53 protein-coding genes and 8 pseudogenes (1 of these 61 only partly in view) are annotated in these 56,223 nt (G+C 61.0%); 22 read left to right on the forward strand and 39 right to left on the reverse strand.

Annotated elements, in window-relative coordinates; all coding sequences use genetic code 11:
* Positions 1–756, reverse strand: a 756-nt coding sequence (locus tag NMG80_RS33170; protein ID WP_254022049.1) for an ISNCY family transposase, incomplete at its 3' end; no start/stop codon positions are given.
* Positions 757–1,147: 391 nt separating this feature from the next.
* Between NMG80_RS33170 and NMG80_RS33175 the strand changes: the two genes are divergently transcribed.
* The gene (locus tag NMG80_RS33175) at positions 1,148–1,705 is read left to right on the forward strand and encodes a hypothetical protein (protein WP_254022050.1); all 558 of its coding nucleotides are present in this window, start codon (positions 1,148–1,150) and stop codon (positions 1,703–1,705) included.
* A gap of 453 nt (positions 1,706–2,158) precedes the next feature.
* Entirely contained in the window at positions 2,159–2,617 is a 459-nt protein-coding gene (locus tag NMG80_RS33180) for a phasin (protein WP_254022145.1), read from the forward strand.
* Positions 2,618–2,784: 167 nt separating this feature from the next.
* On the opposite strand, the gene NMG80_RS33185 is transcribed toward NMG80_RS33180, so the two are convergent.
* The 3 genes and pseudogenes from NMG80_RS33185 to NMG80_RS33195 form a co-directional block, all read right to left on the reverse strand.
* The gene (locus NMG80_RS33185; protein ID WP_254022051.1) at positions 2,785–2,970 is read right to left on the reverse strand and encodes a hypothetical protein; all 186 of its coding nucleotides are present in this window, start codon (positions 2,968–2,970) and stop codon (positions 2,785–2,787) included.
* Between the two features lie 48 nt (positions 2,971–3,018).
* Positions 3,019–3,327: a GYD domain-containing protein gene (locus NMG80_RS33190; protein WP_254022052.1), complete on the reverse strand. Its 309-nt coding sequence runs from the start codon at positions 3,325–3,327 to the stop codon at positions 3,019–3,021.
* 371 nt (positions 3,328–3,698) lie between these two features.
* A pseudogene (locus NMG80_RS33195) lies at positions 3,699–4,109 on the reverse strand (transposase); the annotation flags it as partial.
* 829 nt (positions 4,110–4,938) lie between these two features.
* Here NMG80_RS33195 and nuoH point away from each other — a divergent pair.
* From nuoH to NMG80_RS33210, 3 genes are read left to right on the forward strand one after another with little or no spacing between them, the layout of a single operon-like run.
* Entirely contained in the window at positions 4,939–5,925 is a 987-nt protein-coding gene (gene nuoH, locus NMG80_RS33200) for an NADH-quinone oxidoreductase subunit NuoH (RefSeq protein ID WP_254022053.1), read from the forward strand.
* Between the two features lie 30 nt (positions 5,926–5,955).
* Positions 5,956–6,522, forward strand: coding sequence for an NADH-quinone oxidoreductase subunit I (locus NMG80_RS33205; RefSeq protein ID WP_254022054.1), 567 nt, complete (start codon positions 5,956–5,958; stop codon positions 6,520–6,522).
* Between the two features lie 43 nt (positions 6,523–6,565).
* A complete protein-coding gene (locus tag NMG80_RS33210; protein WP_254022055.1) occupies positions 6,566–7,006 on the forward strand; it encodes a CBS domain-containing protein in 441 nt (146 codons plus the stop codon).
* A 14-nt stretch (positions 7,007–7,020) separates the two neighbouring features.
* Here the strand turns inward: NMG80_RS33210 and nuoG are convergent, their stop codons facing one another.
* The 22 genes and pseudogenes from nuoG to NMG80_RS37590 all read right to left on the reverse strand — a co-directional run bounded on the left by nuoG (position 7,021) and on the right by NMG80_RS37590 (position 29,512).
* Positions 7,021–9,633, reverse strand: a complete 2,613-nt coding sequence (nuoG, locus tag NMG80_RS33215) for an NADH-quinone oxidoreductase subunit NuoG (protein WP_254022056.1) — start codon at positions 9,631–9,633, stop codon at positions 7,021–7,023.
* 31 nt (positions 9,634–9,664) lie between these two features.
* Positions 9,665–10,930 (reverse strand): NADH-quinone oxidoreductase subunit NuoF, encoded by a 1,266-nt coding sequence (nuoF, locus tag NMG80_RS33220; protein ID WP_254022057.1) that lies wholly within the window; start codon positions 10,928–10,930, stop codon positions 9,665–9,667.
* 5 nt (positions 10,931–10,935) lie between these two features.
* A complete protein-coding gene (locus NMG80_RS33225; RefSeq protein WP_254022058.1) occupies positions 10,936–11,448 on the reverse strand; it encodes an NADH-quinone oxidoreductase subunit NuoE in 513 nt (170 codons plus the stop codon).
* Between the two features lie 16 nt (positions 11,449–11,464).
* Complete coding sequence (gene nuoD, locus NMG80_RS33230) at positions 11,465–12,679, reverse strand: NADH dehydrogenase (quinone) subunit D (protein WP_254022059.1); 1,215 nt, start codon at positions 12,677–12,679, stop codon at positions 11,465–11,467.
* Positions 12,680–12,707: 28 nt separating this feature from the next.
* Complete coding sequence (locus tag NMG80_RS33235) at positions 12,708–13,244, reverse strand: NADH-quinone oxidoreductase subunit C (protein WP_254022060.1); 537 nt, start codon at positions 13,242–13,244, stop codon at positions 12,708–12,710.
* Positions 13,241–13,744 (reverse strand): NuoB/complex I 20 kDa subunit family protein, encoded by a 504-nt coding sequence (locus NMG80_RS33240; protein ID WP_254022061.1) that lies wholly within the window; start codon positions 13,742–13,744, stop codon positions 13,241–13,243. The genes NMG80_RS33235 and NMG80_RS33240 overlap by 4 nt, the downstream gene beginning before the upstream one ends.
* Complete coding sequence (locus NMG80_RS33245) at positions 13,732–14,097, reverse strand: NADH-quinone oxidoreductase subunit A (protein ID WP_254022062.1); 366 nt, start codon at positions 14,095–14,097, stop codon at positions 13,732–13,734. The genes NMG80_RS33240 and NMG80_RS33245 overlap by 13 nt, the downstream gene beginning before the upstream one ends.
* 153 nt (positions 14,098–14,250) lie before the next feature.
* Positions 14,251–15,690, reverse strand: a complete 1,440-nt coding sequence (locus NMG80_RS33250) for an NADH-quinone oxidoreductase subunit N (RefSeq protein WP_254022063.1) — start codon at positions 15,688–15,690, stop codon at positions 14,251–14,253.
* Positions 15,687–17,162 carry an NADH-quinone oxidoreductase subunit M gene (locus NMG80_RS33255; protein ID WP_254022064.1) on the reverse strand — a complete coding sequence of 492 codons (1,476 nt, stop codon included), beginning with the start codon at positions 17,160–17,162 and terminating at the stop codon, positions 15,687–15,689. Before NMG80_RS33255 ends, NMG80_RS33250 begins: the two co-directional genes overlap by 4 nt.
* Positions 17,163–17,169: 7 nt before the next feature.
* Entirely contained in the window at positions 17,170–18,930 is a 1,761-nt protein-coding gene (locus NMG80_RS33260; protein WP_254022065.1) for a Na(+)/H(+) antiporter subunit D, read from the reverse strand.
* Positions 18,923–19,177 (reverse strand): hypothetical protein, encoded by a 255-nt coding sequence (locus tag NMG80_RS33265; protein ID WP_254022066.1) that lies wholly within the window; start codon positions 19,175–19,177, stop codon positions 18,923–18,925. The genes NMG80_RS33260 and NMG80_RS33265 overlap by 8 nt, the downstream gene beginning before the upstream one ends.
* Positions 19,174–20,637 (reverse strand): monovalent cation/H+ antiporter subunit D family protein, encoded by a 1,464-nt coding sequence (locus tag NMG80_RS33270; RefSeq protein WP_254022067.1) that lies wholly within the window; start codon positions 20,635–20,637, stop codon positions 19,174–19,176. The genes NMG80_RS33265 and NMG80_RS33270 overlap by 4 nt, the downstream gene beginning before the upstream one ends.
* Positions 20,638–20,641: 4 nt before the next feature.
* On the reverse strand, positions 20,642–20,944 hold the full coding sequence (gene nuoK, locus NMG80_RS33275; RefSeq protein WP_254022068.1) for an NADH-quinone oxidoreductase subunit NuoK: 303 nt from the start codon (positions 20,942–20,944) through the stop codon (positions 20,642–20,644).
* Positions 20,944–21,444, reverse strand: coding sequence for an NADH-quinone oxidoreductase subunit J (locus NMG80_RS33280; protein WP_254022069.1), 501 nt, complete (start codon positions 21,442–21,444; stop codon positions 20,944–20,946). The genes nuoK and NMG80_RS33280 overlap by 1 nt, the downstream gene beginning before the upstream one ends.
* A 263-nt stretch (positions 21,445–21,707) precedes the next feature.
* A complete protein-coding gene (locus tag NMG80_RS33285; protein WP_254022070.1) occupies positions 21,708–22,139 on the reverse strand; it encodes a CBS domain-containing protein in 432 nt (143 codons plus the stop codon).
* A gap of 434 nt (positions 22,140–22,573) precedes the next feature.
* On the reverse strand, positions 22,574–23,629 hold the full coding sequence (locus NMG80_RS33290) for a lipocalin-like domain-containing protein (protein ID WP_254022071.1): 1,056 nt from the start codon (positions 23,627–23,629) through the stop codon (positions 22,574–22,576).
* Positions 23,619–25,964: pseudogene (locus NMG80_RS33295) on the reverse strand (FtsX-like permease family protein). The gene NMG80_RS33290 and the pseudogene NMG80_RS33295 overlap by 11 nt, the downstream one beginning before the upstream one ends.
* Before the next feature lie 108 nt (positions 25,965–26,072).
* Positions 26,073–26,366, reverse strand: a complete 294-nt coding sequence (locus NMG80_RS33300; protein WP_254022072.1) for a DUF1488 family protein — start codon at positions 26,364–26,366, stop codon at positions 26,073–26,075.
* A gap of 13 nt (positions 26,367–26,379) precedes the next feature.
* Positions 26,380–26,691: a hypothetical protein gene (locus tag NMG80_RS33305; RefSeq protein ID WP_254022073.1), complete on the reverse strand. Its 312-nt coding sequence runs from the start codon at positions 26,689–26,691 to the stop codon at positions 26,380–26,382.
* Between the two features lie 1,148 nt (positions 26,692–27,839).
* Positions 27,840–28,055: a hypothetical protein gene (locus NMG80_RS33315; RefSeq protein WP_254022074.1), complete on the reverse strand. Its 216-nt coding sequence runs from the start codon at positions 28,053–28,055 to the stop codon at positions 27,840–27,842.
* 718 nt (positions 28,056–28,773) lie between these two features.
* On the reverse strand, positions 28,774–29,139 hold the full coding sequence (locus tag NMG80_RS37585) for an NADH-quinone oxidoreductase subunit D-related protein (RefSeq protein WP_367186053.1): 366 nt from the start codon (positions 29,137–29,139) through the stop codon (positions 28,774–28,776).
* Positions 29,052–29,512 (reverse strand): annotated as a pseudogene (locus NMG80_RS37590) (NADH-quinone oxidoreductase subunit D-related protein). The gene NMG80_RS37585 and the pseudogene NMG80_RS37590 overlap by 88 nt, the downstream one beginning before the upstream one ends.
* A gap of 50 nt (positions 29,513–29,562) precedes the next feature.
* On the opposite strand from NMG80_RS37590, the pseudogene NMG80_RS37595 reads away from it, so the two are divergent.
* The 3 genes and pseudogenes from NMG80_RS37595 to NMG80_RS33330 form a co-directional block, all read left to right on the forward strand.
* Positions 29,563–29,694 (forward strand): annotated as a pseudogene (locus tag NMG80_RS37595) (protein-L-isoaspartate(D-aspartate) O-methyltransferase); the annotation flags it as partial.
* A gap of 660 nt (positions 29,695–30,354) precedes the next feature.
* A pseudogene (locus NMG80_RS33325) lies at positions 30,355–30,480 on the forward strand (IS6 family transposase); the annotation flags it as partial.
* Between the two features lie 301 nt (positions 30,481–30,781).
* Positions 30,782–31,219, forward strand: coding sequence for a hypothetical protein (locus NMG80_RS33330; protein WP_254022075.1), 438 nt, complete (start codon positions 30,782–30,784; stop codon positions 31,217–31,219).
* 118 nt (positions 31,220–31,337) lie between these two features.
* Here the strand turns inward: NMG80_RS33330 and NMG80_RS33335 are convergent.
* Positions 31,338–31,593 (reverse strand): annotated as a pseudogene (locus NMG80_RS33335) (hypothetical protein).
* 531 nt (positions 31,594–32,124) lie between these two features.
* Between NMG80_RS33335 and NMG80_RS33340 the strand changes: the two are divergent.
* The 3 genes from NMG80_RS33340 (at position 32,125) to NMG80_RS33350 (ending at position 34,666) form a co-directional block, all read left to right on the forward strand.
* Positions 32,125–32,439, forward strand: a complete 315-nt coding sequence (locus tag NMG80_RS33340) for a co-chaperone GroES (RefSeq protein WP_254022076.1) — start codon at positions 32,125–32,127, stop codon at positions 32,437–32,439.
* Between the two features lie 51 nt (positions 32,440–32,490).
* Positions 32,491–34,134, forward strand: coding sequence for a chaperonin GroEL (groL, locus tag NMG80_RS33345; protein WP_254022077.1), 1,644 nt, complete (start codon positions 32,491–32,493; stop codon positions 34,132–34,134).
* A gap of 166 nt (positions 34,135–34,300) precedes the next feature.
* Positions 34,301–34,666, forward strand: a complete 366-nt coding sequence (locus NMG80_RS33350; protein WP_254022078.1) for a 4a-hydroxytetrahydrobiopterin dehydratase — start codon at positions 34,301–34,303, stop codon at positions 34,664–34,666.
* Between the two features lie 411 nt (positions 34,667–35,077).
* Here the strand turns inward: NMG80_RS33350 and NMG80_RS33355 are convergent, their stop codons facing one another.
* The 3 genes and pseudogenes from NMG80_RS33355 to NMG80_RS33365 all read right to left on the reverse strand — a co-directional run bounded on the left by NMG80_RS33355 (position 35,078) and on the right by NMG80_RS33365 (position 36,298).
* Positions 35,078–35,251 carry a hypothetical protein gene (locus tag NMG80_RS33355; protein ID WP_167378788.1) on the reverse strand — a complete coding sequence of 58 codons (174 nt, stop codon included), beginning with the start codon at positions 35,249–35,251 and terminating at the stop codon, positions 35,078–35,080.
* 101 nt (positions 35,252–35,352) lie between these two features.
* A pseudogene (locus tag NMG80_RS33360) lies at positions 35,353–35,804 on the reverse strand (Ros/MucR family transcriptional regulator).
* A 149-nt stretch (positions 35,805–35,953) separates the two neighbouring features.
* Positions 35,954–36,298, reverse strand: coding sequence for a hypothetical protein (locus NMG80_RS33365; protein WP_254022079.1), 345 nt, complete (start codon positions 36,296–36,298; stop codon positions 35,954–35,956).
* 509 nt (positions 36,299–36,807) lie between these two features.
* Here NMG80_RS33365 and NMG80_RS33370 point away from each other — a divergent pair.
* Positions 36,808–37,008 carry a hypothetical protein gene (locus NMG80_RS33370; protein WP_077380193.1) on the forward strand — a complete coding sequence of 67 codons (201 nt, stop codon included), beginning with the start codon at positions 36,808–36,810 and terminating at the stop codon, positions 37,006–37,008.
* A 156-nt stretch (positions 37,009–37,164) separates the two neighbouring features.
* Here NMG80_RS33370 and NMG80_RS33375 read toward each other — a convergent pair.
* A pseudogene (locus tag NMG80_RS33375) lies at positions 37,165–37,500 on the reverse strand (terminase gpA endonuclease subunit); the annotation flags it as partial.
* 286 nt (positions 37,501–37,786) lie between these two features.
* On the opposite strand from NMG80_RS33375, the gene NMG80_RS33380 reads away from it, so the two are divergent.
* A complete protein-coding gene (locus NMG80_RS33380) occupies positions 37,787–39,805 on the forward strand; it encodes a B12-binding domain-containing radical SAM protein (RefSeq protein WP_254022080.1) in 2,019 nt (672 codons plus the stop codon).
* A 130-nt stretch (positions 39,806–39,935) separates the two neighbouring features.
* Positions 39,936–41,735, forward strand: coding sequence for a S9 family peptidase (locus tag NMG80_RS33385; protein ID WP_254022081.1), 1,800 nt, complete (start codon positions 39,936–39,938; stop codon positions 41,733–41,735).
* A 10-nt stretch (positions 41,736–41,745) separates the two neighbouring features.
* Here NMG80_RS33385 and NMG80_RS33390 read toward each other — a convergent pair whose 3' ends face one another.
* From NMG80_RS33390 to NMG80_RS33420, 7 genes are all read right to left on the reverse strand, one after another.
* Positions 41,746–42,300 (reverse strand): SagB/ThcOx family dehydrogenase, encoded by a 555-nt coding sequence (locus NMG80_RS33390; RefSeq protein WP_254022082.1) that lies wholly within the window; start codon positions 42,298–42,300, stop codon positions 41,746–41,748.
* A gap of 264 nt (positions 42,301–42,564) precedes the next feature.
* Positions 42,565–43,665, reverse strand: a complete 1,101-nt coding sequence (locus tag NMG80_RS33395) for a YcaO-like family protein (RefSeq protein ID WP_254022083.1) — start codon at positions 43,663–43,665, stop codon at positions 42,565–42,567.
* A gap of 240 nt (positions 43,666–43,905) precedes the next feature.
* Positions 43,906–44,934, reverse strand: coding sequence for a TOMM precursor leader peptide-binding protein (locus NMG80_RS33400; protein ID WP_254022084.1), 1,029 nt, complete (start codon positions 44,932–44,934; stop codon positions 43,906–43,908).
* 270 nt (positions 44,935–45,204) lie between these two features.
* Positions 45,205–45,414: a hypothetical protein gene (locus NMG80_RS33405; protein ID WP_254022085.1), complete on the reverse strand. Its 210-nt coding sequence runs from the start codon at positions 45,412–45,414 to the stop codon at positions 45,205–45,207.
* A 92-nt stretch (positions 45,415–45,506) separates the two neighbouring features.
* The gene (locus NMG80_RS33410; RefSeq protein ID WP_254022086.1) at positions 45,507–45,752 is read right to left on the reverse strand and encodes a hypothetical protein; all 246 of its coding nucleotides are present in this window, start codon (positions 45,750–45,752) and stop codon (positions 45,507–45,509) included.
* 14 nt (positions 45,753–45,766) lie between these two features.
* Positions 45,767–45,997: a hypothetical protein gene (locus tag NMG80_RS33415; RefSeq protein WP_254022087.1), complete on the reverse strand. Its 231-nt coding sequence runs from the start codon at positions 45,995–45,997 to the stop codon at positions 45,767–45,769.
* Between the two features lie 32 nt (positions 45,998–46,029).
* The gene (locus NMG80_RS33420) at positions 46,030–47,073 is read right to left on the reverse strand and encodes a radical SAM protein (RefSeq protein WP_254022088.1); all 1,044 of its coding nucleotides are present in this window, start codon (positions 47,071–47,073) and stop codon (positions 46,030–46,032) included.
* Positions 47,074–47,442: 369 nt separating this feature from the next.
* On the opposite strand from NMG80_RS33420, the gene NMG80_RS33425 reads away from it, so the two are divergent.
* Positions 47,443–47,847: a putative quinol monooxygenase gene (locus NMG80_RS33425; protein WP_254022089.1), complete on the forward strand. Its 405-nt coding sequence runs from the start codon at positions 47,443–47,445 to the stop codon at positions 47,845–47,847.
* Positions 47,848–47,985: 138 nt separating this feature from the next.
* Here NMG80_RS33425 and NMG80_RS33430 read toward each other — a convergent pair whose 3' ends face one another.
* The gene (locus tag NMG80_RS33430) at positions 47,986–48,813 is read right to left on the reverse strand and encodes a MurR/RpiR family transcriptional regulator (protein ID WP_254022090.1); all 828 of its coding nucleotides are present in this window, start codon (positions 48,811–48,813) and stop codon (positions 47,986–47,988) included.
* A gap of 150 nt (positions 48,814–48,963) precedes the next feature.
* Between NMG80_RS33430 and NMG80_RS33435 the strand changes: the two genes are divergently transcribed.
* The 7 genes from NMG80_RS33435 to NMG80_RS33465 form a co-directional block, all read left to right on the forward strand.
* Entirely contained in the window at positions 48,964–49,782 is an 819-nt protein-coding gene (locus NMG80_RS33435; RefSeq protein WP_254022091.1) for an N-formylglutamate amidohydrolase, read from the forward strand.
* A 20-nt stretch (positions 49,783–49,802) separates the two neighbouring features.
* Complete coding sequence (locus tag NMG80_RS33440) at positions 49,803–51,365, forward strand: amino acid permease (protein ID WP_254022092.1); 1,563 nt, start codon at positions 49,803–49,805, stop codon at positions 51,363–51,365.
* A gap of 99 nt (positions 51,366–51,464) precedes the next feature.
* Positions 51,465–52,835, forward strand: coding sequence for a glutamine synthetase family protein (locus NMG80_RS33445; protein WP_254022093.1), 1,371 nt, complete (start codon positions 51,465–51,467; stop codon positions 52,833–52,835).
* A 61-nt stretch (positions 52,836–52,896) separates the two neighbouring features.
* On the forward strand, positions 52,897–53,349 hold the full coding sequence (locus NMG80_RS33450) for a DUF7662 domain-containing protein (protein ID WP_006339005.1): 453 nt from the start codon (positions 52,897–52,899) through the stop codon (positions 53,347–53,349).
* Positions 53,346–53,762, forward strand: a complete 417-nt coding sequence (locus tag NMG80_RS33455) for a type II toxin-antitoxin system VapC family toxin (RefSeq protein ID WP_254022094.1) — start codon at positions 53,346–53,348, stop codon at positions 53,760–53,762. Before NMG80_RS33450 ends, NMG80_RS33455 begins: the two co-directional genes overlap by 4 nt.
* The gene (locus NMG80_RS33460; RefSeq protein ID WP_254022095.1) at positions 53,740–55,179 is read left to right on the forward strand and encodes an aldehyde dehydrogenase family protein; all 1,440 of its coding nucleotides are present in this window, start codon (positions 53,740–53,742) and stop codon (positions 55,177–55,179) included. The genes NMG80_RS33455 and NMG80_RS33460 overlap by 23 nt, the downstream gene beginning before the upstream one ends.
* A gap of 18 nt (positions 55,180–55,197) precedes the next feature.
* A protein-coding gene (locus NMG80_RS33465) for an iron-containing alcohol dehydrogenase (protein ID WP_254022096.1) crosses the window boundary here: on the forward strand, positions 55,198–56,223 show its 5' portion. The gene runs 147 nt beyond the window's last position; only the first 1,026 of its 1,173 coding nucleotides appear in the window; its start codon is at positions 55,198–55,200; the stop codon falls past the right edge of the window.

A 56,223-nucleotide genomic window follows, 5' to 3' on the forward strand; every position in this document is an offset into this window, starting at 1 on the left:
GGTGCATCGTGATGCCTGCTCCTTCGCCTGTGGGGAGTTGGCGCAGATGATGTCTATGTTGAGCTCATAGAGCGCCCGGCCGAATTGCGTCAGGCCGCTGCCGCGATCCAACTTGGAACCATGCGTCGTCCGGAAGATACCGTGCTTGTCGCTGTAGAAAGCCAACGGCTTGCCCCATGCCTGCAGATAGGACTTCGCCGCGTGAAAGTAGTCAAACGTGTTCTCCGACCCGGCAAAGCGCAGATGCAGCAGCCGGCCGGTCGCGTCGTCGATGAAGACGAGCAGGGCGCATTTGGGCCCGCGCTCCTCGAACCACCAGTGATGCGAGCCATCGATCTGCACCATCTCGCCTAGACAGTCGCGCCGGCCGCGCGGCTGGTGCAGCCGGCGCTTGCGCTCACGGCGCAATGTCCAGATGCCCGCCTCCGTCATCCATTTGCGCAACGTCTCCTTGCTTACCGCAAGCTGGTGCCGCTCAAGCAGCTTCTCGCGCGCCAGCGTTGGACCGAAATCGCCGTAATGCTCCCGAATCAGTTTCAGCGCAAAGTCGCGAACGCCATCAAGAATGCGGTTGTTGGAGGGACGGCCACGCGCCTTGTGGCAAAGAGCCGGCGCGCCTTCAGACTGAAACGTCTTCATTAGCCGCTGGACTTGCCTGGCCGAGACGCCGAGCAAACCCGCAGCCGTGGCGCTGGTCATTCTTCGCTCACTAACCCTCGACAGAACCTCAATCCGCTGCAGCTCGCGTTCGCTCATCAGAACCAGTCCCAACCTGCAATCTCCTGTGCGCTCGAAGGCGAGGAGATTGGCAAGGCAAATGCAGGGGCGACATTCCTACTTTGCCAGATCCGGACATTTTAACTTAGCTGCTACAATGTAAAGTTGCATAAAAGGCGGCGTGGAACTCGAACGTTCCGCTCAGGGCAGGCGCGCGGCCGCAAACTGTGGTAGGTGCTCGTTGCACATATCTTGGTCGCCCAGAGTGCCTCGTTGAGGCCATGCCGTCAAAGGCGGAAAAGATGTCGGCCTACACGCGTTGGCCCGTTGGCAAGGGCTGTAATTGCCCCTTGGCCTGCTCGGTGGTTAGGGCATGTGGAACGATGTCCCTATCGCAGTGTTAAATGGCGAAAAGAGGGAGGCAGTACAGATGGATGATCTCAAAGAGACGGCATTGATCGCGCGGCTTGCGGCGCGGCACGAGTTGTCAAGGGACGCGGTAAAAACCGTGCTGCGTGCCCTGCGCTCGGGCGGCGGTTCCATGGCGCAGTTCAGCCATGCCGAATTCGGCGGCATGTCGCAGTGGTCATCAGGCATGACAATGGTCGGCGACATGTTCAACGATGCGCTGAGGGCGAAGCTGAACGCGGTGGCCACCGATCTAGCAGCTTATCTACGGGAGAATCCTGAGGTCGCCCATAGTGAACCTGCCGAAGTGAGCTATAGATCGCAGCAGCAGGTACCTGAAAGTTGGCCGGGCGGACTCGGCACACCCTCATCGACCGGATCGCAGAACCATTTGCGTTACGCGATCTATCCTGACACGCGGCGACTGGTCATCGAGGATGCCGGGCAGCGTACGGTCTACGACACCGGCGATCACGTTATCTCGGGAATCGCCCAGGCGCAAAGTACGGATGCGACACTGACATTCCGCAGCCAGAACGGCTTTGTGCGGCTCTCGGAGCTGAAGAAGGTCGATGCTTAAGGTGTGGCCTGCGACACTCCTGGCGGTGCGTTTGGCCCGCACCCATGATGGCCTTGTGGTGAAACGGATATGAGATTGAGCCTATCATTACCTTCGTGGCGATGACGAGATGAGCCTACGGGCGTGCTTTGCGGACGTGCGATTGCCCGTCTCGGTTCACGCCGAGCTTTTCTGCGTTCTGGGGGACGGCCATGGAAGTTCGCCTCAGAAGCGGCGCCTAATCGGAAACCTTAGCACCTCGGCGTTTTGGGGTGGTTGTCTGAATTCTTCGACGGCAACTGCCTCAATCAGCAGGTCCAAGGCTTCGCGACCCCTCCCGCGGTAAGGCTGGGGCAAAAAGGCATGGTGCGGCGCACAAAAATATTGCAATGCACTACAGATGCCGTAACGTCAGTTTCCTAAATGAACGAGGCGGCTTTTGTGAAAGGCCGCCCACCGCAAAGGATGGAAACTATGACCAAGACCGCTGATAAAACCGCTGAAATCATCGAGAACGTAGAACTCCCGACCGTTGACGAGGTAACCGATCAGTTCCGCGCTGTCGCCGAAAAGGGCGTCGAGCAGTCGAAAGAAGCCTTATCGAAATTGGCGACCGGCGCCGAGGCAACCCAGACGGCTCTCGAGTCATCCTTCGAAACAGCCAAGACCGCTAGCAATGAGCTGTCGCTGAAGACGATCGCCGCGCTGCGCGCAAATGCTGAGGCCAGCTTTTCTCACCTCGAAGCCCTGGTTGCCGTGAAATCGCCCTCCGAGTTCATCGAACTACAGACCGCCTTCTTGCGCAAGCAGGTGGAAAAGACCGTCGAACAGGGCAAGGAGTTTCAGGCGGCGGCGACGAAAGCCGCCGAAGATGTATCCAAGCCGATCAAGGACGTCTACGAGAAGGCGATGAAGGATCTCAAGGTCGCCTGATTGGTCTAGGCTATCGGAAATCCCCGCAAATAGAAAAGTTCCGAATGACGCCCGCGCCGACCCGGCGCGGAGCGGCCTTGGCAAGTTTTCACCCCGCCCGTCATCCGATATGCAACGGGCCGCTCGCGTCCTTGCGGCAAAGATTCGTCTGGGAATAAAAGCTTCACTCAGGCATGTGTGCGCGACGACGTCATTTGCTCGGGCGACGGAGCCTGGCTTAGCGGCACGCAAAGATCGGCTTCGCTGATTTTTGCCTGTCCGCTAAGCTGCAGCACGCCGAAAAGCTTGGCTTTCAACGCGTCAATCGTGGGCAAACCGTCGCCGCCCCTTCTTGCTTTGAGATTCGGCAGCACGGCGCGTTCAATCGAAACCGTGCTGCCTTCAATGTACTGTCAGGCCAATCAGCCGGCGGGCGTGTAAACGCCGACAGCCTTGTTGGCAGCCGCGAGCACCGCCTTCATGTCGAGCTCTTCGAGAACAATGAGGTCGGTCACCGAGCCGCTTGCCCGCACCGCCAGGGCTAGGCCCATCCCAGCGGCCTGGTCCGGAACCTCAGCATTGATGACGATATCATACGCGCCGCGAGTAAACATCACGCCGGCCACCTTGCCGCCAACGCTTTCAAAAAGCGCCTTGATTGCAGCTTCCCGGTCTGAGCCCTGTATCAATCCTTTGTAAGCATGGGGCGCATAGTTTGCCAATATAGTCACTTTTATGGGTATTCCTCCACAATGGCTTCGAGCGGCCCGACAGCCTTTTCGGGGTAGACCTACAGACGTCGGGTTCTGACCGGCGGGCAGACGCGAGGGACGGTCGCCGGCGCGAATGATATGCGCGCAAGCTAATGTAATGGCATCGTGCGAACGAATGCTGTGTTCGTCGGGGGAGTGGTGCATCGCAGAAGGCTTGAGCGCCCAATTCGTACACCGCGCTCCAGGCTGGACGGTTGGTTTGACTAGAAAGTCCCGCCAAGTTGTGTGCGTCAAGTTCTGCAAAAATGGCGTGGCATTCAGCGGTGACGTTGGCGTTTCCGCCGCGCAGCCCCCGTGTTTAGCGGAGCGGCGGACATGGCGGCCGCGTCTCAGGCGGCCAATGCCCTCAGGCTCTCCTTCTTGTGCTCGCGCAAATGATCCATATTGAGGTAGCGGGTCGCCTCGAGCCAGTTCTCGTGGATCTCCACCGCCAGTGCCCGAACCAGTCGCAGACAGCTCTGCTGACTGGGGAAGATGCGGACGACCAGGCTACGCCGCTTGATCTCCTGGTTCAGCCGCTCCAGCATGTTCGTCGACTTCATGTGATTGTGATGGGCAAGCGGCAGCCGATAGAAACTCAGCGTCTCCTCGATGCTGTCCTCTACCCAGCTCACTAATTTCGGGTATTTGGCCTGCCATTTGGCGATCCACTGCGCCAGGTCGCGCTTGACCTCGGCTAGGTCGCGCCGGTCATAGAACCATCTGAGCTCCATCAGGCAGTCGTCATCGACCTTGCGCGGCCCACTCGGCACGAAAGGAGCCGGCGAAGTCCCGATTCTCAACGTTGCTGCAGCAATTGCCATGGCGACCCAGCCGTGTTGGGGCCGCAATCAACGACGCTCAATGAAGAGCGTAAGTGCGTTGTGGCCGAGCTGGACAAGGTGCCCGCGGCGACCGGTGTCATCGCGCTGCATCCTGCGGTGCTGGCACGCTACGAGGAACAACTAAACCAACTTCAAACGGGCTTGCCAAAGGCATTGTGGCTGGCGATTCCGAATCTTCAGAGGCGATGCAGGACTTGATCGAAACCGTTACTGTGTTTCGAGATCCATCGAGGATCGGCGGAATTGAAGTCGAAATCGCTGGGCGTCACACCGCACTTCTGGGCGAGAATGCCTTCCCCAACGGCGTCAAGGGAGTGTGGGGAAAGGTGGTAGAGGGGAGGGAACTGCAATCCAACATTCTCCGTGCGCCGGCAAAACCGGCGGGCGGTAGCACTTCCACTCGGTGCGCCAGCACACCGCATCGCCGACACCATCGCTCTTGGAGCGAATTTCTTCATCCCCCTGCCAGCCGTGGCGCGCGGATCATTTCGGCTTCGCCGGAGAGCGTGGCGACCCACGCCGTCAGCTAACCACTTCTCGCGACGCGATAGAGGGGCAAAGAAAGCTTTGCGACAGAGTCCGTTTGGGTCCCAAGCGACACACACCGTGTGGCCAGCAACGGTAAGACTGTGATACCATTGCACAAGTTGCGTCGCCGCCGGCAGACTGCCGTTCCCGCGAAGCCGGACAAGCGCAAGTGCTCAGTGTCGTAAGTCTCAACCCGTTGAACAAGTAGCTGCGGATTATGGAACTTGTCTTCGCCCTTGGCCTGATCGCCTTCAAGGTCGCGTTGCTGATTGCGATCCTGCTGCTGCTGCCCTTGCCGCTGACGTGGCTCGAACGCAAGATCGCCGGACACATGCAGCAGCGGATGGGGCCGATGCGCGTGGGGTGGCACGGCTTGCTGCAGCCAGTGGCGGACGGAATCAAGCTCCTAACCAAAGAAGACCACATCCCGGCCGAAGCCGACCGCTTCCTGTTCAAACTGGCGCCAATCCTGGCGCTCACCCCGCCCTTCGTGGTGTTCGTCGCGATCCCCTTCGGCGAAAGCGTCTCGGTCCTCGGCGCCGAGATCACGCTCTACGTCTCCAACATGAACGTGGCGCTCCTTTTCGTCTTCGCGGTGATCGGGATCGAGGTCTATGGCGTCATCTTCGGCGGCTGGGCCGCCAACAGCAAATACGCGGTCCTGGGCAGCCTCAGGACCTGCGCGCAGATGATCAGCTACGAGATCCCGATGGGGTTCGCGGTCATCGGCGTGGTAATGCTGGCGCAATCCATGAGCCTGCTCGAGATCGTGCGGGCGCAGGCCGATGTCTGGAACATCGTCTACCAACCGGTCGGCTTCTTCGTGTTCTTCGTCGCCGGGCTGGCCGAAGCGCAACGCATTCCCTTCGACCTGGCGGAAGCGGAAGGCGATCTGGGGGCCGGGTTCCATACTGAATACAGCGGTATCCGCTTTGCGTTCTTCATGGTCAGCGAATACGCCATTATGCTACTGGTGTCGGTCCTGTCGGTCATCCTGTTCTTCGGCGGCTGGAATGGCGTCCTGATCCCGTTGCCGCCGCTCCTCTGGTTCGTGCTCAAGGTCGCGTTCTTTCTCTATGTGTTTATGTGGTTCCGCTTCACATTTCCGCGCTATCGCTACGACCAACTGATGGCGATTGGATGGAAAGTCTTGCTTCCACTGTCATTGGCGAACATAATCATAACCGGCGTCGCTTTCCTTTAGGAACCGCAGCGGCTCCGTAGCGAGGCGGCGATGTCGCGCGCAGTGGACAGAAGTGGAACATGGATCGGCTGGGCGTTCTTCGCCGATCTGGGGGACGCCCTGGCGCTGACCTTCAGCTATATGTTCTCCAGATCCGTGACCATGCAGTATCCGGATCAGGAAAAATGGTTGCCCTATTCGCGTTACCGCGGGCATCACTTCCTGAAGCGCGACGAGGAGGGCGAAATCAAATGTGTGGCATGCGAACTCTGCGCGCGGATTTGTCCCTGCGACTGCATCGAAGTCATCCCCTACGAGGACGAGAAGGGCAACCGGCGCCCGGCAAAATTTGAGATCGACATGGCCCGGTGCCTATTCTGCGGGCTGTGCGAGGACGCTTGCCCGGCGGACGCGATCGCGCTTGGCCAACAGTACGAATTCTCGAGTTTTTCCTCGCGTGACCTGGTGGTCGGACGTGACGATCTGCTCGGCAAACCGGGCAAGGCGACGACCGGCGGCGGTGTGGTCGCGGCGCGCCTGAACACCGAACAGGACGTGCTGGTCGAGACGAGCGAGCCGCAGGGATACGACTGGTGGCAGAATATCCGCCGAACGTGAACGCGGCAGCCGTCAAGCCGGAGCGCGCAGACAGGAGGCTCAGATGCTTGTCCGCCAAATCTTGAAGACCAAATCTCCCGAGCTCATCTCGGTCGCACCAGATCAGACGGTCGTAGAAGTCCTGCGGCTGTTTCGGGACAACAACATCGGATTCGTGGTCGTCAGCCGTTCGCCCGGGGAATGCCTGGGCACGCTGTCGGAGCGGGACTGCTGCCATGCGGTGGCTGAATACGGAATCGAGGCGCCCACAATGCGGGTCGCCGACATCATGAACCGCAGTGTGGTGACCTGTTCGACACAGGATTTGCTGCCCTTTGTGATGTCGCTCATGACCGAACGACGCACGCGCCATGTGTTGGTCATGGATGGCGACGCTTCTGTCGGCGTGGTGAGCATCGGCGACGTAGTCAAGCACCGGCTCGACGAATTGCTCCGTACCGAGCAAGCGTTGAGCGATTACATTGCCGGGACCCCTTATCACTGAGGATGCAAACCCGACTAGGGTGAACTGCCCGGAAGCTCGGCAATGCCTCGGCCGTGATTTTCAGGGCGCCCCCCGACTCCGGTGGCGAAGGCAGCGTGCGCCTTTTGAACCTCCACCGGACAAGGGTATTCGCCCCGCCGCATAAGGCTGTTGAGACGCAAGTCTCTATAGTTTTCCGGCACGAACACGAGGCCCCGGGGAAAATGTCTGTTGACCTTGAGCTGCGCCCTCAGTTCGCCCTGGGTGGATCGTACGATCACCTGATCGCGATCCGAAAGGCCAAGCTCTGCGGCGTCCCACGCGCTCATCTCAACATATGGGTCATCCGCCACCGTATTCAGGATCTCCGAGCGTTCGGAAAGATATCCATTGTGGAACAGGCAGTTGCCGGTGACCAGCATGAGCCGGTCGGTCGCATTCGGGGCAGGCGGGGGGGCGAAGAACTCGCCAGCCGGCGGCGTCGGGTCCGCCGTGGTGAATGCTCCGTCGGCGCCAAGCCCTTCCTGCGTCAACCCCCGGTAGGCGGGAACCAGCCGAGCTATCTCGCCGAAGATTTCGCCTTGCATCGACGGCTGCCATGCCTGGCTGCGGAGCGCGGCGACGAAGTCGAAGATCGCCAAATTGCCCCGCGCCTCGAAGGCGGGTTCGCGGAACTTGCGGACCGCCTGGATCCGGCCCTCGTTGTTGGTGAACGTGCCGGATTCCTCTCCATAACCCGCCGCGGGCAGGACGACATCGGCCACGCCCACCGTATCGGTGAGGAAGGTGTCCTGCACGATCAGAAGATCGGCGGCGCCAAGCGCCCGCTTGACGAACTCACGGTCGGGATAGGTCATCAGAGGGTCGCTTCCGGCGATATAGAGCGCGCCTATGCGCCCCTCGTTACAAAGCGCCAGCATAGCGTCGATATCCGCGCCCGCCTCAGGCGGAATTTCGGCGCCCCAAGCCCGTATGAGAGCTGTGCGCGCCGCGTGATCACCGACCGGGCGCAGCCCCGGCAGGACCGCCGGCAGAACCCCCATGTCCCAAGCGCCTAGCTGGTTGGCTCGGTCGAAGAGGAACTGCATCGCTGGGCCCTTGCCGAGCACGCGGAGAACCCGCAACAGGTTGGTGAGCTGCTGCAGCGTTGCGCGCGCTTCGGAAAGCCTCAAGAGGTCGGCGCTGACAAGCACGGTGACGCTTCGACCTTTCAACAGTAGGGCGGCCAGACGGTCCGGCCCGTCGCTGCCGGTGGTCGCTGCTGGCCCTCCGGTTGTCGCATCGATGTCCGCAATAACTTCGCCCACCGAGTTCTGACCGGCTCCCGCGACCAGCGCCGCTGCCATCGCGGCGAGGCTCGCGGCCTCAGCGCCCGGCGCAACGCGAACGACCGCTGGGGCATCGGCATCCAGCCGGGATGGGCGCGCCGAGAGCATGATCAACGTGGTCTGCCGCCGCCGCGCCTCGTCTCGCAGCAGGTATTCGGTGACCGGGTTTTCGTCGGTCACGTTGCCACCGACGACAAGCACGCAGTCGTTGCCTATCACCTCCTCCAGCGGCGCGCGGGTGTAGAAGCCCGCCACCAACGGGCCGAGCGTATCGAAGGGCGTGGACCAGCGCGACGAGCAGTCGATGTTGTTGGTCCGGAATACCGTCCGCATCAACTTCTGGAACTGGTACAGCACCTCGTTGGGCAGGCGCGGCGAGGCCAGCCCGCCCGCAGCCTTGCTCTCGACCGCCGACAGGCGCCGGCACAGGTAGCCCCCGGCTTCGTCCCAGGAAACCGGAACCAGTGCGCCGTCACGACGGATCATCGGCCGCTTGATCCGGTCCCGGCTCCCGACGAAGTCGAGGCCGAAGCGCCCCCGCACGCAGAGCGTTTCGCGATTGACGCCATGCTCCCACTTCGAGCGGACCCGCATGAACTCGCCCTTGCGCGCGCCGACGGTGAGCTGGCAGCCGGTGCCGCAATGCGGGCAGACCGTGTCGGTCTCGACCAGATCCCAGGGCCGTGCCTTGTAGCGATAGGGGAAGCTCATCAGCGCGCCGACCGGGCAGACCTCGACGCAATTGCCGCACTGGTCGCAACTCGCGAGACTGCCCTCGAAGCCGGTGACGGCGGTATCCATGCCTTTTTCGATGGTGCCCAAGGCGACCGCTCCGACCACGTCCTCGCACATCCGGACGCAGCGCTGGCACTGGATGCAGCGGTTGACGTTCATGATGATGACGGGGCTGAGACGGATGTCCTCGGAGTGGAACACACGTTTGGCATCGCGGAATCGGCTTTCCCGGGGCCCGTATGCCATCACCATGTCCTGAAGCTCGCACTCGCCGCCCTTGTCACAGATCGGGCAGTCGAGGGGGTGGTTGGCAAGCAGCATGTCGAGCATGGAAGAGCGCGTTTCGTCGATCAGCGGCGTGTTAGTCCGCACCACCATGCCGTCGGTGACCGCCGTGGCGCAGGAAGGCTGCAGCCGCCGCTGCCCTTCGATCTCCACCAGGCACATGCGGCAGGAGGCCAGCGCCGGCAGCCGCTTCAGATAGCAGAAGGTCGGGATTTCGATGCCCAAACGCTCGGCAGCCTGCAGCACCGTAGAGCCTGCCTCCACTTCCAGCGTTTGTTCATCGATCGTGACGCTAACCATGACTTCTTGCGGCCTTCTCCCTGCGCGCTCCTTAGTGAAACGAGCACCTGCCCTTCTCGATATGGGCGACGAATTCATGCTCGAAATGCGCCAGTGCCGCCCGCAGCCCCATAGCCGCGCCGTCGCCCAGAGCGCAGAACGTGTTGCCGAAAATGCCCTTGCAGAGCGCTTCCAGCTGTTCCAGATCGTCCGGCGCGCCCTGCCCTGCCTCGACCCGGCGCAGCACTTTCACCACCCAGTTCAGCCCTTCGCGGCAAGGCGTGCATTTCCCGCAGGACTCGTGGTGGAAGAACTCGATGATCCGGGTGGCGACCTTGACCATGCAGGTCGAGTCGTCGATCACGATCACTCCGGCCGAGCCAAGCATCGAGCCGACCGCAGCCAGCGAGTCGAAGTCCATCCCGACATCCAGCCCGCGCTCCGGGATCAGCGGCGCCGAGACCCCGCCGGGGATCACCGCCTTGATCCTGCGCCCCGGCGGCGGCCCGCCCGCGCGGTCCTCGACCAGTTCACGCAGCGATATGCCCATCGGCAGTTCGTAAAGGCCCGGGTTCCGCACGTGCCCGCTGAGGCAATAAAGCTTGGGACCGGGGCTCTTGTCAGGGCCGATGCTGCGAAACCAGTCCGGCCCCCGCGCCACGATATGCGGCACGCAGACCAGCGTCTCGACATTGTTGATCACGGTCGGGCTGGCGTAGAGCCCCGCGACCGCCGGAAATGGCGGTTTCAGACGGGGCTGCGCCCGCTTGCCTTCCAGCGAGTCGAGCATCGCCGTCTCCTCGCCGCAGATATATGCGCCGGCGCCGCAATGGATGTGCACGACGAAATTAAAATCCGAGCCCAGAATCCGTGTTCCCAGATAACCCTTCGCATGGGCCTCGGCGATCGCCTGCTTCAGCCGGTGGATCGCCAGCACGTATTCCCCGCGGATGTAGACATAGGCGGTTTTCGCCCCGATCGCGTAGGCGCTGATCACCATGCCCTCGATCAGCTGGTGCGGATCACGCTCCATGATGATCCGGTCCTTGAACGTGCCGGGCTCGCCCTCATCGGCGTTGCAGCACAGGTATTTCGGCTTGTCGGCCCGTTTCGGCACGAAGCTCCATTTCAACCCGGTCGGGAATCCGGCGCCGCCGCGACCGCGCAGGTTCGATTGCTTGACGAGGTCGATGATCTCGTCGGGCGTGTGCTCGCGCAGCGCCTTCGCCAGCGCCTGGTAGCCGCCGCGGGCCTCATAGCTCGAAAGCAGATGGCCATCCGGCACGTCCATGTTTCTGAGAAGGACCGGTTCGAACATGGCGGCTACTCACCCGGCGGCCCTGCGGCGGCGAGTTCGGCGCCAGTCGTTTGCCCCGCCGCCGCGCGCAGCCTGTCCAAGAGCGCGTCGATCCGCGCAATGTCGAGGTCGCCGTGATAGTCGTCGCCGACCTGCATCACCGGGGCCATCTCGCAAGCGCCGAGGCATTCGACGGTCGAAAGCGTGAACAGCCCGTCCGGGGTCGTGCCGCCCTTTTCGATCCCCAGCACAGTCTCCAGATGCCTCAGCAGGTCCTCGGATCGGCGCAGCAGGCAGGAGAGGTTGTCGCAGAGTTGCAGGTGGAACAGACCCACCGGCTCGGTGTGGAAGAGGGTGTAGAAGGTCGCCAATTCGTAGACCCAGACCCGCTCGACACCGAGGATGTCGGAGACCTCTTCCAACACCGGGCCGGGCAGGTGGCCATGTTCCTTCTGCGCGATCAGAAGCGCGGGCATGATCGCCGAGCGCCGGTCGGGATACCGCGCCGCCGCCGCCTCGATCTTTTCGCGCATGTTCATCGCGTCAAATCCCCTGCTACTTGTCTACCTCGGCCATCACAGGGTCGAGGCTGCCCAGCACGGCGATCATGTCCGCCAGGTAGCGGGCATTGCTGACCCCGAACAGTCCCTGAAGGTTGACGAATGACGGCGCCCGCACTTTCATCCGGAACGGTTTTTGCGACCCGTCGCTGATGATGTAGAACCCGAGCTCGCCCTTTGGCGCCTCGATCGCCGAATAGACCTCGCCCTTCGGTACCTTGAAGCCATAGGCCGAGAGGTCGAAATGCTGGATCAGCGCCTCCATCGAGCAGTGCACCCTGTCCTTGTCCACCGGGAAAGCGATCGTCGGCATGTCGATCTGGAACGGCCCCTCGGGCATCTGGTCGAGGCACTGTTCGATGATCCGGACGCTCTCGCGCATCTCCTCGACGCGGCATCGCCAGCGCGCGTAGCAATCGCCCTCATCGCGGGTAATGACGTTGAAAGCCAGCCGGTCGTAAATCTCGTAAGGCTCGTCGCGGCGGATGTCCCAGTCGACGCCCGAGGCCCGCAGGTTCGGGCCACTCAGGCCAAGGTCGATACCGTCCTCGGCTGAGATCACGCCGATCCCCTGCGTGCGCTTCAGGAACACCCGGTTGTTCTCGACCAGCCGTTCATAGTCGCGGATCCGGTTCGGGAAGATGTCGCAGAACTCCCTGATCTTGGGGAAGAACCCGTCGGGCAGGTCCTCGCGCACACCCCCGACCCGGCAGAAGGAGGTGTGCATCCGCGCCCCGCTGATCATCTCCAACAGGTCCATGATCATTTCACGCTCGCGCATGGCGTAAACCAACGCGGTCATGGCGCCCAGATCCATCGGCAACGCGCCGGTGATCAGGAGGTGACCGGAGATCCGCGCGAGTTCGGCCATCAGCACGCGGATATACTGCGCGCGGATCGGCGCTTCGATGCCCAGGAGCTTCTCCACCGCTAGCGCGAAAGCGAGGTTGTTCGAGGGCGGGCAGAGGTAGTCGAGCCGGTCGGTTAGCGGAAAAATCTGGGTGTAAGTGAAGCTCTCGGCCAGCTTTTCGGTGCCGCGGTGGAGGTAGCCGATGTGTGGGTCCACGCGCGCGACATACTCGCCGTCCAGCTCAAGGACGAGCCGCAGCACCCCATGCGTGCTGGGATGCTGCGGGCCGAGGTTGAGAAGCACCTCCTTTGTGTCGAGCGCTTCACCTGTCGGCCTGCTCAGTTCCGTGACTTCGGTCATCTCACTTCCCGGCGTCGAACGGCCTCCCTTATGGAATGTCCTTGGTGGCGAGATCGGGCTGCGTCGGCGGCGGGCCTTCCGCGCCAAACGGGTTCAGCGTGTCCTTGTAGCCCCGGAGCGGAAAGTCCTTGCGCTGCGGAAAGCCCTCGAAGCCTTCCCACATGTAGATCCGGCGCAGGTCTGGATGGCCCTCGAACCGGATGCCATACATGTCCCAGGCCTCGCGCTCGTGCCAGTTGGCGGTCCGCCAGACCCCCGTCACCGACGGGACCCGCGGCGGATCGCCGAGCCCGCACTTGATGCGAATGCGCCATTTGTTGGCCAGCGAATAGAGGTGGTACACCGCCTCGTAGCGTGGTGTGTCGGGGTAGTGATCGACGCCGCAGATGTCGGACAGGAAATCGAACCTCAGCGTAGTGTTTTCCTTCAGGAACCGGCAGAGATCGACGATCATTCCGGAGGGCGCGGCGAAGGCATGAACACCGTGCGCGAAGCCGAGGTCGTCGATCCCCCCGCTGAAACGCTCCGCGATCGTAGCGGGGATGAGAGGGGCTTCGCCGCTCATGACGCTGCGATCCGTTCCAGAGGCGTCCCGGCCAGCGCCCGGGATTTTTTGATCTTCTCCTGAAGCAGAAGGATGCCATGCATCAGCGCCTCGGGCCGCGGCGGGCAGCCGGGCACATGCACGTCCACCGGCACGAAAGTCTCCGCCCCCTGCACCACGGCGTAGGTGTTGTAGACCCCGCCCGAGATCGCGCAGGTGCCCATGGCGATGACCCAGCGCGGCTCCGGCATCTGGTCATAGAGCCGGCGCACGACGGGCGCGAACTTCCGCGTCACCGTGCCGGCGATGATCATCACGTCGGACTGGCGCGGCGAAGGCCGGAACACCACGCCGAAGCGGTCGAGATCGTAGCGGGCGCAGCCGGCCGAGATCATCTCGATGGCGCAGCAGGCAATCCCGAAGGTCTCGGGCCAGAGCGCCGACCGCCGGCTCCAGCTGATGACACTGTCGGCGGTGGTGAACAGCACGCTGTCGCGGATCGTTTCGCCTACTCCTCCCATTCCAGCGCTCCCTTCAGCCAGGCGTAGGCGAAGCCCACGATAAGCAGCAGCATGAAGACAAACATCTCGACATAGCCGACGAGCCCGATCTCCTTCAGCACGACCGCCCAGGGAAACAGGAACATCGCCTCGACGTCGAACACCACCAGCAGGATTGCGAGGATGAAGAACTGCACCCTGAAGCGGCCCCCGGCGGCCTCGCCGGCTGGGTCCATGCCGCACTCATAGGGCATGTTCTTCGCGGGATAGGGGTTGGACGGGCGCAGGAGCGAGGAGACGAACAGCGTCACCACGGCCACCAAGACAATTCCGGCGACCATGAAGAGAACCGGCAGGAATTCCATTCCAGTCATGTCGCGCTGCCCTGGTCACCCACCGAGGGCTTGCTCAAGCTGCGACCGACCAATCTTCAGGCCGGCGGTGCTGGCCCTCGTGCAGCGACTAGGGCATCCTTTCGTACGCTCCAGAGTATTCCCTTGGCCGGTTCATTGCAAATCCAATCGTGGTCAACCGCCGAACACGGAACTCTGGGCAAGCCTCAGAAACCACGCCGGAAACAGTCCGATGCCGATGGTGCCGGCGGCAGTCAAGGCGAGCGTGGCGCGGACGGACGGCGTCAGGGCAGGCTCGAACGCGCGCTCCGGCTCGCGCATGTAGATCACCATGACGATGCGGATATAGAAGTAGGCGGCGACGGCGCTCAGCAGCACTGCAATCACCGCCAGTATGACGAAACCCCGCTCGATGAGCGCAACCAGCACGTAGAACTTGGCGAAGAACCCGGCCGTCGGCGGAATGCCGGCCAGCGAGAACAGATAGAGCAGCATCAGGAGCGCCAGCCCGGGATGCGACTTGGCGAAACCCGCGTACTCCTCGATGACCTCGCCCGAGAAGTCACCGTTCCGCATCATGATGACGGTGCCGAAGATGCCGAGGTTCATGAACGTATAGATCAGCAGGTAGAGCATCACGCTGGCAATCCCGTCCGCACCGCCGGCCACCACGCCGAACATGGCGAACCCGGCATGGGCGATGCTGGAATAGGCCAGGAGGCGCTTGAAATTGTCTTGGACCAGCGCCACGAAACTGCCGAGCGCCATGGTCACCACAGCAATGACCGCCACGATGATCCAGGCATCCGAGGCTGCGACAAGCGGGTTGAGGAACACCCGCAGGATCACCGCGAACCCCGCCGCCTTGGGGGCGACCGACATGAAGGCCGTGATTGTCGTCGGGGCGCCTTCATAGACGTCCGGCACCCACATATGGAACGGCACCGCGCCGACCTTGAAGACCAGCCCCGCGACGATGAAGACCACCGCCAGCAGCAATCCGGGATCGAGCGGATCGCCGGTCACCGCCGCAGCCATCCCGTCCAGCTGCGTCGTGCCGGTGAGCCCGTAGACCAGCGAAACGCCGTAAAGGAAAATCCCGGTCGAGACCCCGCCAAGGATCACGTATTTCAGCGACGCTTCGTTCGACCGCCGCTGCTGCCGCAGGAAGCCGGTCAGCACATAGGTGGAGAGCGACATCAGCTCGAGGCCGACATAGACCGACAGAAGATCGGTTGCCGAGGCCATGATCATCATGCCGGAAAGCGCAAAGAGCAGCAGGACATAGTATTCGCTCAACGCGATCCCCTCGATCTCGGCATATTTTCGCGACAGGAGGAACGTCAGGATGGTCGAAAGGTAGAACACCATCTTGAAGAAAACTGCGAAGCGGTCGACGATAAACATGCCCGAATGGGCCGGCCGCACCTCGCCCGCCAGTAACAGTGTCGCTAGGGCCGCAACCAGCACGGTTGCAGCGGAAGCCCAGACAAGGAAATGCCCCGGCCCCTTTGGCACAATCTGACCCAGGATCAGGAGGATGCAGGCGCCGGTGACCACGACGATCTCGGGCAGGCTCGCAAGGATCGACTGGTAGAGCGCGGCGTCGGTCATGGGCCGTCCCCCCTGCCGTGCACCTGCGCCAGCAGATGCTTCGCCGATGCGTCGATGATGTCGAGAAAGGGTTTCGGATAGAGCCCGACCCAGAGCACAAAGGCGGCCAGTGGCAGGATCGCCACCATCTCGCGGGCGTTCACGTCGCGTATCTTGAACCGCGCGCCGACGCTGGCCGGACCGAGCGCGACTTTCCTATACATGCCAAGCAGGTAGGCCGCGCCCAGCAGAGCACCCAGAACGGCGGCGGCGCCGACAGCCAGATTGGCCGCAAACGCGCCCGACAGCACCAGCAACTCGCCCACGAACGAATTCGTTCCCGGCAGCGCCATCGATGACAGGGTGAACAGCGCAAGAAACGCGGTATAGACCGGCGCCGCCTTCATCAGCCCGCCATAATCCGCGATGCTGCGGGTATGGGTCCGCTCGTAGATCAGACCGACGAACAGGAACAACGCGCCCGTCGTTACGCCATGATTGAACATTTGCAGGATGCCGCCCTCGAGCCCACGGAGGTTCAACGTGAAAATTCCCAGCGTCACGAAACCCATGTGGCTGATGCTGGAATAGGCCACCAGCTTCTTGAGGTCGTCCTGCCCCAGCGCGAGTAACCCGCCATAGACAATTGCGAGCGCCGAAAGCGAAAGCATTAGCGTCGAATAATACAGCGACGCCTCCGGCAGCATCGGCAGCGAGAACCGCAGGAAGCCGTAGGCGCCCATCTTCAGGAGAACGCCGGCGAGGATGATGCTACCCGCCGTCGGCGCCTGCACATGGGCGTCCGGCAGCCAGGTATGGACCGGGACCATCGGCACCTTGACCGCAAACGCGATCAGGAAGGCGAAGAACAGCCAGGACTGAACCCGGAACGGCAAATCCTGCGCCGTCAGGGCGAGGATGTCGAAAGTCTCGCCGCCGTGGAAATAGAGCACGATGACACCGATCAGGAACAGAAGGCTGCCTGCCAGCGTGTAGAGGAAGAATTTGAACGCCGCATAGACCCGGCCGTCGCCGCCCCAGACGCCGATGATCACGTACATCGGGATCAGCATCGCCTCCCAGAAGACGTAGAACAGGAACAGGTCGAGCGCGCAGAACACCCCCAGCATCAGCGCCTGCATGGCCAGCAGGCTGACCATGAACTCCTTCACCTTGCGGTCGATCGCGACCCACGAGGCGAGCACGCAGATCCAGCCCAATAACGCAGTCAGGAATACAAAGAGCGCGCTGATTCCGTCGATGCCGAGCGCGTAAGTGATTCCGAGCGCGGGCACCCACGGGCGCGTCTCGGTGAACTGCATCTCGTGGGTAGTGGTGTCAAAGCCGGCCAGCATAGCGATGCAGAGAGCGAGGTCGAGGACGGTGACACCTAGCGCCGTCCACCGCACCGCATCGTCGCTGCGGAGAAACATCAGAACCGCTGCCCCGGCGGCGGGCATGAACACGATGAGGCTAAGCAGCGGGAACGCCATCGCACCCCTACCGCCACACCACGGCGAAGACGGCGATGGCTGCGATCACACCGACGATCATGGCCAGCGCGTAATGGGTCACGACGCCGGTCTGCAACTGTCGCAGCGCGCCGCCACCGCGCAGGATCGAACGGGCGACGCCGTTGACGACGGCGTCCACACCGTTGAGATCGATCCGCAGTCCGGCCCGTGCGGTTCCGTGCAGGAAGGGCAGCACCGCGGTCTCGGACACGTCGCTCACCGCCTTTTCGTAGCGCGCCAGCGGTTTTTCGGCGAGCCACATGAAATGCCGCGCGCCTTTGCGGTAGAACCAGTCGGTGTCGATGCTGATCGTGTTCTCGGGGTCGAGCGCCCTGAGGAACAGCACGAAGCCCAATGCGGTGAACATCAGTATGCCGAGGCTCTCGGTGATATGGACGCCGGTGTAGGGTTCGAAGTCGACTGGATGGGGCAGCAGCGCGTAAAGTGGTTGGGGGAACACCCCGATCGCGATGCACAGCACCGCCGCCATTCCCATCGCAACCAGCATATTGCGGGGCGGCTCCCGCGCCTCCAGCTTCCGGTCCGTGCCGAAGAACATGTAGTACGGGAGCTTGAGCCCAGTGTGCAGGAAGGTCCCAGATGATGCCATCGTCAGCGCCATCACGACCAGCGCGCGGTGATCCTGTCCGGCGGCGGCCACCACCATCGATTTGGTCACGAAGCCCGAGAAGAACGGAAATGCCGAGATCGCGAAGGCGCCGACCATGTAGAGCGCCACGGTCAGCGGCATGGTCCTGTAGAGCCCACCGAGCTCGGTGAGCTTGCGCCGCCCGGTGACGTGGATCACCGCCCCCGCACCCATGAACAGGAGCGCCTTGTAGAGGATATGCGCGAAGGCATGGCTGGAGGCCCCGTTCACCGCCATCTCGGTACCGATGCCGACGCCCGCCACCATGTAGCCCACCTGGCTGACGATGTGATAGGCCAGGAGCCGACGGCAGTCGTTCTCCAGCACCGCGTAGATGACGCCGTAAAGCGCCATTGCCGTGCCGAGCCAAACGAGAAGCTCGGTGCCCGGAAACGCCCGGGCCAGCACATAGACGGCGGTCTTGGTGGTGAAGGCGCTCATGAACACCGCTCCGGTGACGGTCGCCTCCGGGTAGGCGTCTGTCAGCCAGGCGTTGAGAGGCGGCACCGCGGCGTTGAGCATGAACCCGGCAAGGATCAGGTAGGCGGCGACGCCCATCCCCCCCTCGATCGGGCCGAAGAGCAGCGAACCTGTGGCGAGCCCGTGGAGAATGACGCCACCCAGCAGGGCGACGCCGCCGGTGATATGGACCATGAGATACCGGAACCCCGCACGGATCGCCTGTTTGCCGCGCTGGGCAAAGACCAGATAGGCAGAGGCAAACGCCATACCTTCCCAGAACAGGAACAGGGTCAGGTAGTCGCCTGCAAACACCACGCCGAGCGCGCTGCCAACATAGACGAACGCCGCCACATGCTCTCCGGCGCCCGTCAGGTGCAGCGCGTAGACCATGCCGATCAGCGCCATGATGGTGAAAACGGTGGCGAAGACGATGCTCAGTCTGTCGACCTTGGCGATCAGGATTTCCTGCCCGATGAACTCCGCCGCGCCGTAGCTGCCTGGCTGCACGGTGAGCACGGCGAGGATCGCCACCGCGGGGATCAGCATCAGATAGGCCTTGCGGATTGATCCTTTCAGGAAAGGGATCGGCAGGGCGCCAAGAATGAACAGCAGGGCGGGATGGACGAAGTCAATCATAATAGTCCTCGCGCCGCATCAACCCGCCCTGATGGCCGAGGAACTTGGAGACGAAGATCAGCAGGACGCAGGACAAGAAGCCATAGACGGCCGACCAGCCCGGCAAGCGGTCCCACAGGTATTCAGCATGTTCGCGGGGGACCAGAAAATCGGCGATGACGATCAGAACGAGCGCAAGATAAAACAGCCGGCGGCGTTGCTCCGCGTATCTCGCCTCACCAAAGAAATCGACGACACGCCTGATCATCTGACCACTCCTTCCGCCAGGGTGAGAAAATAGCCGGGGAAAATACCCATCGACACCGACAGGATCGCGGTCGCGACCAGCGGGATCGTCACCATCGGAATTTCACGGACCGTCGTCGGACTTTCCTGTGTCTCCGTCCCGAAAAAAGCGACATAGCTGACCGGCAGGAAGTAGGCGGCGTTCAGGACCGAGCTCACCAAGAGCACGACCAGGAACGCAATCTCCCCCGCCTCCACCGAGCCCAGCGCCAGATACCACTTGCTGACGAAGCCCGCGGTCGGCGGCACCCCGATCATGCTGAGCGAGGCCACGAAGAACGCCCCCATCGTCCAGGGCAGCCTGCGGCCGATGCCGGCCATGTCGCTGATGTTCCGCTTGCCAGACGCGCAATAGATCGATCCGGCGCAGAAAAAGAGCGTGATCTTGGAGAAGGCATGCGCCGCAATGTGGATGATCCCGCCGACCATCGCGACCGGCGAAAGTAGGACCGCGCCCAGCACGATGTAGGAGAGCTGGCTGACCGTCGAATAGGCGAGCCGCGCCTTCAGGTCGTCCCGCGTCAGAGCGTAGATGGACGCCATCAGAATCGTGAACGAGACCAGATAGGCCGTTGCAATGCCGAGCCCCAGCCCGTCCACCAGCCCCGCGCCGAAGACATGGAACACCACCCGCAGCACGCAGAACACGCCCATCTTGACCACGGCCACCGCATGCAAAAGCGCGCTGACCGGTGTCGGCGCCACCATTGCGGCAGGTAGCCAAGCGTGCATCGGCATCACCGCAGCCTTGGCGAAACCGAAGAGATAGCAGAAATAGACGACCGTCAGTAGCGGCGCCGCGGCGTCGACCCCCGCCAGCAGCCCCCCCGCCACAAAGTCGAGCGACCCGGCAATGTGGTAGGTCAGTGCCAGCGCGGCAAGAAGCAAGCTTTTCGACGCGCCCATCAAATAGACGAGGTACTTGCGGCTACCCGTCCATCCCTCTTCGTCCTCGTGGTGATAGACGAGCGGATAGGTGACGAGGCTGAGCACCTCGTAGAAGATCACCAGCGTAAATAGATTGGCGGCGAAGGCGCCCCCGACGGCCGCCGCGAGGCTGGTCGCAAAGCAGGCGAAGAACCGGGTCTGCGCGTGCTCGTTCAAGTGCCGCATGTAGCCGATGGAATAGATCGCCGCCACAATCCACAGCAGCGACGAGACGGTGGCAAACACCATGCCGAGCGCATCGACCCGGAAAGCGAAGTCGATCCCAGGCAGAATCTCGAACAGGCGTAAATCTACCGTGCCGCCCGCCAGCACCGTGGGCGCCATCGAGGCGACAATTGCGAACATGGCGATCGCGGCCAACGGCGAGACGACATCGCGGAGTTTCTCGCGGTTGTTCAGAAGGAGAACGGCAAGGGCCGCCAGGCCTGCAACGGCGACGGCAAGCAGCGGCCGGATCGATATCACCGGTTCCAAGCCGCTATCCTTTCATCATGGTCACGTCGTCGACCTTGAGAGTGGACTTGTTCCTTACGAGGGCAACCAAGATGCCGAGGGCGACGGCAACCTCCGCCGCGGTGATTGCGATGACGAAGATCGCGAATATCTGCCCGCGGAAATCGTCGTAGTAATGCCCGAAAGCGATGAAATTAATGTTGACCGAGTTGAGCAGGAGCTCCAGCGACATCAGCACGACCAGGATATTGCGTCTAAGCAGTACGCCTGCTGCTCCGATCACGAACAGGACCACTCCGAGCAAAATGTACCACCAGAGCGGAACCATCACCCCTGCTCCTTCCGCGCCAGCACGATGGCGCCGACCAGGGCGGCCAGCAGGATGACAGAGGCGGCTTCAAACGGCAGGAGATAGTCGGCGAAAAGTGTCGTGCTGAGTTGCCTGATCTGATCGCCGCCGCGCACAATGACGGGCTCCGTGACCGAAAAGCGGTCGCTCCAGAGCACCAGCACAAGCATCTCCACCCCAAGCAGGACAAGCAGCACCAGAGCCGGCAGGTTGCCGCCCGGCAAGAACCGCTGCAACACCGCTTCGCGCACATCGATCATCATGATCACGAACAGGAACAGGACCATGATTGCGCCGACATAGACGAAGATCTGGATGACAGCGAGCAACGGCGCCTCGAGCAAGACGAAGATTGCCGAGATCTGCAGGAAACACGCCATCAGCGCCAATGCGCTGTGAACCGGATTCCGCGCCAGGACCACGGTCAGTGCCGTGATCACGGACGCCGCAGCGAACAGAAGAAAGAACGCCTGATCCATCGACGCCGGCCCTCCGCCGCGATCTGTCACTCGGCGCAAGACGGCCGGATTTGAGATAGCTGCGCACTTCAGATGCGTCTACAAATTGTGCCCTAGTATCGGATTTTTCTCAAGATTGCATGGTTTGGCGCTACGTTATGCCCAAGTCGCAACATCTGATACGGTGTGCGATACCGCAGCCTGCTTATCCGTTGTTCAGGCTGCCGAAGGAGGTCCGGCACGGGTTCAGAAACCCAGAAAAAAGGACGTCGCCTTTGGCGAGCTTACCCCGCCCAGATGTAGTGAATAATCTCTTCGGCCTCGCGCTCGACCTCCTCGATGCGCTTCTTCACCACGTCGCCGATCGAGACAATGCCGTCGAGTTGGCCGTTCTTCACCACGGGCAGGTGGCGGAAGCGGCCTGTGGTCATGATCTCCATGACTTGGTTGATCGTGTGGTTCTCGGTGCAGAGGTTGACCTTGGCGGTCATTGCGTGACGGACACTCTGCTCCAGGGCCGCAGCCCCATGCTTGTTCATGGCGCAGACGATGTCGCGCTCGGACACGATGCCGACCACCTTGCGATCGCCATTGGTAACGACCAGTGCGCCGATCCTGTGCTCAGCGAGCCTGTTGATCGCCACGGTGAGCGTCTCGTCCGGGCCGATCGTCTCGACGGCTCGACCCTTGTCCTCGAGAATCGCTTTGACGTTCATGGCTTCCTCCAAGCGCTGCTACGCTCTAGCCCTACGCCCCGTCTCCCTCTCGGTGCATTTTCTGCCCCATCGTGCGCCGCGCGCCTTGATATTTCAAGTCCGACTTGCGCGCCCAGGCCACAGTGCTTCCTGGCGGTAGGCCTTCATGATTGGCTCACACATACCGCCGCCTGCTACCGGGGTCGCCTTGCCGGTGGCGCCAGTCGATCTCTGTTGCCAGCCGCCGGGTAACGGCTGTCGCGTGGCGGCACCAAGGCGGTCAGAACCCGGACTGACGCCGGAGCCATTTTTCCGACTCTTTGCCGACAAAAATCCAACAATATCATGCCGTTAAACGTCTAAAATGGTAGAGGGAAGGGCGCTGGAAACTAACCTTCTCCATTTTCGGCAATTCGCCAACCGTCGCGATCTCGCGATCGAGCAGCGTCCTCCAGTCACTCATAGCCTGTCATCTCGAGATAGCCGCGCCCGGCATGGGTGCCCTCAAATCGGATCGGGCCTTCCCAATAGGGAAAGCGTGTGTCCATCCAGGCTTCTGGGTTTAGCGTCCGGATGGTCACATCCACCCCTTTTTCCGACAATTGCACCCTCCAGCGGATCGGCACGCTACGTCCCGCGACTGCCGCCGTTTCGAGCGGCGTCACCCTTAGCGCGCCGGGGGCCTGCGGCTGCGGCCTGCCGTCGGCCTTGATCCATGTGGCCGATGTAAAGCCCGCGCCTCTGTCGCGCAGGCGAAAGCCCATCATCTTTTCGCCGCTGTCGAAATGCAAGGAGAACCAGTCCCACCCGGTCTGATCCTCAGCCAGCGGCTGCGAGGACCATTCGTGGTCCAACCACGCCTGACCGGACACCGCAATCACGCCCGCCGGAAGGGTCAGTGTACCGGTCACGTGGTAGAATGGTTGCGAGTAGTAATAGCTCGCCTGCCCCTTCTCGGATTTCACCGAGTAGCCCTGCACTCCCTGCGGCACCAGAGGGCCTTTGGCGTCCAGCGCCAGTTCATAGGAAAACGCCTGTCCCGCCGCGTGCAGATCGAGCGCCGACAGCGCATCCGCCTCTGGCAGGGCCCGGCCTGCCATCTGCCAGTTGTCAATCCACGCCGCAAAGGGCGCAGCCGTAACCCCCGCCTGGCCGATGCCGCCCCGTGCCAGCCGTTCGGCCACGAATTGGTGCGTTCGCGTCGTCAGCCCGGCATGGCCCATCCAAAGCTGCGGACTGGACCAGCCGGACCGCTCCACCGGGGCGAGGGCGGATCGGAAAAGAGTCCATTGCACGCCATAGTCCGCTCCATCCGCAGCTTGCAGGTTGGCGGTCAAATACCACCATTCGATCCGGTAACCGGGGTGCGGGCCGTGGTCTGCCGGAAAGTTGAATGCAGTCCCCGGCTGCGGCACTGAAAACCCGTCAGCCTCTGTGCCAAGCCCAGCAAAACCCTGGCCAAAGGCAGGTGCGGCCAAGCACATGTAGATCAGCAATGCTCTAACGCTCATGTGCAAATACCTTCAGCAATTTCGATGGTGAAAGGCGCGCCAGCCGCCAGGCAGGCACGGCGGCTGCAAGTCCGGCCGCCAGCAGCGCGAGCGCCGTCAGCCGCGCCCAGTCACCGGGAAAAAGATGCATCGGCAGGCGCCAGCCAAAAGCCTCCACATTCACCACCACCAGTAGAACAAAGGCGAGCGCAATACCCACAGGCACAGCGGCCAGCATGGTCAAGGCTGCCAACAGCAAGCCGCGCGAAAGCTCCAACCATGCGAGGTGGCGGCGGGTCAGACCCATGGCCCAGACCGGCGCCAGTTGCGGCAGGCGCATCCCCGACAGGGTTATGAGGCTCGCAAACATCGCCAGCCCTGCGACTCCCAGCGTCAGAAAATTCAGCGCGGCTGTCACGTTGAATGTGCGCTCAAACACTTTGAGCGAAAAGGCCTTGATCCCGGCCTGGTTAATCACGTTCTGCGCGGGCAGCCCGAATTCCGCCCGCAAATCCCTTCCCAGTGCTTCGGCCTTGCCGGGGGCAATTGGAATGGCATAGCGCAGGCGGGGGACGTCCGGGTAGTGCTGGACCAGTGTGTCGATCCCGATGATTATCTGGCCAATCGGGTTGCCATAGTCGGCATAGACGCCGGCGATGCTGGCCCGCCAGCCACCGGGCAGCGTGATCTGGTCCCCCAAGCCCAACCCTCGGCGCCGCGCCAGTTGTTCGTTGATCAGGGCGCCGTCGCCTGCGGCGATCCGGTCCCACACCTCCGGCACTGCAGATAGGATCGGCCAGTTGTCGCGATAGGTGGCATGATCGGCCACGCCGTATATTGCCGCGGGCTGGCCTGCGACCCGGCCCTCAATGCTCCAAATCGGCAGGACCGCGTCGCTGCGCTGGGCCAGCCAGTCGTGTATCAGCGTGGCCTCTGTTTCAGTGCGCGCGGTTACGTAAAGCCTCGGAGGCTAGACGCTGATCGAGCCAGCCGCTGAAGGTCAGCCGAAAGCTCCCCACCATCGTGCTGACGCCCACATTGGCGGCCAGCGCAAGCAGCAGTGCCATTAGCGCCAATGACAGGCCGGGAAGCTGTTGACGCGTGTCGGCCCAAAACCATTCAGCCAATGGTCCACGCGCCAAGCGGCTGCCAAGGTGCAATATCCCCGTCAGCACGAGCGGCAGCATCAGTGCCGCCCCAACAGCAGTGCCGCCAGAAGCGCAAAGCCCGCCTCGAAGCCGGATCCGAAGTGTGCAATTCCCGCCGCCGTCAACAGGAGCACCATCGCAGCCACGCCTTGCGCGCGCAGTCCCCGTTCCGAAGCCCGCGCCCAGGCCCGAGGCTGGGCCGGTGCAAGCAGCGGCAGGTGCCATAAGCGCCAGAGGCTCTGCGCGGCCGCCACCAGCGTGCCGATTACCGCGATGGCCAGCCCCGCTGCCCACACTGCGGGGCGGATCGACAGCGTTCCCGGCACATCGGCCCCGTAAAGCCCGCGCAGGGTGGCGGCGACGTCGGGCAAAAGGGCCGAGGCGACTACATAGCCAAGTGCCACGCCCACCAGCCCCGCGAGGAGGGCGAAGGTCAGCAGCTCGGCGATCAGCAAAAGGACCAGCACGCGGGCCGGCAAGCCCAGTGCGCGCAGCGTGCGAAACACCGGGCGGCGCTGTTCAAAAGCCAGACCGATGGCGGAATGCACGATGAAGAGCCCCACCGCAAAGGCAAGAAAACCGAAAGCCGTCAGGTTCAGGTGAAAACTGTCGGTCAGCCTGGCAAGATCTCCCGTTTCGCTCGGCTCGCGCAGGGTCAGGCCGGGGGCTGTCACCTTTAGAGGGGCACGGCCAATCGGTTGGTCCGGCCAGAGCAAAAGACGAGAGATCTTGTCCTTTGCCCCAAGCAGGACCTGCGCCTGCCCGATGTCGGTGAGGACAGTGCCAGGCGGCAAACCCTCGGCCACGCGCACGGGAGGTGTCGCTTGCTCGGTTAGTCGTGCCGCGGTTTCCGGGGCTGCATAGAGCACACCGGGCGCCGTGATGAACGGCAATAACTGGTCACCCGCCGCAATATCCACCTGCTGCGCCTGCGGCGGCAAAGTCAGTGGGTCAATGCCAAGGACGCGCAACCGCACGTCCCCAAACCGCATTTCACCTTCAATCACCGGCGAAGCCAGCCAGCCTGCTCGCCGCAGTCTCACAAACTCCTGTTGATCCATCCGGGCCCCGTCCTCACGCACCAGTTGCGCGAGCCGGTCCTGCCCAAGGATCGCCGCTGCACGGTCATAGCTCGCCCGCGCCTCACCGTTGATCGCCTGAACCGCTGACCACAGCGCCGTTGCCAGCGATAGCCCCAAAAGCAGCATCGCCAATTGGACAGGCCGCCTGCGCCAGTGAGACAAGAGCGCTGAACGTAGTCCCCAACCATGTCGAAACCGCACAACGCTCCGCGGTCGCAGGGATAAGCCGATCCCTTACGGGAACGCTTTGCTCGTCCGCTGTTCGAAGCGTTGAGGTCTTCTGGGCTGGTACACGTTCTTGCGGCCGTGGGAGTAAACTTTCCGCGCGACATCACGAATGGAGTCCGGTGGTGCATCGAAGGACGCCAAATAACCCGCTTCGGCTGTGGCTGCTTCCGGTTTTGCGTTCGCGAGCGCTTCGATCTCAATCAAGAACAGCATTTCAAACATGCCATTGTAGCCGAGAAAATGGAGGTATTGTCCGGCCTCGTCGTAGCTGCGGCTTCGGTTCGGAAAAGTCAGCGCCAAGGTTGAACATACCTCAAGCCGTTAAGAACCGCGTAGCGAACGTCTGTTGCAGGCTCGCGGCCTTGCGTCTCTTCGCATTGTGCGCGTTCAAAATTATCATTCTGGTAGTGGCATCTGTTTTGCTGAGCCCAGCCATGGATCGGCTTCCCATATCTGCCGGCGCCCCGGTGAAGACATGATAGATCGTCCATGACCCGTCCGGCTCTATGCGCCGGCCGTAGTCATGATTCATATCGTATCGATCCAAGGCTCCGCCTTCGTTCTCCCAAATGCTGATATCAACAGCATCGCGATTTTCGCGGGCTTTGTCGTTGGTGTCGTTCATGGCGGTGCACCTCTTGGGTGGGCTAGTCAAAATCTATATGGCGGAGCTGGACTGGCGGCCTCCAGCGAAGCCCGCGCCCTGGAAGCGCCACTCCAGGACGTTTGGCCGCCCGTCATGACCGACGTCTGGACTTACCAGGTGATGCCGAAAAGCGCCGAATAGACAATGATGCCTATAGCAATCGTGACCGACGCTCTTACGAATAAGCTCTTGTAGTCGTAAAGGTAAACCTGAGCAGGGATATAGGTTTTCACAGCGGCCTCCTTTGTTTTGTTATTTTTCGGCCAGAAAATCACCCTATCACATAAGGAGCATCCAAAATAGTTTTTTTGGAGCTTTCCTGGCGGAAGTGGCTTAGCGGCCAAAACAGGGCATTCGGCAGCTAGCGGTTCTCCAGACAAGCGGCAGTTAAACCGCAATTGGCGCATACCGTTCGTGTACCGTTCTTTTGGCCATGCTTGCTATCGCGGCGTCACAGGCTCTCGACCCGCCAACTCCCCAAATCATCGATTTTGAAAGGGCTGCGTCGCTTCGCGAGCGCAATAATCTGCTCTTTCCAGGGATATGCAAATGAACACCCGCACAAAGCACACGACCGTGAAATTCACGGCACCATTCTCGCTGGGAGGCGTCGATGAGTTTCAGCCGCCGGGCGATTATGCAATCGATGAGGACGACGACTGATCGACGGGATTTCCTGGCTCGCCTACCGGCGTGTCGCCACCTTCATCCATATTCCCGCCGACTCCTCGACCCTCTATCTCGCGAGCCAGCTTGTGGGTATCGACCATCACGAACTCGAAGCTGCGTTAGAGCAGGATCAGGAACAGGCGCTAGGCACAATCAGGAGGATCCAGCAATGAACGTTCATCGTTTCGCCGTCGGGCAGTCGGTCAGATGCTATGGTCAAAAAGATAGCCAAGGCCGCACATACTAGTGAGCGGCGAGACGAGAAACCATCGGGACAGAAGTAATGTCTGGATCTTTCGAGAAGGGGTATTTGGACGGTTGGAAGACGGTTTCGCCCGGCATCCCAAGCCACTCCATCCCCGCAGGCAAGACCGAATACCAAGCCGGGTTTGACCGAGGCGTTGAAGATGCGAAGGCACGGAAGCGGCCTACCAAACCCTAGTAGGCCCGCCATTCCCCTACGGCTGGGTAGCGTGGCAACCCCGCATCATCCGGCTAATCAGGTGTTTGTCGGCGTTCTCTTGGCCGGTGAGTTCGCGCACCAGATTCTTGGCGTGCTGAATCCTGTGCGCTTTGGTTACCCGTCCTTCCTCGACCGAAGCCTTGAAGGCATCGCACAGAATGTCAAAGTCGTGAGCGGAGATAAATCCGTCTGAGCGGCTGTCGTTTTCCATCACATAACTCCCATAGGGGCGGGAGTACGATCTACGCTCTCAAGCGCCAGCGCCCGTTCAGTGGCCAGCGACATTGGGAATGTACGCTTTCGACAATCCATTAGCGAGTCATTATGTACCGGCCTGTCACCGGCATTGGTGAATCCGTTCGCCGGGAAGGCACAAAAAACCCGCTTCCAGAGGATGCTTGAAAGCGGCTTCGTAGCCACCGGACGCGGCGGGGGGCCGCCCGGGCTCTATCAACATATGCGCGAAGTGTTGGTTCCAGGGCGGGTAGCGTTTGGCTCGTGTCTAGCCTTCCACACTCTGCGCGCCGATGGCGCTTGCAAGGACGACGGGAGAACACCATCTAAAGTTGATAGCGAACAAGCTGGAAACGTCGGTTCGAGTCCGGCGGCTCCGACCAATCGGGGTTTCGTCTAGGGGTTAGGACGCCACACTTGATAAACGCCGCTCCCTTCCGGTCGAGCGGCGTTTTCGTATCTTCTGTAAAAAGCGAACGAACGGCCCGCCTTGTGAAAGGGCGAGCCGTTCTTTTCGGGTTTGTCATTCCCTTGCGGCTGGATAGGGTCAACTTGGCCTGCTGCCTGTCCAATGAACCGGCAGCAGGCCAGAGAGACCCACTCCGGCGGGCTTTTTTTGTGCGCGACTTCGATAAACCACGGATGATCCTGCGATTGTAGGCCTATCTTCCAGCAGCCGAGATGTGCAACTCGGCTTAACGATCGATCTCTCCGAACACGATGTCGAGCGAACCAATGATCGCGGAGACATCGGCGATAATGTGGCCCCGACACAAGAAATCCATTGCCTGCAGATGGGCGAAGGAGCGTGCTCGGATCTTGCACCGGTACGGAACATTGCTGCCATCGGAAATCAGATAAACGCCGAACTCACCCTTCGGTGCTTCGACCGCAGCGTATACCTCTCCGGCGGGCACGTGATGCCCTTCCGTGTAAAGTTTGAAATGATGGATCGTCGCTTCCATCGAGCGTTTCATCTCGGCACGCGACGGTGGCGTGATCTTTTGATTTGGAAGTGCGACCGGCCCCGGCCTTCCGGTGAACGCAGCTTTCCCAGACATTGCTTCATGATCCGAACCGATTGGCGCATTTCCTCCATGCGGACGAGATAGCGGTCATAGCAGTCCCCGTTCTTGCCGACAGGAATATCAAAATCCATCTCAGGATAGCATTCGTAGGGCTGCGCCTTGCGCAATCCCAAGCGGCGCCCGATCCGCGCACCATGACGCCCGAGAAGCCCCAAGCCCAGGCATCGTCGAGGCTGATCAAGCCTATATCGACGTTGCGCTGCTTGAAGATACGGTTGTCGGTGAGCAATCCTTCGAGATTGTCGCAAACCTTGAGGAACGGATCGCAGAAATCCCAGATGTCGTCCAGAAGCTTCGGAGGCAGATCTTGATGGACGCCGCCGACCCGAAAATAGTTCGCATGCATGCGGGCGCCGGAGGCCCGCTCGTAGAAAACCAAAAGCAGCTCAAGCCAGGGGACGCCTGATTCTGCCTGTGGGATCTGAAGAAGTACAGTTGCTGACTGTCATCGACAAGGATGCGGCAGGGCAACTCGAGGTTCTGGAACTCATCCCGGTTCAGTTCAGCCGGCTCGAAACGGTCACATGAGGGGTGCGGCTGCGCGAAGCCGTGGCGGAAGATCAGGATAACGCGCGCCGCATCGATCACACGGGCGCTGGATGGCATCGCCGATCTTTTGACATCCATGCCGCTACGCTAACTCTCGAGCAGGCCTGCAGCTGCCCGTCGCAGCCGCTGGCGATCATGCCGGCGCGGTCGTATTGCGCGCTTCTCAAAGAGCTTTATCCAGCCTACTGTGTGCCTACCAGAGGGCAAATGGGTCGCTCATCTGGGAATTGACGGCCAAACGCTCAAGGAATTCGCCCAGTGGCCAACACGTAGCGGGCAGGAGGTAACGATGGATCTCAAAGACAGGCGCCTCTGGTACGGCGTGGTAGCCGTGATCGTGGTATTGGTCGTGATTGCGTATGCGGCTGGTTGGTTTGGCGGCACACCGATACCAGCGCCGCAGCAGTGAGAGCGATCGTCATTCTCGCTTGGCGGCAGCTGACTGCTCAGTCTCTAAAGGTCGAAGGAAGGGATCCCTGATTGGCTGTTTCGCTGGTTCGGCTACCATCCTGACGACGCACAGCCTGGACCGTTTTTGAGATAGCTTCCGCTCAACCTGTTGGACGGACCGGTTCCTGGATCGCGTGCAATTCGCAACACTCCGCCATCGGGCCGGGTAACTTCGATAATGATTTCGACACGGACAAACTGCGATCCTACGGAGTAGCCAGGCGCCAGGTCATGCCGGAAGTCGTACACTGGAGCCACAAGGGCCCCAACGACCGGGCGGAGAACTCGAATGAGCCTGGCCTTCGGCGGTTTCGAAGCTAAGCTGCCACTCCCTTGATCCCGCTGCCCGGCCACCAATGGAGCCGGGCCACTCCAGCACAGACTCTGCCCGTCGATCACCTCGATCGGCAGGGACTCCAGACCGACATCGTCGAACAGCCGCGCATTTTACCGCGTTCGCAAATTAACGGCCGGATCTTTGCGAAGCCTCCACATCTTCGTGAACGAAGCCCTCCAGGCATCATCGTGATTGGACTTCACTATCCGTTGGAGTCACGCTCGCCTCAGGTAGTAGTAGGAAATGGTGGACCAACTATCGTCCGAATAGGAGGCCAACATGAAGCACCAAACTCTGGAGCAATTGCAGGTCGTGGCCGAGGTGGATCAGGGCTACTCGCGCCAGGCCATGTCGCGCAGCGAACGTCTTGAACGCTGGGCGCAGCTCCTTGAACGGAACCCTGACCGGCGCCTCTCGACGCTGCACCAGACCGAGTATCAGCCGGTTAGAGCACGCGCGGCCATGCGCGGCGACGGCTCGCCGATCTCAGTCGCTTTCGAGGATCCTGTCCTTCGCGCCGCCGGGTTGGAAAACGACAACTACGGCGAAGCGAAGCGGTTCTTCGAACTGACCGACGGGCAATTGCATGAGATCATCTGCTATTGCCATTTCGGCGCGACGGTGAACGCCGTAACGGCCGCCCGTCACATCCGTGCGGCGATTGCCGGGAGACAGCCAGGCATGTTCGCTCGGATGCGTGAGGCGTTCGTCGGATAAAGCCGGAGCCGTTTCGCAGCATCATTTTTGAACCGGCTCGCATGGAAAGCCGCCGCAGCGCAGGCAAGCGCTCCCCACGCGGGGAGGCCGCGTTGCATGAGGGATGGTGCGGTCATGATTATCCAAGGTCCTTTTCGAGAGCGGCGTCGAGGTCTGCTGGGCTGAGCTGCACCATCTGTTGCGTCGAACTTTGGCCGAACTCTGCAGGGCGATTGCCGGCAGGTGAATGAGCGCGCCGACGCGTCGCCAGGCAAGCCTGGAGGATCCCCTCAATCGATCGACGCGTAGTCTCCGGCAGGTTGCGACGCCTCAAAACCCGGCAGCCGGAACGCGGATGAAAAGTGAACGACGGTCTGCGTGGTGCGACTGGTCATGAGTGCGGCTTTCCGCAGGAGCACGCCGACGCCCTCCTGCATCTTTTCCATCCGAACCGGAAAGGTCCCAATGCTGCCAGTACATCCGTGGTCAGCGCCGTGGATTCACAGCCTCGAACAGAGCGACATGCGCGCCGGATAGGCGCTATACATTCGCTGTCGAAAATTCGGTGCTTCATGGCGGGTCGAAGGTCGCGGACCTATGTCGATCGGGACCGCGAAAGCCAAATCGGATAAATCCACGCGACCTATATATATGTCTCGATGCACTTTCAATAAAGGCTAAATAGGTTGGTTTGTAATTTTCGGATTAATAAAGCCTCTTGTCGGCAAAAATGAAAAAGTATGAATTACAATAATTGCTTATTGCTCCGCCTTTCGGATGGCCAAAGGGCCGGTAGCAATGACTGATTAACATTTCAATATTTTCGGCTTGAGGAATTAAAAAATTGGCACTCCTATCATTCGAGTGCCAAAGGGGCTATGCTATAGCTGCAGTCGCTCTATGTGCGGCGGCAGAAAGAACCCCCAATGAAATTCCAGCCACTTCACGACCGCGTCGTCATTCGGCGCGCTGAAGGCGATACCAAATCCAAGGGCGGAATCATCATTCCCGACACCGCCAAGGAAAAGCCGCAGGAAGGCGAAGTGATCGCCGTCGGCCCGGGCTCGCGTGACGAAAGCGGAAAGCTGATCCCGCTCGACGTCAAAGCCGGCGATCTCATCCTGTTCGGCAAATGGTCCGGCACCGAGGTCAAGATCGACGGCGAGGATCTCCTGATCATGAAGGAGAGCGACATTTTGGGCATCGTCGAGAAGACCAAAGCGGCCGAGAAAGCCGCCTGACTGGGGGATTTCCGCTCTCCTAATTTCTAGACTGAACTGGGACGAAAAATCATGTCTGCCAGGGAAATCAAATTCTCTACCGATGCCCGCGACCGCATGCTGCGCGGCCTCGAAATTCTGAACAACGCCGTCAAGGTGACGCTCGGCCCCAAAGGCCGCAACGTCGTCATCGACAAGGCCTATGGCGCGCCGCGTATTACCAAGGACGGCGTCGCCGTCGCAAAGGAGATCGAGCTTTCCGACAAGTTCGAGAACATGGGCGCGCAGATGGTGCGCGAAGTGGCCTCGAAGACCAACGACCTTGCCGGTGACGGCACCACCACCGCGACCGTGCTTGCCGCGTCCATCCTGCGTGAAGGAACGAAGTTCGTGGCCGCCGGTATGAATCCGATGGATTTGAAACGCGGCATCGACCTCGCTGTTGCCGCAGTGGTGAAGAACATTCAAGCCCGCGCCAAGAAGGTCAAGTCATCGGACGAGATCGCCCAAGTTGGTACGATCGCCGCCAATGGCGACGCGTCGGTCGGCGAGATGATCGCCAACGCGATGAAGAAGGTCGGCAATGAAGGCGTCATTACGGTGGAGGAAGCCAAGACCGCCGACACGGAACTCGATGTCGTCGAGGGTATGCAGTTCGACCGCGGCTATCTTTCTCCCTACTTCGTCACCAATGCCGAAAAGATGCGGGTGGAACTGGAGGATCCCTACATCCTCATTCACGAGAAGAAGCTCGGCAATCTGCAGGCGCTGCTGCCGATCCTCGAAGCCGTGGTTCAAAGCGGCAAGCCGCTGCTGATCATCTCCGAGGATGTCGAGGGCGAGGCGCTGGCCACCTTGGTCGTCAACAAGCTGCGGGGCGGCCTGAAGGTCGCGGCGGTCAAGGCTCCGGGCTTCGGCGACCGCCGCAAGTCGATGTTGGAAGACATCGCGATCCTGACTGCCGGACAGCTGATCTCCGAAGACCTCGGCATCAAGCTCGAGAATGTCACGATCGAGATGCTCGGACGCGCCAAGCGCGTGCTGATCGAGAAAGACACGACGACAATCATCGACGGCGCCGCCAAGAAGCCGGAAATTGCGGCCCGTGTGTCGCAGATCAAGGCGCAGATCGAGGAAACCACTTCGGACTACGACAAGGAAAAGCTGCAGGAACGGCTGGCGAAGCTCTCCGGCGGCGTCGCCGTCATTCGCGTCGGCGGCGCGACTGAGACGGAAGTCAAGGAAAAGAAAGACCGCATCGATGATGCGCTGAACGCGACCCGCGCCGCGGTCGAGGAAGGCATCGTTGCCGGCGGCGGCGTGGCGCTTTTGCGCGCCAAGGCAGTTTTGACTGAGCTTACTGGGGCGAATGCAGACATGACGGCAGGTATTTCGATTGTGCTGAGAGCGCTTGAGGCCCCCATCCGGCAGATTGCCGAGAATTCCGGCGTCGAAGGTTCGATCGTCGTGGGAAAACTGATGGACACAAAGGACCCCAATCAGGGCTTCGATGCGCAGACCGAGCGTTACGTCGACATGATCAAGGCCGGCATTGTCGATCCCGCCAAGGTTGTTCGAACGGCCCTTGAGGACGCCGGTTCCATCGCCGGGCTTCTGATAACCGCCGAGGCAATGGTCGCGGACATTCCGCTGAAGGATGCGCCAGCTATGGGTGGCGCAGGAGGTATGGGCGGAATGGGCGGAATGGACTACTGAGCGGCGCCTGAAACTATAGCCAGGACGACGGAAGGCCAGCGACGCGGGCACATGCGAGCCGATATCTCGGCGATCATCGGTTCGCTCGACATCGTGTTCGAGGAGATCGATCGATAGGCTCGTCGCTGTCGTATTTGCTGCTAAAAATCGTCTTGGAGACAAGGACATGACCGACACTCTTGCCGAGAAAACATGTACGCCTTGTCGCGGCGGCGTCCCGCCGCTCACGCGTGATGAAGCCCAACGCTTCCAGGCTCAGGCTCCTGATTGGGAGCTGGGTGACGATGCCCACCGCATCCAGCGGAGCTTTCGATGCCGCAATTTCGGGGACGCGCTCGCCCTTGTTCAGGAGATCGGTGAGCTCGCCGAAACCGAGGGCCATCACCCCGACATCAGCTTCGGCTGGGGTTATGTGACGGTTTGCCTGAGCACCAAGAAGATCAAAGGTCTGCACGAGAACGATTTCATCATGGCGAGCAAGATCGACCGGGTGTTCGATCGCTCGGGCCGGCCCCTCGACCGCCAGCGGTGACACGGCAAAATCCATTGCCAATCAAGCGAGGTCGTTATGCCACACATCCGAACCGACAATCAGCCCGTAACTCAGATCACGGTTATCGAGCCCGAGCCGGGAAGCAGGCCCAAACTCCTATATGCTTAGCGCAATGCATAGGTGGTTTCATGGCGCAGTTCTGCCGATTTGTTAACGTGGATACACAGACCATCGTTTGGGGGACCCCCGAACAAATTCGGTTTATGCGACCGGACGCGACACATACGACTACGCACATAATCTTCGATGAGGGACATACCCTCAAGGTCGACGGAGCTATCGAAAGCACCATGAAGGCCCTCAAAGATGCCGACCGGACCTAAAGGCCAGAAGCGCCCAGTCATTGCGCGGTCGCGGAAATAAACCTGTCGGCAAAAGCGGGCGGCTTAGTCATTCAACGTCCGGAGCGTGTCGGCTGCTGCCGTTGTTTCGATCTTTGGCGCGGTTTACCTTTTCACGGAAAGCAGCCAGTAGATCAGCCGGGGCATCTAGGTCATTGATCGAAGCGAAGAAGGCAGCAACCATCGCGGCTAATTGATCGTCCGCCTTGCCGTTGTCGTTCATCCCTGGGCAGTGGCTGCCGCTCCATTTGTTCCATCTCCAGCGTGGAAACTTAGCACATGACCGCGATTGAGTCGCGCTCAACGCGGCCACATTGGAGGACCTTACGCTTTTGCTTTCCGTTTTGCAGGCACCTTCTCGACAGGCGCGGCAGCCTTGCGGCCTAGCCCAATAGACTTCGCCAGTTCCGAGCGCTGGGCGGCGTAGTTGGGCGCCGTCATAAGGTAGTCCCCCGGCAAGTCCCACTTGCTTCGATATTCGGCGGGGGTCATGCCATGGTGGGTGGCTAGATGCCGCTTGAGCGATTTGAATTTCTTGCCGTCTTCAAGGCAGGCAATGAAGTCTGGGGTAACCGATTTCTTCGGATTGACGGCGGGGACGAGCGGCCGCTGTTCAACTATCGTCGGCTGGCTAAGATCGAAAGCGACGAGTGAACTGATGCTATCAGATCCGGCAGTCCAGCGACGGGCACCGAGTTGTTGCTCACGAACGCAGCTACAACATCGGCAGTAAGTTCAGCTATCTCGGCAGCGCGACGGTCGGCTTCTTCGGTCAATTCATCAAATCCTTTTGCTGTTCCTAACCGAGACTAGGCGAGGCGTTGGTGGACGTCGTGCTCGGCTCGGCGCCGTGCCATGACTGCCTGCTGTTTAACACGCAGTTGTGTCGTGGCGGTATGCGGTAGTAGCGGCCACTTCCGGAAAGCTAGAAGCCCCGCTTCTTTAGGGTTTTTCGCTGAGGGAAGCGTAGCGGCGACATCGACGGGTGATCCGCAGGGGAGGGAGCAGCGTCAGAGGCCAGCGATGCGGCTTGCTCGGCACGAGACGACGGCAGGCCACCCTCACCAAGCCACTCGTCGTAGTGATGGTCTAAGGCCAACAACAACTCGTCTGGCTTATCCATGCCGCTTCGGAATAACTCGATGATGTGACGGCCAATACGCTCCCTGGCCGGATCGCCAACTGCTATCCCCGCCTGATGGCAATATTCGTCCACCACTGTGGCCAGCATTGAAAGCTGCGTTGGATCCGCTACCCGGTTGAAGGTCAAATCGCTTCTCCCTTGTTGGGCGAAAGCGTGATCGACTCTTCCAATCGCCGGCTTGCCATGAAGGTCACGGCGACCCTCCGCATATAGTGTGTCGGTTCCGTACATACGAGTCGATTCTACCTGCGCTGCCCGTTTAATAACTCGGCGCCAATTCGCGCCTACCTCGTCGTGAACGCTGGCCTGATCGCGGGTTATCAAACTAGGTCCAGATGATAAAAAAACCCGCTGCCGGAGGGGGAGGGCAGCGGGTTTGATTTAAGCTCACCACAGGGGGGCGTGGTTAGCTTGGCACCGGCATCGTACCTGGGAGAGGAGCCAGCGGCTGCGACCGGCGGCTGGCTGGCCTGCTCGACGAGTTCGCCATGCGGCATGGATGTCAAGAGATCATGCTTCGCGGACGGGGATTTTTCATCGCGATCCGCAGAGAGCACATCCCGCACCGCGCCGTTGTCGCTTCCGGCCCCGCTCCTATATGCTTAGGGCAATGCATAGGAGCAGGAGCAGGGGCAATGAGTTATTCCATAAAGCTCGGTAAGGAGCCGAACGTCCTGATGGTCAATGACTTGTCCAGCAGGCAGGCCGTAAACCAAGCGCGCGAACTCAAAGCGGGGAATATCAAATTCCACATCTATGCCAGCGACGGCACTTTGACCGAACTGGATGATCTTGAGCGTGCCGTGGAGGGCGACGACGTTGCCAAGCCAACCTAAAGGCCAGAAGCGCCCAGCCGACGTGATCGGCAACGCCGTCCGCGTCACGCGCATTGCGACCGGCGAGGAAGCCGACGACGTTATTGACGACGGCAAAGACCCTGCCGCAAAGGCGCTTGGCGCAAGGCGCGAAATTGCGCGTGACATTGGCGACGTTTTCGGAGGCTGCCAGCTGCGGCCGAGGACTTCGTCGAACGCCTTCCAGCAGGCTTCGTCTCCCGGACCGCCGTCTAGCACGATGTGCTCGATCAGCCAGCTTTCCAGACTGCGGCCCCATGCCCAGACGTCAACCTCAATGCGATCCTTCTGGATGTCGGCGCCGGCGGTAAGGAACAGGCCACCGGCAGGAACGCTGCCCGCTTGCCATTGCTCGCGCCGGTCATGGAGGCGCTGCCAATCCGGCGCCTCGCCGGTCTCGACCCAAGCCTCGCCGAGAACGGTGTTGCGGAAGGCCTTAAGCGACTCGTCCGACCCCTGAGCCGAATGATATATTAGAAATCTTGAGAAAAAATTGAGATAAAATCGCCTTCGTTTTTACATATGCTATAGATAGAATTTGAAATTCTTTGACTATCGAATGCACATGCGGTAAAGTTATTCTCCAAGATTAAGTAGAGATGTTGAGATCAATTCGTCCACCGACTCGGAACGCTCACGGTGAGTGAGCGCGTTACTGCGTCGGCATGACAAGTAAGAATTTGGTCGGGCCGGACCTGGCGAAGCTCGACCGGTGCATTTGTCCTTGAAATGAAGTTGTCACTGCTCGCGGCTTATGCGGATGAAAATACTCCTGACGTCGATCTCCATAGAATTCCCGCTTGCGACCTATGGCCTTGCCGCCGAATTGCGGCGTAACAGCCAGCTCGCCGCCTGTCAGGTGGAAATGATCGACCTCGATTGGGCGTGCCTTTCCCACTACGAGCGCAAAAACTCGGAAATCTGGCGCTACCTGGCGAAAATCAACGCCGTGAAGCCCGACATCGTCTGCTTCTCGATCTATCTGTGGAACAACCTCGCCTACCGCGAGCTTGCCACGATCACCCGAAGGCTGTTCCCGACCATCAAGATCGTCGCCGGCGGGCCTGAATTGGCGACGCCCGAGGCGGCGGAACCCTGGCTTGCTTCCCGTGACGTGGACGTGGTGGTGCGGGGTGAGGGCGAACGGACCCTCGGCGAAGTTGTCTTGCGAACTGCGGAGCAAGACACTCCGCGCGGTATCCCGGGCACGAGTTTTCTCGGCGACCGCCTCGTCGTACACGAGAAACCAAGCGCGCCCATCCGGGCACTGGACGAGCTTGAATCGCCCTTCCTGGCGGGCGCCGTTCCAATCGAGCTGTTTGACCGGTCGGGTGCCTCGCTGGCGCGCTACCCCAGGGTTCTGCTGGAGACCTATCGCGGCTGCTACATGAAGTGCGCCTATTGCCAATGGGGCAACGGATCAAACACGCGCTTTGCCTTTCCAATGGATCGCCTGCACCGCGAACTCACTTGGCTTCTCTCACACAATGTCGGCGCCATTTTCATCATTGACGCCATGTTCGGATACAAGAAGCAAGGCGCGATCGAACTGCTCGAATACATCGTTCAGGAGAAAAAGCGGCTCGGAGCCTCGACCAAATTCAACGTCTATCACAATCAGGATTTTTTCGACGACCGGCTGTTCGACCTCTACCGCGAAGCGGACGTCCATGTGGAGATCGACCTCCAGAGCACCAATCCGGATGTGCTCGAAAAGCTTGGGCGCGGACGTTGGAAGACCGACAGCTTCGAGCGCCACCTTGCGGCGATCCAGAAAAAGAATGTTCCGACGACGGGCGCGGCGGACCTCATCATCGGCATACCGGGCGATAATCTGAAATCGTTCGAGGATTCTGTGGACTACCTGCTGGGCAAGCACATGCGGGTCAATCTCTACCAAGCCTCCATTCTGCCCGACACCGACTGGGCGCGGCGGGCAGGCGATGGAAAAACGGCGCACTCGCCCTTGCCGCCGCGCGCGATCTTCGAGAGCGCCGATTTCCCCCTCAACGATATGATCGCGGCGCGGCTGATCGGCCACGGGACCGATTTCTTCAACAGCTTCCCCCACACGGCCACGCTGCTCTCGAAGGGCTGGTTCGAGCGTCCCGTCGATCTTTGCCGTGCGCTGGGTGCCCTTGTCTTCAAAAACCACGACCTCATGTATGGTGAAAGCCATCAATACGAGGGCGTGATGCAGGCCTATCTTTCAAGTCTGCCCGACACCATCAGGGCGCTGTGCCCAGACAAACGCAAGGCCGAGATCCTGGTTGAACTTGCCAGCTTCGAAGGCATCCTCGCGGCTCTGAAATGGAAGCGGGGCGGCACCGTTCTATCCCCAGTCCGGGGCTGGCATGTCGAAGCGGACCAATGGCTGACGCAGACGCCGCTCTATCGGCGGGAGGGCGTGACAGAAATGGAATTCCGCTTCGCCGTCGGCCAGCTTGCCATGGACTGCGACCGGCTGCCCGACCCGGCGCTCCTGGATTCGGTCGCAGAGCGGCGCCACGCACTCCTGTTCTTCAACGACAGCCGGCCACGCCATTTCATGATCGACACCGGTTTCACCGCACCTTTGCTACACCGCCTCAATGGCTATTTCACTGTCGCGGAGGCGCTCGCGAATCTCGCGGTTCCCCTTCCGGACATGGCGCCTGTCTGGACGATCCTGTCGCTGCTGTCGGAAGCGGGCCTGATCGTACCCAGTCATCCGGGGACCCAGATCGGGCACAGGGCGCCTAAGGCCGATCCGGTACCGGCCATGGCGGCAACCGCGTAGCGTGGCCAACAAAGGCGAAATTGCTCCCGCTTTGCTGGCGCGAAAGGTCGTGTTTGCCGATCCACTCCGATCGCATCTGCGACTGAGCGACGACGGCACCCGGATCGCTTGGCTCCAGAACGAAGGAGGGATGTTGAGCGTGATGGTGGCGGAGGCGCTTGATACGGCATCCGCCAGGCGCCTGACGGGCGGACCTGTCCGCCCCGTTTCGCCGGCGCTGTTTTGGGCGGCGGACGGACGGCATGTCGTCGTCTTTCGCGATTCTGCCGGTGATGAGAACTATCAGGCATTCAGCATCGACGTGGACACGGGAGCGGAGATCGCGCTGACGCCTGGTGGCGGTACGCGAACGCTTTTCAATCGAACCTCGCCACGTATTCCTTCCGACATCCTGTTCAGTGTCAACGACAGGAACCGGCAAAGCTTTGACCTCGTTCGGGTCAACGCAACGACGGGTCGGCGGATGACAGTGTTCGAGAATCCCGGCTTCAGCCGGCTGCATGCCGACGCCGGCCTCGCTGTGTGCTTCGGCGAGCGGGTGCGGCAGGACGGGTCGATCGAAGTCCTCAAGCGACAAGGGGATGGGGAATGGGTTCCCTTTCTTGAAATACCTCCAGAGGATTCCCTGGCCACGCATATAGATGGCTTGAGTGCCGACGGTGAGGTGGTGTTCCTGCTCGATTCGCGCGGCCGCGATCGCACTGCCCTCGTCGCGATCGATGCACGAACCGCGGTATCGACGGTTCTGGCTGCCGACAGCGAGGCCGATATCGCGGAAGTCGTCTACGATCCCGATACGGGCTGGCCTCTTGCCGCGGCCGCGCTGGCCGCAAGACGCCGCTGGCACTCTATCGATGCAACATTCAGCGCCGACCTCGCGCGGCAGCTCGAGGACGCTGCCGGTCTCGATCTGGTGATCGTGGGCGTCAGCGCCGGGAGACGGCGCATGGTGATCCGCCTCGAAGCGAGCGACGCTCCCGCACAGTGGCGCGTGTTCGATCGCGGCAAGCGGCGCACGCTTCAACTCTTCCCCGAGCGGGACGATCTTGAAGGCATGCCGCTGAGGGCGATGTTGCCCGTTGCGATACGCTCGAGAGATGGTCTGACGCTGCCCGCCTATATCACCGTTCCGGCCGGTCGCGCGCGCCGCTCGCCGCTGGTTATCGTCGTCCACGGCGGGCCTTACGACCGAGACGACTGGGGTTTCTCGCCCTTGCATCAATGGCTGGCGAGCCGCGGCTATGCCGTACTGAGCGTCAATTTCCGCGGGTCGACCGGCTTCGGCAAAGCCTTCACCAATGCGGCTGATCGCGAGTGGGGCGGCCGCATGCAGGATGATCTGGACGACGGCGTCGCATGGGCGGTGAAGGAGGGCATTGCCGATCCCGACCGGGTCGGGTTCTTTGGAGCTAGCTATGGCGGCTACGCCGCCCTGATGGCCGCGGCGAAGAGTCCCGATCTCTATAGTTGCTTCATCGATATCTGCGGCCCTTCGAATCTTCTGTCCTTCATCGAGCGAATACCGCCTTACTGGCACAGCTGGTTCGCCATGATCCTACGCCGGCTGGCGGACCCCGAGACCACGCAAGGACGAAAATGGCTCCAGGAACGCTCGCCGCTTGTTCATGTCGAGCAAATGATCCGTCCGATGTTGATTGCGCAAGGACTGCGCGACGTTCGCGTCAATCCTGCCGAGTCAAGGAACATCGCGCACGCCCTGCTGCGAAGGAACGTACCGGTGACCTTGGTCACGTTTCCCGATGAAGGCCATTTCCTGGTAGGCCAGCGCAATCGTATCGCTCTGATGGCCGTCGTGGAACAATTCCTGGCCTGTCATCTCGGTGGCTTACACGAGCCGTTGGGTGATGATCTGCTGGGGTCAAGCCTCACAGTCGAGATCGGCGGCGAGTGGCTAAGGCCGCTTTCCTAGATGGCGATTTTTAGCCGTCGACTTTGTCGAGCGAGCCGATGAGCGCTGCGTAGAGTACCGCTTCCTCAACGCCGTCAACGTCAAGCAGATCGTTCAGCTCGTCGTCGACGAAACCACCCACGGGACATACGCCAAGGCGAAGCGCGGTCGCCGCAAGGCAGATGTTCTGCATGACGTGACCCGCTTCCAACAACGAAAAACGATACGCCCGCTCACCGTATTTGATCTTCGAGCGGCCGAATACCGCCGTCAGGATGAAGACGGCCGCAGCGTTGTCGACTGCATCGGGAATGAACACCGCCTTCTTTACCGATGCCAGGCCGTCCGCTCGGCCAAGTTCACACAGGGCATGCGAGCGCGGATCGTAGTGATAAAGACCGGCTGGCAACTGCTCCACACGAGCGGCCATCACATAGAGTTCGAGTGGATAGAGCCCGCCGCCTGACGGCACGCAGCGTCTGTGTCCCTTGTCCGGCGTGCCCAGCGCGTAAAACGCCAGCTCCGATATGCACTGGAGATCAATCTCCTGACCCGAGTAGCTGCGCCCCGATCGGCGCGACGTCATGATATCCCAGATACTATCCGCCTCAGCCGCGCTTGGATCGGGCAAGGCAACGCGGGGAGCATAGATGTATCGCTTGAATCCCGACGGAGCGACGAGAGCAGATTGCGGGCTCTGCGCAATCCGCGGCGCGGATCGGCTGATCCTGCTGTTCTCATGAAACAGCTCCGAGACGGAGAACAGATTGCGTTCGCCTAGAAGCCGGCCTCGGATTTTGGATATGTCAGTTCCATGAGGATTGGGCATGGGTGACCTTTGCGAGATCGACTAGGGGAAAGGATGCGGGTGGAGGTTGATTCGCTCGCTCGCACGATCGACATATTCGGCGCTGGTGGCGCGAACACTGATCCTGTGCAGGCCGCTGCCAAAGTAGAGCGGCTGCGCACCTGGAATGATCGCGCGGAATACATGCAGCCCGCACTCCCTGATATCCGGGGAGGTCACATCGACTGCAATGACTTCCAGCCCGGCGCGCGCGATGCGTTCGACACAATGCGTAATCGAATCGAGTATGTCGGCAGGCCCGTCCGGGTCTTGCGGTATCCCTGTCTCACAAGAAGAGGAAAGGACGAATTCGAAGGCCTGGCGGTTTTCCGGCAAGAGGGGCCATAGAACGTGCTCCTCGATCTGCGCAATGTCCTCAAGCGAGGGGTTGGGCAGGTGCGTCCGCTTGTCAATAAGGCTGTTCACCCACAACAGGCATTGTGCCAGTTCGGTGAGCGCACCAACGGCCGCGCGGCTGGCGACCAGATTGGCGCATGAGGAAAACGTCGCGCCGCGCTTTCCGGCCATGGGTACATCGGAGACGGCAACATAGGTTGGAATCGCAAGATCAGTCGTGACGTCGAGCAAGGTGACGTTGCCTTCAATCGGTCCGAAGCGGGCAAGGGTCTCCTGTACCACCTTGGGGGTCCGCAAGTCGATGACGGCCTTCGGCGGACGACGGCTTTGAAGCCACATGAGCATCGCGGCGTCGCGTTCCACGACCTCGCAGATGGCCGAAAGGATCGCTTCCTCCGCCGTGTTGCCGCAGGCCAGACCCGTCGTGATCTGTTGCACCACCGGCGCTTCTCCAGTGCGACCTATATACGGTTGATAGACCGCGAATGCCGGAACGAGGATCGGCTGTTTGCGCGTGAGCGAGAAGCCGATGATCCAGCCGATCGTGTCATCAGGCCGCAGGGCGCGATAGCCGAAGCCGGGCCGTGCCAACTGGACCTCGTCATACAGCGAGAGCGACCAGGGCGAAACCGCGGTAGCCGACACGACGCTGATGGGGCGATAAATGATCTCGTCGTAGGGAACATAGGCGGCGGAATACCGTTCGACCGCCTCGCCGATCGCCCCGACAAGCGCCTGGTCGCGCACGAGTGACGTGGAGCCGCTGATCGGGCTTTCGGAGGGAAATCCGAAACGGCTGTAGTCGCTGGACAGAGCTCCGCAACCGAATATCCTTGGCGAGTCGGGCGCGCATGGCGCCTCATGCAGGATCTTGACGATCCCTGTCTCATCGTCGACCAGCCTGAGCGCCTTGCGCAGGGTGTCTTCGATCGGCGATTGCAAGTGGTGGTGAAGCTGCATTCGCACGTTCTCCGGATGCTGTCGTGCTCAGCCGACCGACCGCGTTTCGGCGGGAATGATGTCCCATATCTTGGTTGGTCTGCGGTCCCTTAGCCGCGAGCATGCCGGGCATCTCGGGAGCTTTAGCACCTCATGGACGCTCCGTTCCATCGTCGGAAGGTCGATGTTGACGATGCGCCCCGCCGCTGCCGAGAGATGCTCGCCCGCAAGGACGCGTAGCAAGTCCAACGCGACGAAATTCCCCACGATACCCGCGAAAGGAAGAAGGGACGGCCACATATCGCGTCTGCCGTTCAGGTCCTTCCAGTGACGGTAGAGTGCCTCGTGATCTTCTGGATGATCCGCGTTTGCCCGGCTGCGCGCCTCGAAGCAAGCGAAACACGCGGTCTGGTTTGGAATGACGAACGGGCCGATGATGGCGCGTTGGCGATCGATCCTTGCCGAAACCCAAGGCACGCCATGTTTGATACATGCTTCGTTCGCTCGGTCGTAGCCGCTCATCGACATGGTGTCGCTCAAGACCGCGACAACGCTTGCAGCCGCAACCGTCTCTTCCCAGCCGGCGGCGTCGTCGATGGTCGTCGGTATCGTCACGACGCGGGATGCGTATTGCTTGCGCAGCGACAGTCCGGTCTTCTCTGCCTCCGACGCTTTGGCCTCTTTGCGGCCGCTCGATTGGGCCGAAGGCGTGGCGCCCTCGATAAGAACGAGTGTGCCGACGCCGGAGGCGGCGAGTATGGTGGCAACGATTTTACCGACGTCCCCAAGTCCCGCAACCACCACGGTCGATTGCGCCAGTCGTCTTGCCGCCTCACCGGCGCTCGCGCCGTATAGCGACCAGTACGCGCCGTCCTTGCCAGACAGCATGACCGCGTCATCTTCTCGTCCGTGCTGGGCCGCCAGGAAACCCTTGTGTTCGATCAGTGTCAGGAAGTCTTCGATCTCCGGCCGCAATGTCTCGTCGAATTCGGCCGCCAGGTCCTCAATCCCATGCCTTCCGTCGAGCAGCGGAAGAAGCGACGGAAGGACGACCGAAACGAAATCACCAGAGAGCATTACACTTCCCGTGAACGAGCGCAGGAGGACTTTTCCTTCCTCGACGGGAACGATCTCGACGCCATGTTGGAGGCGAGGAAAAGACGGGATGGATGAAGGCTTGTTCATAGGTCACCGTGAACTGGATGGCCGGTTTTTGAGCAAACCCTGACGTGCCGCTCCCGGATGGAAGGGGTCAAGCAACGACCGGGGCGATCGCGTGAGGGCTCATCGGGGTCGGAATGGAAAGGCATCCCGATCGAAGGGATGCCTTCACACGCCTGACGCACCCTATCTTGCGATCGTTTCGAGCAGCGCGCTCTTGGAGGAACTTGAGCAGTTCCCGATAATGTTGCAGCCGGAATCGGCGGCGCGGTCGCCCGCCCGCTGCAACTCGCGATACACTTGAACCGCAATCAGATCGCCAGCGATTTCGGCGACCTGCTCGCGCTGTTCGATGCTCAGTTTCAGAGTTGCAAGGCTCAATGTTCTGTCAGCCATATTACGTCTCCCAAATTACGAGATAAGTTTCAGCGTTAATCCAAGATGTTTCGTGTGAAGCCCTCCCTTGGTTGTTGCGTGCGAAATTGACTTCAACTGCCCGATTTTCGGCCACCTGGTTTCGAACCCGCGCGCTGAGCAGCGCCGGCGGACGGTCGGCTTGGCGGTTCTCTCTTCGCGGGTGTCGCCGGTTTTCGATCGTCAAGATTTTCGCGCACGATCAGCGCGACCTCCTCATCGATGATTTGCGTCAGGACGTCGACGAGCTTGTCGTCGCCAGGGCGGCCAATCTCGATGGTCGAAAGGCTCTCCGCGACCAGTGCACGTGTGTCGCTCATCCAATTGTCCTCCGTCACAGCATGTCCTTGGAAGACGACGAACAATTGCCGATGATGTCGCAGCTTCCGTTGGAGCAGTTGCCGATAATCGAGCATCCCGCCACTTTCGCCAGATCGTTGCGGATTTGCAGTTCGCGGTAGACGTGGATTGCGATCAGGTCGCTGGTGACCTCGACCACTTTCTCGCGGTCAGTTGCCGATAGGCCCAGCTGCGACAGCATTCCATGTGATCGTGTATCCGACATCGTTCCCTCCTCGGATATTGACCGGTACTGCACTACGTGGGCAGCACCGATTGCGCCCCGAATTCCTTCAAGCCTGCCAGTCTCGAATTGTCGGCCGGCCGCTCGCTTTCGGGAAGCGCGGCCAGATCGCTCACCAGCATTTCGGCCCACTCGGCCACCTTCTCGGCGTATTTCGGCGAAGACAGCATGAAATGGCACAGATGACACTGATCGCTGAAACGTTTCGGAATTTCGCCGTCATTGTCTTGCTGACGCAGGAAAGGCAGGAAAAAGCCCGGCCCGACGGATTCCAGGACAGCAAGAAGCTTGTTCTGGTCGGATGCCTTCACGATCTCGCCAAGCGTGGAGCGATGCCCGCTTCCCATCCGCAGAGGCTCGGTAAAGCCCCCGGGTGAGCAGCATGGATAGACATCGCCGGAAAGGTCGACCGCAAGCTTTTTGAAATGCTCCCGGCAGTTGCCGAGCGGCCAAGTGAAATCCGTGGGGAATTCTTGTTGTTCCACCCCCGTCAACGCGCGGCCAGCCGGCAAGCAGGGCATGACGACAAACCGCACTTTGTCTCCCAACTCATCGAATGCACCACGGACGTCGTCAATCTCCGTAGCAGACGTCGAGACGACGTTGACGGTCACCTTCAGTCCGACACTCAGAGCTGTCTTTGCCGCGCCGAGAATCTTGCTCAGCGACAGGAATTCCTGATGGAACGGGCTGGTGCTGATGTTGACGGCGCCGAGCCCTGCATCCTTCAGCTCCTCCAGTTGCCGGCCCGCTGCTGGGGAGCTGCCCCAAAATCCGTTGGTGGTTACGGAGGACGTATATCCGCAGGTGCGGGCGTAGGAGATGGTCTCTTTTAGAAGCCTGAGGTAGAGAAACGGTTCACCGCCGCTTATTCCGACCTCCCTGATCGACGGAATCTCCGAAGCTTCGTCGATCAGCCGGGCGATCCGCTCGAGCGAAGCCGATTCCGAATTGGCGGGATGAGAATCGTTGCAGCAGTGCCTGCACGAAATGTTGCACTTGGAGGTCAACAATAGCCCCAAGACTTCGGGGCACGCGTATGCGTGGCCGATGGTCATATGACTGGCTCCAACGGCATGTGATGCCGCCAAGTTTCCATAGTGATTACGAAGGCGCATATGGCGTTGAATAGTAACAACGTCAAAAAATGAAAAATATGCAGAAATTAAGCTACATGAATAGATTTCGATCATCAATATTAGATAAATCTTGTCCAACGGTATGGTTTCGGAATCGTTAACACTGCAGTGCGCTCAGAGCGGCCTGCGCGTAAACGCTCAGTTCGCTGTACGTGCGGTATCGATGGCGGCTTCCGCTTGCTCGGCGGTTTCCGTTCTTCGCTGATGGAACCAGCAGCCGGGGCCGAATGGTTCCAGTCGTTTGGCCGTGCCGCCATGCAGATGCGGCGCGTCCCTAAGGTAATCAAGATGTTCAAGAATAGGTATTATGTCAAAGCTGTATTGCTTGTCGGAGCGTTGATCATGGGTGGCGAGAAAAGTGCCGTTCAAGCGCAGGAGCGCGATGAGACAGTGGTCCGCGTTGCCGAATTGATAATCGATCCGGCCCAGCTCGACGCCTACAAGGCCGCCGTCAAGGAAGAGATGGAAGACGCCATCGATCTCGAACCCGGCGTGTTGGCCATCTACTCGGTGGCCGAGAAGGACAAGCCGAACAGTCTTCGGTTCTTCGAGATCTACGCCAGCGAGGAAGCGTATCGAGCGCATATCGCATCGCCGCACTTCAAGAAGTATGTCGCGACGACGCAGTCGATGATCCTGTCGCGCAAATTGATCGAGACCGTGCCCGTTCAGCTCAGCGCGAAGCCACGGTGACGTCCGTGCATCTTGGGCGGCCGCGCTGAACTAGATAAGCACGTTCGTAACGGAAGAAGTGCCAGAGTCCCACGCCGCAAGTCCCGGTTCAAGCCGCCGGCACGGAAGCGATCGTGCCGTCAGTTTCCGGCCGCGTCCCTACCGCAGGCTTTCCAGCTCGCGGATGCGTTTGGCGCCGTCGGCCTCGAGCTGCCGGGTGACGGCGCCGATCAGCGTTTCGGCAACGACGAAAAGGGCGGCCGAAGAATCCCAGGCCGAGGGCACGGCGGTGCGCCCGGCGATGACATGGCGGGCGAAGCGGGCGATCGGTGACAGCCACTGGTCGGTGAACAGCACGATCTGCACGCCGCGCTGATGCGCCGTCTCGGCAAAGCGGACGAGGCTGTCCTGGTAGCGCCGGATGTCGAAGATCACCAGCACGTCGCGCTTGCCCATGTCGATCAGCCGGTCGCGCCAGACGCCTTCCTGTCCGGCCAGGTGAAAGACATTGGGCTGGACGATGGCAAGGTGGGCGGCCATATAGCGCGCCAGCGGATCGGTGAAGCGGCCACCGATCAGGAAGGTTTTGCCGCGCCGGTCGGCAAGTTTTGCAACGATGTCGGCAAGCTGCTTGTCGGACAGGTGCCTGAACGTCTCGCGCAGGTTGTCGAGCGTCGCCTCCAGCATCGGCGACACCGCGCCGCCGTTCGGCGATGACGGGTTGAGCGTCCGTGACGCCGGCGACTGCAGTTGCGCCGCCAATTCGTCCTGCAGCGCCGACTGGAATTCCGGGTAGTTCTGGAAGCCGAGCCGGGCGACGAAACGCAGGATGGTCGGCGAGGAGACGCCGGCGGCAGCCGAGAACTCGGCGACCGTCTTCAGGCCGATCAACGGATAACTGGCGATCAGCGTCTGCGCCGCGCGGCGTTCGCCCGCCGGCATCGTGCCGATGCGGTCCGAGATCAGTTCGGCAATGCTCGAAATCATCTTTTCCCCACCCCTGGCCGCTTTGCTGAATCGCGTTTGACCCGAAATCGCGTTTGACAAAGCCCGACAAACTGTATGAAATCATCCGCAGGGACGCAATGAGGCAAAATACGTAATATACGATACAGCGCACCCCGGGGACTGCAGACAATGGAGACAGCACGGCCCGCCAGCCTTGCATCACCTGAAACCGTAGGGGTGACGAGCCCCGGCGGATCAAGCCCGTTCGTGCTGACCTGCGACCACGCCTCCAACTTCCTGCCGCCAGAATTCGGAACACTCGGCCTTGCTGCCGAAGAGCTTTCCCGCCACATTGCCTGGGATCCCGGCGCGCTGCCGGTCGCCCGCCGCATGGCCGCGGCGCTTGACGCGACGCTGGTCGAGACCCGCATTTCGCGCCTTGTCGTCGACTGCAACCGCCCACTCGACGCGCCCGACCTGGTGCCGCCGGTCAGCGAGAGCACGGCCATTCCGGGCAATGCCGGCCTGTCGGAAAAGCAGCTTGCCGCGCGCGTCGCTCGGTGCTGGCAACCCTTCCACGATGCGGTCGCTGACATCATCGACAAAAGGCTGGCGCGCGGGCTCGAGACGCGGCTGGTTTCAATCCATTCCTTCAACCCGGTCTACAAGGGTATGAGCCGGCCCTGGCACATCGGCATCATCCATGACGAGGATCGCCGGCTGGCAGCGCCGCTTGTCGCCGCGCTGCAGCGGCTCGCCGGCGTCACGGTCGGCGTCAACGAACCCTATTCGCCGGCCGACCGCGTCTATTTCACGCTGGAACGCCACGCGCGCCCGCGGGGGCTACCCTGCGCGATGATCGAAATCCGCAACGACGAAATATCCGACGAAGCCGGGCAGCGAAAATGGGCGGATCTGCTCACGGGGATTTTTTTAGATCTGGAGCCCGGGGAGGCCAGGAGCTCCCGACCAAGCGCAGTGGGAAAGTCAGTACAATCGGCCAGCTAAGAACCAGAAGGGGACAAAAAATGTCAGCGCAAGACTATTCGGACGTCGACAAGAAGGAGGATCTGAAGGTCCTCCACGGAATGGGCTATGCCCAGGAACTGTCGCGAAGCATGAGCCGCTTCTCGAATTTCGCCATCTCGTTTTCGATCATCTGCATCCTGTCGGGCGGCATCAACTCCTTCGCGCAAGCGACGTCGTCGATCGGTGGCGCGGGGGCTGGTATCGGCTGGATCGTCGGGTGCATGGTTTCGGGATTCTTCGCGCTCGCCATGGCCCAGATCGCCTCTGCGTTTCCGACCGCAGGCGGCCTCTATCATTGGGCGTCCATTCTAGGGAACCGCTTCACCGGCTGGCTCACCGCCTGGCTCAACCTGCTTGGCCTGATCACCGTGCTCGGCGCGATCAACATCGGCACCGCCTTCTTCTTCGTCGGCACTTTCGGCGGAGCCTTCGGCCTGACTGGTACGCCTGGCGAGATCGTCGGGTTTGTCGCCTTCATCACCGTGTTGCAGGCGCTGCTCAACCATTTCGGCATCAAGCTGACGGCTATGCTGACGGACGTCTCCGGCTTCCTGATCCTGGCAACGACAGCCGTGCTGATCGTCGCTTGCCTGATGTTTGCTCCAGCGATCGACATCACCCGGTTGTGGACGTTCACGAACTATTCGGGTGATGCAGGCGGCGGCGTTTTCCCGCAGTCGGATTCCATGGGATATCTCTTCCTGCTCTGCCTGCTACTGCCGGTTTACACCATCACTGGTTATGACGCGTCGGCGCATACTTCGGAAGAAACGTTGAAGGCGGCGCACTCAGTTCCGCGGGCGATCGTTTCGTCGGTGCTCTGGTCATCGCTGATCGGCTGGGTGATGCTATGCGCGATCGTGCTGGCGATCCCCGATCTGGCGGCCGGCGCCAAGCAGGGCTGGGGCGTGTTCTTCGCGACGATGGACGCGATCTTGCCGTCGTGGTTGAAGACGCTGCTCTATCTGGCCATCCTGATCGCGCAGTTCCTCTGCGGTCTCGCAACGGTCACCTCTGCCTCGCGCATGCTTTTCGCCTTCTCGCGTGACGGTGGCATGCCGGTTGGCTCGGCCTCGCTAGCCAAAGTCAGCCCGGCCTGGCGCACGCCGGTCAACGCGATTTGGACGGCTGCGATCCTCGAGATCATCTACGTCTTTCTTGCCCAGTTCATTTCGATCGGTGGCACGAACATCTATACCATCGTCGTCAATTCGACATTGGTGTTCCTGTTCCTGTCCTTCATCATTCCGATCGTACTCGGCATGATGGCGTTCGGAACGGCAAAATGGCCGAATCCCGGCCCGTGGAATCTCGGCGCCGGCCTGTTCAAGCTGTTTTGCATCCTGTCGGTCATCGGCATGGTGATCATCTTCTACATCGCCATCCAGCCGCCAAACGACAAGGTGCTCTATATCACCCTGGGCTTCATTGTGCTCACCGCCGTGCTTTGGTTCGGCTTTGAGAACCGCCGCTTCAAGGGCCCGCCGATCGGCGACCAGATTGCCAAGCGTCAGGCGGCGATCAGGGCAGCCGAGGTGGCCGTCGGCGAAGCCGCCGCCTGACACCTCTCCCATCACCATGGCCGGCACCCTTGCCGGCCATGGCTTTCCACATCTTCATGGCGACAAGCCCGAAACGACAAGCGTTGGAGTGCCAAAGGAATGGCCGGAAATTTCTCGTTCGATCAATTGAAGAAGGCGGTCTCCAGCGGTGAGGTCGACACGGTGCTGGCCTGCATTGTCGACCTGCAGGGGCGGCTGGCGGGAAAGCGGTTCCTGGCACAGTATTTCGTCGATACCGCCCATGACGAGACGCATGGCTGCAACTATCTCCTGGCCGCCGACATCGATATGGAACCGGTGCCCGGCTACAAGGCGGCGAGCTGGTCGAAGGGTTACGGCGACTTCGTCATGAAGCCGGATCTGTCGACGCTGCGGCGCATTCCATGGCTGGAAAAGACGGCGCTGGTGATCTGCGACGTGCTCGACCACCACAGCCATGACGACCTGCCGCATTCGCCACGCGCCATCCTGAAGAAGCAGGTCAAGCGGCTGGCCGAACGCGGCTATGTCGGCTATTTCGCCTCCGAGCTCGAATTCTATCTGTTCAGCGAAACCTACGATTCCGCCCGCAAGAAGCACTGGCAGGGCCTCGACACGGCCTCGCCCTATATCGGCGACTACCAGATCGGCATCACCACCAAGGAAGAAGGGGTCATGCGCCGGCTGCGCAACGAGATGCAAGCGGCCGGCATTCCGATCGAGAACTCCAAGGGTGAGTGGGGACCGGGTCAGGAAGAAATCAACGTCCGCTATGCCGAGGCGCTCGAGATGGCCGACCGCCACGTCATCCTGAAGAACGGCGCCAAGGAAATCGCCGAGTCCGAAGGCAAGGCGGTTTCGTTCATGGCCAAGTACAATTACGGGCTGGCCGGCAATTCCAGCCATATCCACAACTCGTTGTGGAGCGCCGACGGCCAGACGCCGCTTTTTTATGACAGACAAGCCGAATGGACGCTGTCGACGCTCGGCCAGCAATGGGCGGCGGGCCAGCTCAAATACGCCAGGGAATTCACCTGGTTCCTGGCGCCCTACGTCAACTCCTACAAGCGCTTCCAGGCCGGCACCTTCGCGCCGACCAAGATCATGTGGAGCGAGGACAACCGCACCGCCGGTTTCCGCCTTTGCGGCGAGGGCACCAAGGGCATCCGCATGGAATGCCGCATCGGCGGCGCCGATCTGAACCCCTATCTCGCCTTCGCCGCGCTGATCGCGGCCGGCCTTGCCGGCATCGACGAAAAGCTTGAACTGCAAAAACCCTTCGTCGGCGATGCCTATCAAGCCTCGCAGCTGCCGGAAATTCCGAAGACCCTGCGTGATGCCACCGAGACACTGGCGAAATCGGAGATGCTGAAGCAGGCGCTCGGCGACGGCGTGCTCGAGCATTATATCCATACGGCCCGCTGGGAGCAGTTCGAATACGACCGCCGCATTACCGACTGGGAACTGCACAGAGGGTTCGAGCGTTATTAGAAAGATAGTAAGATACTATCTATACCTTGACAGTAAATGCGGCTTGAACTAAGGTTTTACGATGACCGAAGGAACAAAATACCATCCGCTTTTCGAGCATCTCCTGTTCTCGGGTCAGGGCCAGATGTCGATGAGCTTCGCAGAGATCGAGCAAGTTATCGGTGGCCGCTTGCCGCCGTCGGCACGACAGCGGGAGGAATGGTGGGCGAACAGCCCGAGCGGGCACAGCCAGGCGCGCGCCTGGTTGCGCGCAAACTATCGGGCGTCTCGTGTCGATCTTGCGAACGAGCGGGTGGATTTCAAACTGGAGGGATGGCCCGAAGGTTATCGAAAGCCGAATATGGCTACCACAGACAAGACTCGTTCGGGAATGGCGGAACCAGCGCAGGCCAGCTATGAACTTCCGCAGGGAAATACCGACCATCCTCTTTTCGGCATATGGACAGGCAAGGTCACGCTTCTCCAAGGACATGATTACACGAGGCCGGCCTTTGAGCCTGACGTGCTGCCGTGACGCACAGGCTGCTGCTCGACACTTGCGCGATCATATGGATAGCGCTGAACGAGCCAATCACGCCGGAAGCCAAGTTTGCTATCAACAGCGCCGCGGCTGTTGACGAGAAGGTCCGGGTTTCCCCCATTTCGGCCTGGGAGTTGGGCCTGCTGAGCGCCAAGGGCCGGTTGGCGGCAGCAAAGTCGCCAGCAAGCATTTTTGGGGAAGTGATCGCCACGCCAGGCATCAAGGTCGAGGCTCTTTCTCCGGAATTGTTGATTGAATCGTCTTTCTTGCCTGGATCGCTCCACGGCGATCCGGCGGATAGGATATTGATCGCGACAGCGCGGGCGTTCGATTTGACGCTCGTGACGCGCGATCAGTCAATACTGGATTATGCAAGAGCCGGGCATGTTCGCGCCCTTGCCTGCTGACGCTTTGCCTTCGATATATGGAGACGCCCACTTGGAAACCGTAAAACTCAAATCTCCCGTCGATGGTTCGATCTATGCCGAACGGCCCATCGCCACGGACCAGGCGATCAATGCCGCGGTCGAGCGTGCCAAGGCGGCGCAGGAGAAATGGGCTGAGACGCCGATCGTCGAGCGCGGCAAGTACATGCTTGCCATGCTGGAAGCGTTGGTCGCCATGACCGACGAGATCGTGCCGGAGATCGCCTGGCAGATGGGCCGTCCGGTGCGCTATGGCGGCGAGTTCGGCGGCGTCAGAGAGCGCACCAGCTACATGGTCGAGATTGCGGAAGCGGCACTGAAACCGGTGATGGCCTCCAATCCCAAGGACGGGTTTCGCCGCTATGTGAAGAAGGTGCCACTCGGCGTGGTCCTGGTGATCGCGCCGTGGAACTATCCCTATCTCACCGCCGTCAACACGATCGTGCCGGCGCTGATGGCCGGCAGCGCCGTCATCCTCAAGCATGCGGCGCAGACGCTACTGGTCGGCGAACGCTTTCAACAGGCGTTCGACAAGGCAGGCCTGCCAAAAGGCCTGTTCCAGAACCTCGTCATGAACCACGCGCAGACCGAGAAACTGCTCGGCTCGGGCAAGATCGATCATGTCAATTTCACCGGCTCGGTCGCCGGCGGCCGCGCCATCGAAAAGGCCGCAGCGGGCACCTTCATGACGCTCGGCCTTGAACTCGGCGGCAAGGATCCGGCCTATGTTCTGGCCGATGCCAAGATGGACCATGCCGTCGCCAACCTGGTCGACGGCGCCTTCTACAATTCCGGCCAGTGCTGCTGCGGCATCGAGCGCGTCTACGTCCACGAGAAGGTCTATGACGAATTCGTCGAAGGCTTCATCGCCGAAACCCGGAACTACGTCGTCGGCAACCCGCTCGACCAGGCGACGACGATGGGGCCGATGGCACAGGCGCGCTTTGCCGACCTGATCCGCGAGCAGAAGGCCGAGGCGCTGCGCAAGGGGGCCAGGGCGCATATCAACATGAAGATGGCCAATGACGAGCAAGGCTCGCCCTATCTGGCGCCGGAAGTGCTGACCGGGGTCGATCACCAGATGAGCGTCATGCGCGAGGAGAGCTTTGGGCCGATCGTCGGCATCATGAAGGTGCGCAACGACGAGGAGGCGATCGCGCTGATGAACGACAGCCCCTACGGGCTGACGGCCTCGATCTGGACGCGCGACACCGAGCATGCGGCGGCGATCGGTGATCGCGTCGAGACCGGCACCGTGTTCATGAACCGCTGCGACTATCTCGACCCGGCGCTGGTCTGGACCGGCGTCAAGGACACCGGCAAAGGCGCGGCCCTGTCGGCCATCGGCTACGACAATCTGACGAGGCCGAAATCATATCATCTGCGTGAAGCCATCTGATTTTTTCGAAAGACAAAAATGACAAAATTGATTTCCAAATGGAACTATCCGACGACCGTGCGCTTCGGCGCGGGCCGCATCAAGGAATTGCCTGATGTGCTTGATGCCACCGGCATCAAGCGGCCGCTGTTCGTTACCGATCCGGGGCTGGCCAGACTTCCGGTCGTTGCCTCGACGTTGAAGATCCTCGACGATGCCAAGGTGCCCTATGGCGTGTTTTCCGAGGTCAAGCCTAACCCGGTGGACTCCAACCTGACCGCCGGCATTGCCGTGTTCAAAAAGGGCAGGCATGACGGTGTCATCGCCTTCGGCGGCGGCTCGGCGCTCGACCTCGGCAAGCTGATCGCTTTCCAGGCCGGCCAGACGCGGCCGGTTTGGGACTTTGAGGATATCGGCGACTGGTGGACGCGCGCCAACTCCGACGCGATCGCGCCGATCATCGCCGTGCCGACCACCGCCGGCACCGGCTCGGAAGTCGGCCGCGCCGGCGTCATCACCAATGAAGCGACCCACACCAAGAAGGTCATCTTCCATCCGAAACTCTTGCCGGCCATCGTCATCGCCGATCCTGAACTGTCGGTCGGCATGCCGGGCTTCATCACCGCCGGCACCGGCATGGATGCGCTCGCCCATTGCCTCGAAGCCTATTGCGCGCCGGGCTATCATCCGATGGCCGACGGCATCGCCGTCGAAGGCGTGCGGCTCGTCTTCGAGAACCTGCCGAAGGCCTTTGCCAACGGCAAGGATCTCGCCGCCCGCGCCCACATGATGAGCGCGGCCGCGATGGGCGCTGCCGCCTTCCAGAAAGGGCTGGGCGCGATCCACTCGCTGTCGCATCCGATCGGCGCGCTCTACGACACCCATCACGGCATGACCAACGCCGTGTTCATGCCTTATGTGCTGGCCTTCAACCGCGACGCCATCGAGGTGCGCATCGCCCGGCTCGCGGCTTATTGCGGCATCAAGGGCGGCTTCGACGGTTTCGCCAAGGCCGTCATCAAGCTGCGCAAGGAATTGAAGGTGCCGCACGCGCTGCCGGGCCTG

Source organism: Mesorhizobium escarrei (genome assembly GCF_935825525.1).
In the GTDB taxonomy this organism is placed as follows: domain Bacteria; phylum Pseudomonadota; class Alphaproteobacteria; order Rhizobiales; family Rhizobiaceae; genus Mesorhizobium; species Mesorhizobium escarrei.

Coding starts and splice junctions, on each gene's coding strand:
- NMG80_RS33370 (WP_077380193.1), top strand. CDS start 36,808: ATGAGTTATTCCATAAAGCTCGGTAAGGAGCCGAACGTCCTGATGGTC.
- NMG80_RS33405 (WP_254022085.1), bottom strand. CDS start 45,414: ATGGCTGACAGAACATTGAGCCTTGCAACTCTGAAACTGAGCATCGAA.
- NMG80_RS33445 (WP_254022093.1), top strand. CDS start 51,465: ATGGCCGGAAATTTCTCGTTCGATCAATTGAAGAAGGCGGTCTCCAGC.
- NMG80_RS33280 (WP_254022069.1), bottom strand. CDS start 21,444: ATGGATCAGGCGTTCTTTCTTCTGTTCGCTGCGGCGTCCGTGATCACG.
- NMG80_RS33355 (WP_167378788.1), bottom strand. CDS start 35,251: ATGAACGACAACGGCAAGGCGGACGATCAATTAGCCGCGATGGTTGCT.
- NMG80_RS33175 (WP_254022050.1), top strand. CDS start 1,148: ATGGATGATCTCAAAGAGACGGCATTGATCGCGCGGCTTGCGGCGCGG.
- NMG80_RS33265 (WP_254022066.1), bottom strand. CDS start 19,177: ATGATCAGGCGTGTCGTCGATTTCTTTGGTGAGGCGAGATACGCGGAG.
- nuoG (WP_254022056.1), bottom strand. CDS start 9,633: ATGGTTAGCGTCACGATCGATGAACAAACGCTGGAAGTGGAGGCAGGC.
- NMG80_RS33260 (WP_254022065.1), bottom strand. CDS start 18,930: ATGATTGACTTCGTCCATCCCGCCCTGCTGTTCATTCTTGGCGCCCTG.
- NMG80_RS33440 (WP_254022092.1), top strand. CDS start 49,803: ATGTCAGCGCAAGACTATTCGGACGTCGACAAGAAGGAGGATCTGAAG.
- NMG80_RS33350 (WP_254022078.1), top strand. CDS start 34,301: ATGACCGACACTCTTGCCGAGAAAACATGTACGCCTTGTCGCGGCGGC.
- NMG80_RS33340 (WP_254022076.1), top strand. CDS start 32,125: ATGAAATTCCAGCCACTTCACGACCGCGTCGTCATTCGGCGCGCTGAA.
- nuoH (WP_254022053.1), top strand. CDS start 4,939: ATGGAACTTGTCTTCGCCCTTGGCCTGATCGCCTTCAAGGTCGCGTTG.
- NMG80_RS33380 (WP_254022080.1), top strand. CDS start 37,787: ATGAAAATACTCCTGACGTCGATCTCCATAGAATTCCCGCTTGCGACC.
- NMG80_RS33235 (WP_254022060.1), bottom strand. CDS start 13,244: ATGAGCGGCGAAGCCCCTCTCATCCCCGCTACGATCGCGGAGCGTTTC.
- NMG80_RS33385 (WP_254022081.1), top strand. CDS start 39,936: ATGTTGAGCGTGATGGTGGCGGAGGCGCTTGATACGGCATCCGCCAGG.
- NMG80_RS33245 (WP_254022062.1), bottom strand. CDS start 14,097: ATGACTGGAATGGAATTCCTGCCGGTTCTCTTCATGGTCGCCGGAATT.
- NMG80_RS33460 (WP_254022095.1), top strand. CDS start 53,740: ATGTTCGCGCCCTTGCCTGCTGACGCTTTGCCTTCGATATATGGAGAC.
- NMG80_RS33240 (WP_254022061.1), bottom strand. CDS start 13,744: ATGGGAGGAGTAGGCGAAACGATCCGCGACAGCGTGCTGTTCACCACC.
- nuoF (WP_254022057.1), bottom strand. CDS start 10,930: ATGTTCGAACCGGTCCTTCTCAGAAACATGGACGTGCCGGATGGCCAT.
- NMG80_RS33450 (WP_006339005.1), top strand. CDS start 52,897: ATGACCGAAGGAACAAAATACCATCCGCTTTTCGAGCATCTCCTGTTC.
- NMG80_RS33425 (WP_254022089.1), top strand. CDS start 47,443: ATGTTCAAGAATAGGTATTATGTCAAAGCTGTATTGCTTGTCGGAGCG.
- NMG80_RS33430 (WP_254022090.1), bottom strand. CDS start 48,813: ATGATTTCGAGCATTGCCGAACTGATCTCGGACCGCATCGGCACGATG.
- groL (WP_254022077.1), top strand. CDS start 32,491: ATGTCTGCCAGGGAAATCAAATTCTCTACCGATGCCCGCGACCGCATG.
- NMG80_RS33290 (WP_254022071.1), bottom strand. CDS start 23,629: ATGAGCGTTAGAGCATTGCTGATCTACATGTGCTTGGCCGCACCTGCC.
- NMG80_RS33390 (WP_254022082.1), bottom strand. CDS start 42,300: ATGACGTCGCGCCGATCGGGGCGCAGCTACTCGGGTCAGGAGATTGAT.
- NMG80_RS33305 (WP_254022073.1), bottom strand. CDS start 26,691: ATGAACGACACCAACGACAAAGCCCGCGAAAATCGCGATGCTGTTGAT.
- NMG80_RS33255 (WP_254022064.1), bottom strand. CDS start 17,162: ATGGCGTTCCCGCTGCTTAGCCTCATCGTGTTCATGCCCGCCGCCGGG.
- NMG80_RS37585 (WP_367186053.1), bottom strand. CDS start 29,139: ATGTCTGGGAAAGCTGCGTTCACCGGAAGGCCGGGGCCGGTCGCACTT.
- NMG80_RS33410 (WP_254022086.1), bottom strand. CDS start 45,752: ATGAGCGACACACGTGCACTGGTCGCGGAGAGCCTTTCGACCATCGAG.
- NMG80_RS33180 (WP_254022145.1), top strand. CDS start 2,159: ATGACCAAGACCGCTGATAAAACCGCTGAAATCATCGAGAACGTAGAA.
- NMG80_RS33225 (WP_254022058.1), bottom strand. CDS start 11,448: ATGAACATGCGCGAAAAGATCGAGGCGGCGGCGGCGCGGTATCCCGAC.
- NMG80_RS33415 (WP_254022087.1), bottom strand. CDS start 45,997: ATGTCGGATACACGATCACATGGAATGCTGTCGCAGCTGGGCCTATCG.
- NMG80_RS33315 (WP_254022074.1), bottom strand. CDS start 28,055: ATGGAAAACGACAGCCGCTCAGACGGATTTATCTCCGCTCACGACTTT.
- NMG80_RS33205 (WP_254022054.1), top strand. CDS start 5,956: ATGTCGCGCGCAGTGGACAGAAGTGGAACATGGATCGGCTGGGCGTTC.
- NMG80_RS33285 (WP_254022070.1), bottom strand. CDS start 22,139: ATGAACGTCAAAGCGATTCTCGAGGACAAGGGTCGAGCCGTCGAGACG.
- NMG80_RS33210 (WP_254022055.1), top strand. CDS start 6,566: ATGCTTGTCCGCCAAATCTTGAAGACCAAATCTCCCGAGCTCATCTCG.
- NMG80_RS33330 (WP_254022075.1), top strand. CDS start 30,782: ATGAAGCACCAAACTCTGGAGCAATTGCAGGTCGTGGCCGAGGTGGAT.
- NMG80_RS33435 (WP_254022091.1), top strand. CDS start 48,964: ATGGAGACAGCACGGCCCGCCAGCCTTGCATCACCTGAAACCGTAGGG.
- NMG80_RS33250 (WP_254022063.1), bottom strand. CDS start 15,690: ATGACCGACGCCGCGCTCTACCAGTCGATCCTTGCGAGCCTGCCCGAG.
- NMG80_RS33420 (WP_254022088.1), bottom strand. CDS start 47,073: ATGACCATCGGCCACGCATACGCGTGCCCCGAAGTCTTGGGGCTATTG.
- NMG80_RS33400 (WP_254022084.1), bottom strand. CDS start 44,934: ATGCTCTCTGGTGATTTCGTTTCGGTCGTCCTTCCGTCGCTTCTTCCG.
- nuoD (WP_254022059.1), bottom strand. CDS start 12,679: ATGACCGAAGTCACGGAACTGAGCAGGCCGACAGGTGAAGCGCTCGAC.
- nuoK (WP_254022068.1), bottom strand. CDS start 20,944: ATGGTTCCGCTCTGGTGGTACATTTTGCTCGGAGTGGTCCTGTTCGTG.